This window comes from Kitasatospora sp. NPDC023118, assembly GCF_055560875.1.
Map to the genome: position 1 here is coordinate 1 of NZ_JBVHHW010000021.1, position 56,783 is coordinate 56,783.

A 56,783-nucleotide genomic window follows, 5' to 3' on the forward strand; every position below is an offset into this window, starting at 1 on the left:
GGAACGGACGCTTCCTTCGGACCGCCTTCCAGCGGGCCCTCCGGGCGCTTCGTTCTTTCGTGTTTCCAGCTTATCAGACGTTTTCCGCTCCGTTTACCGGAGTTTCATTCATCGGATTCGCTTTCCGCTTTGTCACCCCGGTCTCCCGCGGCGACTCCGGAACTGTACGGGGACCGACCCGCCACATGCAAATCGCCCCCGCCCGGGGTCCCGGGCGGGGGCGATGCGGTGGCGATCAGATCCGACAACCCGGACCAGGCGAACCGGACCAGGTGCCCCCGATCAACGGACCTCGGTGATCTCCGGGCCGCGCGCGAACGGGTCGAGCGCGGTGCCGCCGAAGCGGTTCTCGCCCTCGCCGGCGGCGGCAGCAGCCCCACCACCGTCGGCAACCATCTGGGCGTCCTCGGGAAGCTTGAGCACGATCGGGTCGCGGGGCGCCATCGGGCTCTCGCCGCGTACGACGACGGTCTGGCGGAAGACCTGCTCAAGGATGCCGGCCATCTCGGGCTGCACGGCCGCCTGGCCCGAGATCACGCCGCGCAGGAACCAGCGCGGACCGTCGCAGCCGACGAAGCGCACCAGCTGCACGCCCTGGGTGCCGTCCGGGAGCTGCACCGGGACCTGGGCGCGGAGGTGCCAGCCCAGCGGGCCCTCCTCTTCGTCCACGATGCCGCCCTGCGAGGTGATGCCGTTGGCGATCTCCTCCCGGACCTCCCCCCAGATGCCCTCCGACTTCGGAGCCGCGAAGGCCTGGAGCTGGATGGCGCTGTTGCCGAGCACGAGGGTGGCGGCGACGATCGCGTCACCGGCGACCTCGACGCGCAGCTCCATGCCCTCGACGCCGGGGACCAGCAGTCCCCCGAGGTCGACGCGGCCCTCCTCGGGGTTCTCCAGCTCGGAGTGGTCCCACGGGCCGTCCGGCCGCGGGGCCGGCGGCAGGCCGAACTTGTCGGCCGGGTCCAGCTCGGTCACGTTCTCGCTCTCGGCGGAACCTTCGACGTCATCGGCCGTCTCGTCGGCGCTGATGGCGTCGTCGGCGAGCTGCTCGACAGCGTCCTCGCTCTTCTGGCGACGACGGAACACGGTCACTGTCCTTCCCGGTCCAAGACCGATGCGAATACCTGCTCGGCTTCCTGCGAGGCCGCGGGAATGCTAGACCGCGGCGTGGCCGCCGGTCGACCCGAACCCGCCCTCGGCGCGTGCCGACCCAGGCAGCTCGGCCACCTCGTGGAAGCGGGCCTTCTCGACCTGCTGGATGACCAGCTGGGCGATCCGGTCCCCTCGGCGGAAGCTGACCCCCTCGCGCGGGTCCAGATTGACGACGATCACCTTGATCTCTCCACGGTACCCGGCATCGACCGTCCCCGGGGCGTTCACGAGCGCAACTCCGCAACGAGCTGCGAGCCCGGAGCGGGGGTGGACGAAGGCCGCGTAGCCGTCCGGCAGGGCGATGGCGATACCGGTGGGGAGCACCGCCCGCTCGCCGGGGGCCAGCTCGGCGTCGACGGTGGTGCGCAGATCGGCACCGGCGTCCCCGGGCTGCGCGTACTCGGGCAGCGGCAGCTCGGGGTCGACGCGCCTGATCAGGACGTCCAGCGGCGGGCGGGGGGTCTCACTCAAGGGTTCACCTCAAAGGCTCGTGCGCGCTTCATCAGATCCGGGTCGTCGAGGACCTTCTCGATGTCCTCGGGACGACCGTGCGTGGTGAAGTGTTCCAGCTTCACCTGAATGAAGAGCGCCTGAGCACGCACGGCGACCGGTCCGTCCGGGCCTCCGATCCGCGCCTCGGCGGCACTGTAGATCTTGCGGCCCTGCACTCCGGTGACCCAGGCGCGCAGGTGCAGCACCGAGTCGACGGGCACCGGGCAGAGGAAGTCGGTCTCCAGCCGGCCGGTCACCGCGGGGGCGTGCAGCAGCCAGTTGAGCGTGCCGAGGGTCTCGTCCATCGCCGTCGTCAGTACGCCGCCGTGGGCCAACCCGGGGCCGCCCTGGTGAACGTCCCGGACGGTGAACTCGGCGGTGACGTCGAGTCCCTCGCCGGCGACCGCGTCGATCCGCAGGCCGCCGGGGTGCTGCGGGCCGCAGCCGAAGCAGTGCTCGTAGTGGGATCCGAGCCGGGTGCCGGGGGCGGGCGCCTCGGGGGCCCGCGGCGGGAGGACGGCGTCCGGCGGCGGGGTGGTCGAGGTCGGCGGCAGCGCGGGCGCCGGCCGGTCGGTGGGGGTGGTGGGGGGTGTCGTACCGGTCACGCCGACCCACCCTACCCAGGGGTAGCAAGGCCTCCGCTGGGGGTGGCGTCCCGCTCCGGGCGCCAGGGCGCCCACAATGGAGGGCATGTACGACGAACGCCTCACGGTGCCGCGCTCCTGGTGGCTGCTCCCGGTCGCAGTCGGCCTCACCCTCGCGCTGATCCTGATCCGGGTCAGCGGCCCGGCCGCGCTGGTCGGCCTGGTCGCCGGCATCGCCGCCGGCGCGGTGGCGATCAGCAGCTACGGCTCGGCCCGGATCCGCGTGGTCCAGGGCTCGCTGGTGGCGGGCCCCGCCCGGATCCCGGTGGAAGCGCTGGGCGCCGCGCACGCGCTGAGCCCCGCCGAGGCCACGGCCTGGCGCGGCCCGAAGGCCGACCCCCGTGCCTTCATGCTGCTGCGCAGCTACGTCCCGACCGCGCTGCGGGTCGAGGTGGACGACCCGGCCGACCCGACGCCCTACCTCTACCTGTCGACCCGCTCGCCGATGAAGCTGGCCGACGCGCTCGAGGAGGCGCGGCGCGGCACCCGTACGTAAGGGGCACCGGGGCGAGAAAGCCGAGAAAACCGAAAGGGACGGTTCCGCTGCTGCGGGACCGTCCCTACGACTTTGTCCTGGCCGACGCCGTACTGGCTATTGCCATGGTTGCCAGTGCTGTACTGGCCGACGCGCCGCCAAATGACTCCGTCCTCCCGGGCCCGTCCCTGTGGACGGTCCGCGGACCTGCCGTCCGGCCCCGCTGCCCGGGGCCGGAAGGGGCGTTGTGCCGGTCCCGCGGGAGCCACGGGTACCGGTCGCTGTCCGCTGCGGTGCTCAGGCGCCGCAGTCCCGGCAGATCGGGTTGCCGTTCTTCTCGCTGTAGAGCTGGCTGCGGTGGTGCACCAGGAAGCAGCTCATGCAGGTGAACTCGTCGGCCTGCTTCGGCAGCACGCGGACCGCGAGCTCCTCGCCCGAGAGGTCGGCGCCGGGGAGCTCCATGCCCTCGGCGGCCTCGAACTCGTCAACGTCGACCGAGCTGCCGCCCTTGTCGTTCCGCCGAGCCTTGAGTTCCTCGATGCTGTCTTCGTTGAGCTCGTCGTCGGTCTTGCGTGGGGTGTCGTAGTCCGTTGCCATTTTTCGCTCTCCCCCTCCGGGTTGTGCGGTGTGTGCGGTATCTCCAGCGCACGTAACGCATGGGGGGTCGGTCTTGTGCCCGACCCGAGGCGGAGATTTTGCCTTACTTCAAGCCCTGTTACTCAATCGACACTCAGCCAGGGCTCCGTTGGGGTGATCCCCTGGGGCTCCGGACGCCTCACGCTGGGCCATTGCCGACCCGCCGAACGCCCGCCAGATCGGCGACGCTCAGTGAGCGAAGCCCGTACCGATGTCCGCCGAATCCCTTGCCCACCAGGGATGCCGACCAATCCTCCAGACCGCAGGCAGACCGGATTCCGGTCACGGACGGCGATCGGCACCCCGACAGGGTGATCACTCTCCGGGGTCACACGACACCGTGGAGCGACACGGTGTGAGCTTGGTCACGTTCAGAATCTTCCGGGGCAAATCACGGAAAATCCACCCACTCCGACCTCTCGGCGACGAGCCGCCTCCGCACCCTACTCGGCGCTGCGACGGGCCGCCCGGCGTGCCAGCAGCGCGGCCTGGCGCTCCTCGAACTTGCGCGCCTGGCCGTCCAGTCCGTCCAGGAACACACCCAGCTCGTTCTGCGCCACCATGCCCTCCGGGCCGAGGCCGCCGATCTCCATCACGCGCAGGTTGCGCAGCACCGGCTGCAGCACGTCGTCGTGGTGGATGCGGAGGTTGTACACCCCGCCGAGGGCGATCTGCGCGGCGGCGCGCTCGAAGCCGGGGATCCCGTGGCCGGGCATCCGGAAGCCGGTGACCACGTCGGCGATGGCGCGCATGGCCTGGTCCGGGGCGATCTCCAGGGCGGCCTTCAGCAGGTTCCGGTAGAAGACCATGTGCAGGTTCTCGTCGTTGGCGATCTTCACCAGCAGCTGCTCGCACAGCGGATCGCCGGCGTACTTGCCGGTGTTGCGGTGCGCGATGCGGGTGGCCAGCTCCTGGAAGGCCACGTAGGCGACCGAGTGCAGCATGCTGTGCGCGTTGTCGGACTCGAAGCCCTCCGACATGTGGTTCATCCGGGCCCGCTCCAGCTCCACCGGGTCGACGGCCCGGGTGGCGAGCAGGAAGTCGCGGATGGCTATCCCGTGCCGGCCCTCCTCGGCGGTCCAGCGGTGCACCCAGGTGCCCCAGGCACCCTCGCGGCCGAACATGGTCGCGATCTCGTGGTGGTAGCTGGGGAGGTTGTCCTCGGTCAGCAGGTTCACCACCAGCGACACCCGGCCGAGTGGGGTCACCTTCGACTGCTCGATGTTCCAGGCCTCGCCGCCCAGTACGCCGTCGAAGTCGCGGCCCTGGCTCCACGGGACGAACTCGTGCGGCATCCACTCCTTGGCCACGCCCAGGTGGCGGTTGAGCTCCTTCTCCACGACCTCTTCGAGGGCCAGGATCAGCCGCGTGTCGGTCCAGCCGCTCGATCCGAGCGAGGTGCTGCTCTGCACAGGGGCGATGGTCACGGTCTTGCTCCCGGGGGGCGGGCACGCGCGGGACGGGCGCGTAGGGCGGGCACACGTCGTACGGAGCCGTCGGCGGGACCCGCCGACGGACGCACTTACGGCTGCGTAGGTTACGACACCGTAAGTTGCCCGGACCGCAAATGACAAGCCGCCCCCGTCAGGCCTTATGTCGTCTTGACAGGCTTGACGGGGGCGGCTGGGGACGGCCGCCCACCGGACGCGGCGCCCCAGGGGGTCCGTTACGGCTCGGGAACGGCCCAGGAGGCCGCTACGGCGTCGGGATGCGCACCCGCATGGTGAGGCCGCCGCCGGCGCGTGGAGTGGCCTCGATGGTGCCCCCGTGGGCGCGCACCACCGAGCGGACGATGGACAGCCCGAGCCCGACCCCCTTGTCGCTGCGGGTGCGGTCGGCGCCCTTGATCCGGCGGAACGGCTCGAAGATGTGCTCCAGTTCGTACCCGGGCACCACCGGCCCGGTGTTGGAGACCACCAGCTCGCCCCCGCCCGGCACCTCGCCGGTGGCCAGCTCGACCCAGCCGCCCGGGGTGTTGTAGCGGACGGCGTTCTGCAGCAGGTTGAGCGCGAGCCGCTCCAGCAGCACGCCGTTGCCCCCGACCACGGCCGGATCGAGCTTCGAGCGCAGCTCGACCTCGCGCTTGTCCGCCTCGGCCCGGGTCTGCTCCAGTGCCCGGGTGGCCACCTCGGACAGCTCCACCGGGCGGCGGTCGGTCAGCTCGTTCTCGCTGCGGGCGAGCAGCAGCAGGCCCTCGACCAGTTGCTCGCTGCGCTCGTTGGTGGCCAGCAGGGTCTTGCCGAGCTGCTGGAGGTCGGGCGAGGCCGCCGGGTCGGAGAGCTGGACCTCCAGCAGGGTGCGGTTGATCGCCAGCGGGGTGCGCAGCTCGTGCGAGGCGTTGGCGACGAAGCGGCGCTGGGAGTCGAAGGAGCGGTCCAGCCGGTCCAGCATGTCGTCGAAGGTGTCGGCGAGCTCCTTGAGCTCGTCGTCCGGCCCGTCCAGCTCGATCCGGCGGTGCAGGTCGGAGGAGGCGACGTCGCGGGCGGTGCGGGTGATCCGGCCGAGCGGGCGCAGCACCCGGCCGGCCATCGCGTAGCCGGCCGCGAAGGCGATCACGGCGAGGCAGACCAGCATGGTGAGCGACTTCTGCAGCAGCGTGTTGAGCGCCGAGGTGGAGCGGGACTCGTGGATCGAGGCTAGCGCGTCGTTCAGCTGGTCGCTGGACATCGGGCGGCCGTTGACGTAGAAGGTCGACGACACGCTGCCGTTGGGGTTGAGCACGGTGAAGTTGAACTGCTGCGGCGCCACGTCGTGCAACGCCTGCCGGACGAAGAAGTACATCAGCAGCAACAGCACGACGCCGGCCATCAGGAACATCCCGCCGTAGAGCAGGGTCAGCCGCATCCGGATGGTGGGGCGGAACGGCAGCCAGGCGAGCATCCCGTCACCGGGCACGTACGTGTCCTGGCGGGGCTGGCCCGGCGGCAGGACGGGCTTGGGCGGTACGGCGCGCGGGCCGCCGGCGGGCGCGCCGGAGGGCCCGCCGGCCGGGGGCGGGGTGGTCATGATGGTCCTCTCGGGGCGTCCGCCGGGGCGGGCGCGGGGTGCGGCGGGGAGTCCTCGGGCGGGCTCCCGGGGGCGTGTTCCGGTCAGATCCGGTAGCCGGAACCGGGCACGGTGACGATCACCGGCGGGTCGCCGAGCTTGCGGCGCAGCGTCATCACGGTGACGCGCACCACGTTAGTGAACGGGTCGGTGTGCTCGTCCCAGGCCTTCTCCAGCAGCTGCTCGGCGGAGACGACGGCGCCGCCGGCCCGCATCAGCACCTCCAGGACGGCGAACTCCTTGGGGGCGAGCTGGACGGTGCGTCCCTCGCGGATCACCTCGCGGCGGCCGGGGTCGAGCGAGATGCCGGCCCGCTCCAGCACCGGGGGCAGCGGGATGGTCGCGCGCCGGCCCAGCGCCCGGACCCGGGCGACGAGTTCGCTGAAGGCGAACGGCTTCGGAAGGTAGTCGTCCGCGCCGATCTCCAGGCCCTCGACCCGGTCGCTGATGTCGCCGGAGGCGGTCAGCATGATCACCCGGGTGGCCAGGCCCTGTTCGACCACCTTGCGGCAGACGTCGTCGCCGTGCACCAGCGGGAGGTCGCGGTCCAGGACGACCACGTCGTAGTCGTTGACCGCGATGCGCTGGAGCGCGGCCTCCCCGTCGTACACCACGTCCACGGCCATCGCCTCGCGGCGCAGGCCGGTCGCGACGGCCTCAGCAAGCAGCTGCTCGTCCTCGACGACGAGAACCCGCACGGTCGTTGTCCCTTCTCCAGGCCGGCCCCGGAAGCGGACGCACGGCTCCGACGGTGCCTCCATCCTGCCTGGTCCTGCGGTAAAGCAGCGATAAGCTGCCGCCCAGGCACGGAGCGCAGCCCCGCGGCGGTGACCGTTCGTACCGGGACCGCTCCGCTTGGACTGTGACACGGGCAACTTTCTCGCGGCGGGAGGTTTCCCCGGCCCCCGGGTGGGGAGGACAGCTGCACACCCGCGATCTGGCTGTTGGCCGATCGCACCCACCCGCCGTGCGTTCATCCGCGCCGGCCCTGGGGCTGGGATGTCACCGGGAGCGGCCGAAGGCCGTCTCCGCGCCCGACCGGAGATCCACCACCTGTCGGCCCGGACGCTTTCGCTGGCCAGACCTCCTCGGGGCGGAGAACGTACGACCGTGCACGTCCGACAAAGTAAGGGGGCCCGTATGGACGCCTTCAAGGCCGGAATCCTGCAGCGCATAGCCAACGCCGAGCAGGATCTGCACCGCGCGATCGAGGCCGGGGACGAGTTCCTCGCCGAGGTGGAGCAGTCCGAGCTGGACGACCTGCGTCGTCTGGCCGCCGAGCACGGTGTGGACACCGTGCTGGAGCGCCACCGCACCGCCGCCTGACCCGACGCCGGTCCTCCGGCACCTGCGGCCCTACGGGGGCCGTGCGAAACCCCAAGCCCTGGCATCCCGCGTGTGCCAGGGCTCTTCGCATGTCCGGAGGGGTTTCGTCCCGGGGGCTCCGTGGCTGCTCGCGCCGCGGTAGCCCGGTCAGTCGGCCCAGGCGCGCAGCGCGGCCAGGCGCTCCTGCAGCGGCTCGTACACGCCCGGCGCGGCGGCCACGGTCAGCCGGCCGTCCGGGCCGTGCCCGGGACGGCCGCCGACCAGCGCGCCGGCCTCGGCGGCGATCAGGCAGCCGGCCGCGTGGTCCCAGGGGGCGAGGCCGCGCTCGTAGTAGCCGTCCAGCCGCCCGGCGGCCACGTCGCACAGGTCCACCGCGGCCGCCCCGCCCCGGCGGACGTCCCGCACCTCGGGCATCAGGGCGAGCAGCACCTCGGCCTGGCGTACCCGCACCGACTGGACGTAGTTGAAGCCGGTGCCGATCAGCGCCTGGCCCCAGGGCGGGGCCGGGCGGGCCGAGACCGGACGGCCGTTGAGGCGGGCGCCGCGGCCGAGGACGGCGTGGAACAGCTCGCCGCGCGCCGGGGCGTGGACGACCCCGACGGCGGCGCGGCCGTCCACCTCGGCGGCCACGCTGACCGCCCAGGAGGGCAGCCCGTACAGGTAGTTGACCGTGCCGTCGAGCGGGTCGACGACCCAGCGCACCCCGCTGGTGCCGGGACGCTCGGCACCCTCCTCGCCGAGGTAGCCGTCCTCGGGACGGCGGTCGGCGATCAGCTCCAGGAGGAGCTTCTCGGAGGCGAGGTCCATCTCGGTGACCACGTCGACCGGGCTGCTCTTGGTGCCGGCCACGCCGAGGTCGGCGGGACGGCCGTCGCGCAGCAGGGCGCCGGCCTGCCGGGCCGCGTCCAGGGCGACGTCGAGCAGGTCGTCGAGGAGCCGGTCGTCGGGCGGGGCGGGGGTGGACACGGGATTCTCCTCCGGAGGGGGTCAGCGCTCGGCGGCGGCCGGGCGGGGGGCGCGCGGGTTGGGGCAGCAGGCCACCGCGCACACGTCGCGGCTGGGGCCGAGGGTGCCCAGCGCGCAGCGGGTCACGGTCTCACCGCGCTCGGCGGCGGCCCGTTCCAGGACCAGCTCGCGCACGGCGGCGGTGAACCGCGGGTCGGCGCCGACGGTGGCGGCACGGGCCACCGGCAGGCCGAGTTCGGCGGCCTTGGCGACGGCCTCGGTGTCGAGGTCGTACTTGACCTCCATGTGGTCGGAGACGAAGCCGATCGGCACCATCACCACGGCCGGCGCGCCGTCGGCGTGCTGGGCCTCCAGGTGGTCGCAGATGTCGGGTTCCAGCCACGGGATGTGCGGGGCGCCGCTGCGGCTCTGGAACACCAGCTGCCACGGCCGGTCGGCCACGCCGGTGCGCTCGGCGACGGCCGCGGTGATCAGCCGGGCCACGTCCAGGTGCTGGGCGACGTACGCACCGCCGGGGGTGCCGCGGGCCGGGTCGTCCGGGGCGCCGGAGGTCTCGGCCATCGCGTCCGGGATGGAGTGGGTGGTGAAGGCCAGCCGGGCGCCGGGGCGGACGTCCTCGGGCAGCTGCTCCAGGGCGGCCAGGGCGGCGTCGATCATCGGCTCGACGAAGCCGGGGTGATTGTAGAAGTGCCGCAGCTTGTCGACGGTCAGCGCCGGGCGGCCCTCCTCGGCGAGGGTGGCGAGCGCGTCGGCCAGGTTCTCCCGGTACTGGCGGCAGCCCGAGTAGCCGGCGTAGGCGCTGGTGGCGAGCACGGCGATCCGGCGGTGGCCGTCGGCGGCCAGCTCCCGCAGGGTGTCCACCAGGTAGGGCGCCCAGTTCCGGTTGCCCCAGTAGACCGGCAGGTCCAGCCCGTGCTCGGCGAAGTCCTTCCGCAGGGCGGCGAGCAGCTCGCGGTTCTGCTCGTTGATCGGGCTGACCCCGCCGAACATGAAGTAGTGCTTGCCCACCTCCTTCAGGCGTTCCTTGGGGATGCCGCGGCCGCGGGTGACGTTCTCCAGGAACGGGACGACGTCCTCGGGGGCCTCGGGCCCGCCGAAGGAGAGCAGCAGCAGGGCGTCGTACGGGGCGGCGCCGGAGGGGGAGGGTTTGCGCGCGTCGGACATGGCACCGATCCTGCCACTGAGGGGGCAGGGCCCGGCGCCGGGGCCGCGCGGGTGTCCGGAAAATACCGTTTGCCAACGTGCGTAAGCTGTGTTCACCAGCCTTGTTCCTTACCCCTTGTCCGGAGCTCCCGTGCTGTCCAGCTACCGCCGAATATTCGCCTCCCCTGGCACCGCGGCGTTCTCCTCCGCCGGGTTCATAGCCCGTCTGCCGATCTCCATGGCCGGCATCGGCATCGTGACCATGCTCTCCCAGCTGACGGGGTCGTACGGGCTTGCGGGTGCGGTCTCGGCAACGATGGCGGTCGCCGCCGCGGCGCTCGGCCCGGCGGTCTCCTGGCTGGTCGACCGCCGCGGACAACGCCGCATCGCCGTCCCGGCCACCGCGCTCACCGTCACCGCCGCGACCGGGCTCCTGCTCTGTGCCCACTTCCACGCACCGTCCTGGACGCTGTTCCTCTTCGCCGTCGGCCTCGGCGTCATGCCCAGCGCCGGCGCCATGGTCCGCGCCCGCTGGGCCCACCTCTACCGCGACGAGGCCGCCAAGCTGCACACCGCGTACTCCTTCGAGGCCGTCGTCGACGAGATCTGCTTCATCGTCGGCCCGATCCTCGCCATCGGCCTGGCCACCAACGTGTTCCCCGAGTCCGGCGTCCTCGTGGCCGTCATCGCGCTCGCCGTCGGCATCGCCCTGTTCACCGCCCAGCGCCGCACCGAGCCGCCGGTCCATCCGGCCTCGGCCCACGGTGGCGGCAGCGCCATCCTCAACGGCGGCCTGATCGTCCTGGTGCTGACCTTCGTCGCCACCGGCGCGATCTTCGGCTCGGTCGAGATCGTCACCGTCGCCTTCGCCGACGCCCAGGGACACAAGGGGCTCTCCAGCGTCGTCCTGGCCGTCTGGGCGTTCGGCTCCGGCCTGGCCGGCGTCGTCTACGGAGCGCTCAAGCCCAAGAGCCCGCTGTCCACCCGCTTCTTCGTCGGCGTGGTGATGATGGCGCTCAGCATGATCCCCGTCCTGCTCGTCGCCTCCACCATGCACGGCGTCGGCGGGCTGGTCGCGGCGGGCGCCGCCCTGCTGATCGCCGGCGTCGCCATCTCCCCCACCCTCATCTCCGCGATGGCCCTGGTCGAACGGCTCGTCCCGGCCGCCAAGCTCACCGAGGGCATGGCCTGGACCACCACCGGGCTCGCCCTCGGCGTGGCCTTCGGCTCCTCGGTCGGCGGCTGGGTGGTCGACGCCTCCGGCGCCTCGGCCGGCTACTGGGTTCCGCTGACCGCCGGTGCCCTCGGGGTGCTCGTCGCGCTGACCGGGCTCGGCCGCCTGCGCGCCGGAGTCGCCGCGAACGAGCCCGCGGAAGCGGTCGAACGACCCGTAGACGTCGAACGGTGAACTGACTAATCTCGCCCTACCCGTGGCCCTACCCGCGGGTAGGGCGGCCCGCCGCCCCCGGACCGCGCCGATCCGTTCGGCCACGGAGCAGGAGGCAGCGCCATGCCCCAGGCCAGTACCTCGACCCGCACCCGGTGGACCAACTGGGCCGGGAACCAGAGCGCCCTCCCCAGCCGGGCCGTCACCCCCGGCACCGCGGAGGAACTGGCCAAGGAGATCCTGCGCGCCGCCGACCAGGGCCGCACCGTCAAGGCCGTCGGCTCCGGCCACTCCTTCACCGCGATCGCCTCAGCCGGCGACGGCCTGCTGATCCGACCGCACGCGCTCACCGCCGTCCGCGGGATCGACCGCACGGCCGGCACCGTCACCGTCGAATCCGGCCTCCCGCTGAACCGCCTCAACCGACTCCTCGCCGCCGAGGGCCTCTCCCTCACCAACATGGGCGACATCGAGGCCCAGACCGTCGCCGGCGCCACCAGCACCGGCACCCACGGCACCGGCCGCGACTCCGGCTCGCTCGCCGCCCAGATCCGCGCCCTGGAGATCGTCCTCGCCGACGGCACCGTCAAGCGCTGCTCCCCCACCGAGAACCCCCGGCTCTTCCAGGGCGCCCGCCTCGGCCTCGGCGCCCTCGGCGTGATCACCGCGCTCACCTTCGGCGTCGAACCGGCCTTCCTGCTCAGCGCGCACGAACAGCCGATGGCCTTCGACGAGGTGCTGGAACGCCTCGACGACCTCACCGCCGTCAACGAGCACTTCGAGTTCTACTGGTTCCCGCACACCGACCGCTGCTCCACCAAGCGCAACAACCGCAGCCAGGGCCCGACCGCCCCGCTGCCCCGGTTCAAGGAGTGGCTGGAGGACGACTTCCTCTCCAACACCGTCTGGGAGGGCGCCTGCCGGATCGGCCGCCGCTTCCCCGGCTCCATCCCCTCGATCGCCGCGCTCGCCAGTCGCGCCTGGTCCGACCGCAGCTACACCGACACCGCGTACAAGGTGTTCACCAGCCCACGCAAGGTCCGCTTCGTGGAGATGGAGTACGCCGTCCCGCGCGCGGCCGTCGCCGAGGTGCTGCGCGAGCTGAAGGCCCTGCTCGAACGCTCCGACTGGAAGGTCAGCTTCCCCGTCGAGGTCCGCTTCGCCCCCGCCGACGACCTCTGGCTCTCCACCGCCTCCGGCCGGGACAGCGCCTACATCGCCGTCCACCTCTACCGGGGCACCGCCGACCAGGGCTACTTCACCGGTGTCGAACAGCTGATGACCGCCCATCAGGGCCGCCCACACTGGGGCAAGCTGCACACCCGCGACGCCGAGTACCTGGCCGGCGTCTACCCCCACTTCGGCGACTTCACCGCGCTGCGCGACGAGGTCGACCCACAACGTGTCTTCGGCAACGACTACCTGCGGCGGGTGCTGGGGGCCTAGCCTCCGGGGGTCCCGGCGGGCGGCGGGGGGACCGTCGCGTCCGCCGGGGCGCTGCTCGGTGCGGGAGGCTGCGAGGCGGCCTCACCGGTGGGCTTCCCGCCACCGCCCGCCGACGGCGAGGAACCGGCCGACGGGCTCGCGCTCGGGCCCACCGAGGGCGAGGCGCTCCCGCCCTGCCCGCCGGCGCCGCCGCTCGGGGTGGCGCTCGGCTCCCGGCTCGGCCGGGCCGTCGCCGGGGCCGAGGCCCCGTCGGACGGCGTGGCCTGCGAGCCGCGTCCGCCGCCCCCGGAGGACGGCCGCTCCGCCGGGGCGTCCTGGGGCGTCGAGGACTTGGGCGTCACTCCGCCGCCGAACGACGTCCCGTTGCCGGACTCGCCCTTCACCGTCGCCGACACCGGCTGCCCGGTGGCCAGCTCGAACGCCACGATCGGCGTCATCGCCAGGACGAACACCAGCCCGGACACCGCCGCGCAGGTCTTCCAGGTCCACCGCCGGCGCGCCCGCACCACCTGCGGCTCGTTCCACTCCGAGGTGATCACCGCCGGCCCGGCCGGCCGCTCCGCGGGCTCCGCCGGATGCTCCGGCCCCACCGGTACCCGGCGCGCTGTGTTCGCGGCCTGGTTCGGCCCCCGGTCCACCGCCTCACGCAGCTGCTCGCCGGTCCGCCGGAAGATGTGCTGGAACACCGCACCGCCGGTGGTGGCCCCGATGCTCACCACGGCCGCGCCCATGATCGTGCCGTAGACGCCGAGTTCGGAGGCGAGCAGCGCGCCCACCACCGCGGCCAGCGCACTCGCCACGACCTGAGCCACACTCAGATCGATCCGCTTGCGCTCCTCCTTGCCGCCCTCCTCGGCGGGGCTCCACTCCGGCATCAACATCCCTCGGTCCGTACGACTGCTTCTCGAACAAGCCCCTCCATCTTGCCCAAAGAAGGACACAAGGGACGAAAATGCGGTTCTCCGCTCCCGGATTGTGTGAAGATGATCACCGTTCATCCGGCGCCAGTCCGCCATTGGGGGTGCGCGCTCTTGAGATTCCCGTGAATCGCGGGAGACTTGAGCGGCGAGCCGCCCCTCCGGATGCCACGAATGGAGTACTGTTCGTAAAGCCCGAGCCTTGGGTCGACTTGTCGACTGTGCCTACACCGGCAGCTTGACGAAGAGCCACGGAACGGGCACGCACGGCGACGCCGGTCCCGGATCGTCGCGATCTCTGCTCGTGCGAGGACGGCCGGGACACCCAGGCGCGACGTCGACGGATGACGTGGCAAAAAGGCAACCGTGCCACAGCGGCGTGGCCGGGCGTGAGCCCGACACGCCGGGGAACTCAGCAAGGTTGTGGCCAGTCGCGAGTGGGCAGGCCACACTCAGTACGGGAGCAGCGACGCAGGTGACGTCGGCAGGCACCACCCGGGAGGTAACCGTGCCCGAACTGCGGGTTGTGGCCGTCAGCAACGACGGCACACGGCTGGTGCTCAAGGCTGCCGACAGCACGGAGTACACCCTCCCCATCGACGAGCGGCTGCGCGCCGCCATCCGCGGCGACCGGCCGCGCCTCGGCCAGATCGAGATCGAGGTCGAGAGCCATCTGCGCCCCCGGGACATCCAGGCCCGGATACGAGCCGGTGCCTCCGCCGAGGAGGTCGCCCAGGCCGCCGGGATCTCCGTCGACCGCGTCCGCCGCTTCGAGGGTCCGGTCCTCGCCGAGCGCGCCTTCATGGCCGAGCGCGCCCGCAAGACCGCCATCCGCCGCAACGGCGAGTCCCCCGGGCCGCAGCTCGGCGACGCCGTGGCCGAGCGGCTCGCGCTGCGCGGCGCCGAGAAGGACACCGAGCGCTGGGACTCCTGGCGGCGCGACGACGGCACCTGGGAGGTCATCCTCTCCTACCGGGCCGACGGCGAGGGCCGCAGCGCGTCATGGACGTACGACCCGCCCCGGCGCCTGGTCCAGCCCAACGACGACGAGGCCCGCGCGCTGATCGGCGAGACCGTCGAGCGCGAGGAGGACTCGGTCTTCCCGTTCATCCCGCGGATCGCCCGGCTCCCCCAGGACCGGCCGCCCCGCCCGATGATCGACCGCCCCTCCGCCGACCGCATCATGTCGGCCCGCGAGGTCCGCGAGTCGCGGGAGGCCACCGCCGAGTCCCGGGACTCGCTGACCAGCCTGCTCGACGTGGTCCCCGCCTTCCGCGGCGACCTCGCCGTCGGCGGCCCCACCCCGATCGAACCGGTGCCCGCCGAGGTCGCCGAGGAGAGCGAGGAGCCGGCCGCGGCCGCCGCCCCGGCGGTCGGCGCGGGCTCGGCCTACGCCGACATCCTGATGCCACGGGCCGTCGCCCCGCACCGCGAGCGCCTGGTCGGCACCACCGACCGGCAGGCCGAGGCGGACGGCGTCCGGCCCGGTCGCCGGGCCACCGTGCCCAGCTGGGACGAGATCGTCTTCGGCAGTCGGCGCAAGAAGCAGGAGTAGGACGGACGCCGAAGGGGCGGGAGGCTCGGCCTCCCGCCCCTTCGGCGCATCCGGAATCAGCCCGGCTGGTCCGTCACCGCGACCGGGCGGCTCTCGTCGCTCGACCATTCGCTCCACGAACCCGGGTACAGCGTGGCGCTCAGGCCCGCCACCTCCAGCGCCAGGATCTGGTGCGCCGCCGTCACACCCGAGCCGCAGTACACCGCGGTCTCCCGCTCGCCCGCGCCCAGCTCCCGGAACCGGGCCGCCAGCTCCGCGGCCGGCCGGAACCGCCCGTCCGGGCCCACGTTCTCCGCCGTCGGCGCCGACACCGCGCCCGGGATGTGGCCGGCCCGCGAGTCCACCGGCTCGGTCTCGCCCCGGTAGCGCTCTCCCGACCGGGCGTCCAGCAGCAGACCGGCGCGCGCCCAGGCCGCGGCGCCGTCCCCGTCCACCGTCGGCAGCTGCCCCGGGGCCGGCTTGAAGTCGCCCTCCTCCGGCTCCGGCAGCTCCGTCGTCACCGGCAGACCGGCCGCCTGCCAGGCCGCGAAGCCGCCGTCCAGCACCCGGACGTCCCGGTGCCCGGCCCAGCGCAGCAGCCACCAGGCCCGGGCCGCCGCCATCGAGGCCGCACCGTCGTACACCACGACCGGACGCTCCGTACTCACCCCGAAGCGGCGCATCGCGGCGCCGAACTCCTCCGGGTCCGGCAGCGGGTGGCGCCCGCCCCGGCCGGGAGCGCCGGGCGCGGCGGCGAGGTCCCGGTCCAACTCGACGAAGTGGGCACCGGGCAGGTGCCCCGCCCGGTACTCCTCGGCCGCGGTCGGGCCGCCCGGCACGGCGCCGACCAACTGGTAGCGCACGTCCAGCAGCACCGGCGGGTGCGCGGAGGCGAGCGCCTCCCGCAGCTCGGCCGCGGAGATCAGCGGGGAACCGTCGTTGTAGGTGGTCATGCCGGCCATTGTCGCGCAACCCGCCCCGGGGCGGGTCCGGCGAATCCTTGCCGGGCCCGCGACGCCGGGCCCGATCAGACAAAATCCACCGACACGCCCGAACCACCGCTCTTTGTGCGCTCTTTGCCGGATTTTCCGCGCGGCCCGAGGGTTGGGCGCGCGCCAGGGTGGAAGCATCACCCTCGCGCGCGAGGATTCCCGTGCGCCAACCACCCACGAGGAGGCCCGCATTGCCCGCGGTGGAACTCCGACTGGCCCAGGGCACGCCCTGCTGGGTCAGCCTGCTGACCGACGACCTGCCCGGCGCCCGCGCCTTCTACGGTGAGCTGCTCGGCTGGACGTACTCCCCCGGGCCGGGCCAACTCGGCGCCTACGTCCGGGCCGAGCTCGACGGGGAGCCCGTCGCCGGCCTCGGCGTCTCCACCGCCACCGGCTTCCCGGTGCAGTGGACCACCTACTTCGCCGTGGACGACGCCGACCGCACCACCCAACTGGTGCGCGAGTGCGGCGGTACCGTCGCCGTCGGGCCGCTGCAGGCCGAACGCGCCGGGCGGATGGCGATCGCCGCCGACGTCTCCGGCGCCGTCTTCGGCCTCTGGCAGGGCGAGGAGCACCTCGGTCGCGAGGCCGGAGCGGAACCAGGCGGGCCCGCCTGGGCCGAGCTGCTCACACCGGACGCGGACGGCGCCGCCGTCTTCTACGCCGCCGTGCTCGACCGCCCGGTCCGGCCCGCCGACGGCGAGTCCGCGCTACTGGTGCGCGGGCGCCCGGTCGCGGGCATCCGCCACCACGCCGACCTGCGCGGCCACCCGCCGCGCTGGCGCACTCACTTCGCCGTCCGGGACACCGCGTTGACCGTCCATCACGCCGTCGAACTCGGCGGCCGCGTCCTGGTCGAACCGCACGACACCGCGCACGGCCGGGCCGCCCGGCTGGCCGACCCGCAGGGCGGGCACTTCTCGGTGCTCGAAACGCTGTAACCCGTCCCGCTGCGACTCGCCCACTCGCCTCCGGGGCGGTCAGGCCTGCTGCTCCTCGAAGGGCAGCACGTCCGGGGAGAGCACCGAGGCACGGGCTGTCGCGGCGGTCAGCCGGCGGCGGTGGTGCCGGCGGCACAGCACCTCGTAGCCGACCTCGTCCTCCTTCACCGAGATGTCGCCGATCACCACCTGGGCGCCCTCGACGACCATCACCCCGCCGACCGTCCGGGCGTTGTGGGTCGCCCGGGCGCCGCACCAGCACAGGGCCTCGACCTGGAGCACCTCCACCCGGTCCGCCAGCTCGATCAGCCGCTGCGAACCGGGGAACAGCCGGGTGCGGAAGTCGGTGGTGATGCCGAAGGTGTAGACGTCGATGTCCAGCTCGTCCACCACCCGGGCCAGTTGGTCGACCTGCTCGGCGGCGAAGAACTGTGCCTCGTCGCAGATCAGGTAGTCCACCCGGCCGCCCGCCGACAGCCGCTGCACCACGTGCGCGTGGAAGTCGAAGTCGTCCGTCACCTCGACCGCGTCGGCGCGCAGGCCGAGGCGGCTGGAGATGGTCGCCGCGCCCGCGCGGTCGTTGCGGGTCAGGATGATGCCCTGCCGACCGCGCGCGGTGTGGTTGTGGTCCATCTGCAGCGCAAGCGTCGACTTGCCGCAGTCCATCGTGCCCGAGAAGAACACCAGTTCAGCCATGGGTGGAGCAAGGGCCTTTCACATCAGGGGGGTTCGGGCACAGGGCGGTCAAGGGACCGGCTCAGCCGCGGACTTCGAGCAGTGGCACGAACTGCTCGACCGGGGTCATCGAGCCGTGCAGGCCGATCATCGCGGACTCGCCGGGTTCGTTGCGGGAGGCGGTGATCGCGATGTCGTCGCGGGCCGCGGCGACCACGTCGCCGATCCGCCGGTACACCCGCTCGTCCACGGTCGGGCCGAACCAGCCCGCCGCGATCGCCTGGTCCCGGGTGGCCACCCACATCCGGTCGCCCAGCACCTCGCTCCAGACCGCGTGCACATCGGTCGCGGCGCCCGGTACGGCGTACACGTGCCGGGCCCGGCCCTCACCGCCGAGCAGGGCGACGCCCGCGCCGAGCTCCCAGTCCTCGTCGAAGTCGATCCGGTCCTCCGGCGCGATGTCGATCATGCCGTGGTCCGCGGTCACGTACATCGCCGAGCGCGGCGGCAGCTGCTCGGCCAGCCGGCGGGCCAGCCGGTCCACCGCGTCCAGCGTCATCCGCCACTCGTCGGAGTCCACGCCGAAGCGGTGGCCCGCGCCGTCCAGCTCGCTGACGTACGTGTACACCAGCGCCCGGTCGTGCTCGGCCAGCCAGGAGGCGGCCAGGTCCATCCGCTCCTCGCCGGTGGTGCGGCCGAGGAAGGTGCCGCCGGAGAGCGCCACCCTGGTCAGCGGGGTCTGAGCGAACAGCGGGGAGGACACCTGGGCGGTCGCCACCCCGGCCCGGTGGGTGCGCTCGAAGACCGTCGGGTACGGCTGCCAGGCCTGCGGGTCGGTGTGCGGCTGCCAGCGCAGCTGGTTCATCAGGTAGTCGGCGCCCGGCACCGCCACCGTGTACCCGGCCAGCCCGTGCAGGCCCGGCGGGGTGCCGGTGCCGACCGAGGCCAGCGAGGTCGCGGTGGTGGACGGGAAGCCCGCCGTCAGCGGACGGCCGGTGCCGCCCAGCGAGCTCCCGGCCAGCGAGGACAGGAAGGGCGCGTACTCCGGGTGGCGCAGCAGCAGCTCCCAGCCCAGGCCGTCCACCAGGAACACCACCGCCCGGTCGGCCGGGGCGATCGGCAGCGTCGCGGTGAACCCGGGGACGCCCAGGCCCGCCGCCACCGAGGGCAGCAGGTCGCAGAGCGAGCCGCTGCCGTACGGGGGCGCGGGGGCCGCAGCCGGGTCGAGGATCTCGAAGGCGTCGTAGCCGTCGGAGGGTGCGAAGGACATGGAACCGGATTCGTAGCGGTCGGAAGCTGCGGAGCTCAGCGCGGGCCTGGCGGATCTCGCCGCGGACCGGCGAGGATCCGCAGGGCGCGACCTAGGGCCGCGGGCCGTTGTTGATCGTCGCGTCGGACAGCGCCCGGGCGAACACCAGCGCCTGGGCCACCGTCTCCGGGCCGTCGCCGGCCTCGCTCACCCGCAGTGAGAGGTCGTCAGCCGTCGCCGAACCGGTGTAGCCGTGGTCGGCCTCACAGTTCGGGTCCGAGCAGCCGGCCGGCTCCAGGTCCAGGCGCTGCACCGCACCCCAGCCGATCGTCAGCACCACCTCGCGGGGAAGCGTCCCCGGGGTGTACGTCTCCGGGTTGGCCACCATCCGGCTCACCACGACCGAGCCGATCCGGTCCAGCCGGACGCTCTCCGTCGAGGTCGTCGCGAACGGCACCGCGGGGCTGCCCTCGGCCCCCGACTGCTCGTCGGTGTGGCTCACCACGAACCGGGTCGCGGTCAGCACCAGCACCGTCACGTGCCGGCGCACCTCGTTGGAGTCGAAGGTCGTCTCCTGGTGCACCAGGTAGGAGCTGATCGGCTCCGGGCCCACCGCGGACTCCACCGCCTCGGACACCAGGGCCGGGTAGTAGCCGCTGCGCTCGATCGCCGAGCGCAGGTCCTGAGTGGTGGTGGTACCGGTCTTCGCCATAACTCCATCCTGGCATGGTCCGCCGACGAAGCGGGCGGCGCGGCGCCGAGCTTCGGACATCAGCGCCCACGGCAGGCGCAACCAAGGAAGGCTACAGCGTGCTCATCGCGCGCGGGCCCAGATCGCTGCGGACGGGCAGTGGTGCGACCCGCACCCGCGCCCCCAGGATCGCCAGTCCGTGCGGGGCGACGACCACCGGTTCGAGGTCCACCGAGGCGATCTCCGGCACGTCGTCCACCAGCTGGGACACCCGCAGCAGCAGTTCCTCCAGGGCAGCGGTGTCCACCGCCTCGGCCCCGCGCCAGCCGAACAGCAGCGGCGCCGCCCGGACCTCCCGGATCAGGCCCGCGACCTCCTGGTCGGTGGCCGGGACCAGGCGGTGGGCCACGTCACCCAGCAGTTCGGCCGGGGCGCCGGCCAGGCCGAAGGAGAGGATCGCGCCGACGGCCGGGTCCACCGTGGCGCCGATCACGGTGTCCACGCCGCGCGGGGCCATCCGCTGCACCACCAGCTCGGCCCCGGCCGCGCCGCCGAGCAGGGCGTCCAGCTCGCGGTGGGCGCGGCGCAGGCCCGGCTCGCCGGTCAGGTCGAGGCGGACGCTGCCCAGGTCGGGGCGGTGGCGCAGGTGCGGGGCGGTCGCCTTCAGGGCCACCGGGTAGCCGAGTTGCTCGGCGGCCTTGACGGCGCTCTCCTCGTCCGGGGCGGGCAGCGTGGGCGAGACGTCGATGCCGTAGCGCTCCAGCAGCTCGTGGGTCTCGGTCTCGCTCAGGGTGATCCGGGCGCCGCCGGGCTGGGTGCGCGCGGCTACCGCGGCGCGGGTGCTCAGCGCCGCCTCCACCAGGGCGCGGGCGCCGGGCTCGTCGATCCGGTCCAGCTCGGGGACGCGCGCGGTCTCCTCCGCCTCGGCGGTGCGGTGGCGCCACTGGGCGTAGTGCACGGCGTGCGCCAGGGCGCGCACGGCGCGCTCGGGCGCCGCGTAGGCCGGGATGCCGCCGGGGCGCAGCCGGGCCGGCAGGTCAGTCAGGGCCAGGTGGGCCAGCACCAGGGGCTTGCCCAACTCCCGTGCGCGCATGCCCGCCTCTAGCAGGGCGGCGGCGATCTCCGGGTCGTCCGAGCCCATCTCGGGGTCGTCCGGGCCGGTCAGCCTGCCGCCCATGAAGGCGTGCGCGGAGGTCCCGATCGGCGGGATCGCGACGGCGATCACGGCGTCCACGGCGGGATCGCTGAGCGCGACGTCCAGCGCGATCCGGAAGTTCTCGCCGGTCGCGGCCGTGGTGAGGTCGACTGGCGTGCGCGGGCGCAGGCCCGCGCTCAGGCAGGCGTCGTAGGTGAGCAGGCCGAGCGAGTCGGAGTTGCCGACCACGGCGACCCGGTCGCCCGGCGGCAGCGGCTGCTGGGCGAGCAGCTCGCCGGTGTCGAAGAGCTCGGTGATGGTCGCCACCCTGGTCACGCCGGCCTGTTCGAACAGCGCGTCCACGGTGGCGTCGCGCAGGCCGGTGGCGGTGGCGGGGACGGCGTGGCCGGGCGGCAGGCTGCCGGTGTGCCGGGCACCCTTGACCACGACGACCGGCTTGGCGGCGGCCAGGCGGCGGGCGATCCGGGTGAACTTGCGGGGGTTGCCGAAGGACTCCAGGTAGAGCAGCACCACCTCGGTGGCCTCGTCCTCGGCCCAGTACTGGAGGAAGTCGTTGCCGGAGACGTCCGCGCGGTTGCCGACCGAAGCGAAGGAGGAGACGCCGAGGCCGCGCTTGTGGGCGGCCTCCAGCAGGGCCACGCCGATCGCACCGGACTGGCAGAAGATCCCGAAGCCGCCGCGGTCGGGCAGGTGCGGGGCGAGGGAGGCGTTCAGCGGGTGCTCGGGGTCGGTGTTGATCAGGCCGAAGGCGTTCGGGCCGACCACCCGCATGCCCGCCGCACGGGCCTGGCGGACCAGGGCGCGCTGGCGGTCCCGGCCCTCCGGGCCGGTCTCCGCGTAGCCGGCGGTGACCACCACCAGGCCCTGCACCCCGCGCACGCCGCACTCGGCGACGGCCGCCGGGACGGCGCTCTCGGGGACGGCGATCACCGCGAGGTCGACCGGCCCGGGAATGTCCAGGATCGAACGGTGCACCGGGATGCCGTCCAGCTCGGTGCCGGGCGGGGCGTTGCGGTTCACCGCGTGGACGGCGCGCGGCTCGCCCTTGGGCTCGTACCGGCTCTCGAACTCCGTGTCGAAGCTGCCCAGCAGGTCGCGCAGGATGGCCCGGCCGACGGTCTGCGGGTTGCGGGAGACCCCGACCACGGCCACCGAGCGCGGGGTCAGCAGCCGCTGCACCGAGCGGGCCTCGGCGCGGTGCTCGCGGGCGCGCATCACGGCGAGCGAGCGGTCGGTCTGTTCGAGGTCGAACTCCAGGTGCACCACGCCGTCTGCGAAGCTGCGGTGCTGGGTGTAGCCGGCGTCGGTGAAGACCTTCACCATCTTGCGGTTCTCCGGCAGCACCTCGGCCTGGAAGCGGCGGATGCCGCGCTCCTGCGCGACGGCCGCGATGTGCTCCAGCAGGGCGGACGCCACCCCGCGGCCCTGGTGGGCGTCCTGGACCAGGAAGGCGACCTCGGCGTCCGTCCCGTGGTCGGAGGGCCGGCCGTCCGCGTCGATCCGGTCGTAGCGGACGGTGGCGATGAAGTGGTCCCGGACCACCACGGCGAGGCCGACCCGGTTCACGAAGTCGTGGTGGGTGAAGCGGCGGACGTCCTTGTCGGACAGGCGCGGGTAGGGCGCGAAGAACCGGAAGTACTTGGACTGGTCCGAGACCTGCTCGTAGAACTCCACCAGCCGCCCGGCGTCGGCGGGGGTGATCGGCCGGATCCGGGCTGTGCCGCCGTCGCGCAGCAGGACGTCGGCTTCCCAGTGCTGCGGATAGTCGGGTTGCGCGGGGTTCGCCACCGCGGGGTCTTCCACATTCGTCAGGTTATCCGGCGGCGGGCCGAATGGCGCCGGTCGTGTGCTCGCGGCAGGGTGGACGGGGCCACCGGCCGGGCCTTATGCCCCGAAAAGAAACAATCACAACTCCCGAACGCAGCGGCTCGGAGGGCTTGCCTGCGTGCAACACTGGTCTAGACAACACGGTCGTTTCCCCCGCTCCCCGAGCACGGCCGTGACCAGCTTCACCGGAAAGGCACGTCTCATGGCCGAGCGCCGCGTCACCATCGGTTGGGCCGAGGGCCTGCACGCCCGTCCCGCCTCCGTCTTCGTCCGGGCCGTCACGGCCACCGGCGTGCCGATCACCATCGCCAAGCCGGGCGGCAACCCGGTCAACGCCGCCTCCATGCTCGGCCTCCTCGCCCTGGGCGCCCAGGGCGGCGACGAGGTCATCCTCGCCTCCGACGCCCCCGACGCCGACGAGGCCCTCGACCGCCTCGCCAAGCTCGTCCAGGAAGGCCTCGACGAGCTCCCGGCCGCGGCCTGAGCCTTCCGGTGACGACAGGGGGTGTGCTGCCGGGCAGCACACCCCCTGTCGTCATGTTCGGACCTTGCGGCGGATGACCGGTTTCAGACGCGGACGACCGGTTCCGGGTGAGCGGCCGCCTCGGCCAGGCGCCACTGCCGACCCGGCGCCGATCACGCCGCCGGGGCCGCACCCTCATCAACCGGCAGCCGCGTCGCCACGGGCATCGCCGGCCCGGCCGCGAAGAAGACCAGCGCCAGCGCCGCCCATCCGAACTGGCCCGCCCCGACGACCGCGACCAGTGCCACCGGCCCGATGATCAGGGGAGGGCTCGCCGAGCCGCGTTCCTCAAAGCCCTTCGCAGGTGATCAACCCTTGACGCAGACGACCTGCTTCAGGTGGGCGACCACCTCGACGAGGTCCTTCTGCTGCTCGATCACCTTCTCGATCGACTTGTACGCGCCGGGGATCTCGTCCACCACGCCGCCGTCCTTGCGGCACTCCACGCCCTTGGTCTGCTCGACCAGGTCGCGCGTGGTGAACCGCTTCTTCGCCGCGTTGCGGCTCATCTTGCGGCCGGCGCCGTGCGAGGCGGAGTTGAACGCCGTCTCGTTGCCCAGGCCGCGGACGATGTAGGAGCCCGTCCCCATGGAGCCGGGGATGATCCCGTAGTCGCCGCTGCCCGCCTTGATCGCGCCCTTGCGGGTCACCAGCAGCTCAACGCCGTCGTACGTCTCCTCCGAGACGTAGTTGTGGTGGCAGCTGATCACCTCGTCGAAGCCGACCTTCGCCTTGGCGAACTCGCGGCGGACGACGTCCTGGAAGAGCGCCATCATCAGGGCACGGTTGTGCTTGGCGTACTCCTGCGCCCAGAAGAGGTCCTGGCGGTAGGCAGCCATCTGCGGGGTGTCCGCGATGAACACCGCGAGGTCCTGGTCGATCAGGCCCTGGTTGTGCGGCAGCGAGCGGGCGACGCCCATGTGGTGCTCCGCCAGCTCCTTGCCGATGTTCCGGGAGCCGGAGTGCAGCATCAGCCAGACCGCGCCGCTCGTGTCGACGCACAGTTCTATGAAGTGATTTCCTCCGCCGAGCGTCGCCATCTGCTGCATCGCCCGCTCACGGCGCCACTTGACGTCCTCTGCCACGCCGTCGAAGCGCTGCCAGAAGTCGTCCCAGCCCGCCGCGCGGAAGCCGTGCAGCTTGGTCGGGTCGACCGGGTCGGTGTGGAGGCCCCGGCCGACCGGGATGGCCTGCTCGATCTTGGAGCGCAGGCGGGACAGGTCGTCCGGGAGGTCCTTGGCGGTGAGCGAGGTCTTCACCGCGCTCATCCCGCAGCCGATGTCGACGCCGACCGCGGCCGGGCAGACCGCGCCCTTCATGGCGATGACGGAGCCGACGGTCGCGCCCTTGCCCAGGTGGACGTCGGGCATCACGGCGAGGCCGTGCAGCCAGGGCAGGGAGCTGATGTTGCGCAGCTGCTGCATGGCCGCCCCCTCGACCGTCGCCGGGTCGACCCACATCCGGATCGGCACCCGGATTCCGGGCACCTCGGTGTACGTCATGGTTGAACGACCTCCACGGGTCTGGTGGTTCAGGAGAGATGAGGGTGCCGCGCAAAGAATCCCGGTGCGGCTCGGGGAAGTTCAGAAGCGGGTGCGCTCAGGCAGCCGGAGCGGAACAGGGGAGATACGGCCTTGGGGAGCGTCGTCGTATGGCTCGCTCGACCCGCATGGTGACCGCCTCCCTCCGTTCGTCGCAGTTCGCACGTGCTGTGCGTCGGGGAACATCTATCCACGGAATGAGCCGGGCCCGCAACGGATTTAAAACACGTCCGGCCCGGCGGAGCGGGGAGCTCCACCGGGCCGGACGGAACGACAGCGGGCGTCAGCTGACGACGGTGACCTCGCCGATCCCGAGCGCCCGCACGTCCGCCTCGATCGCGGCGGCGTCGCCGACCAGGACGGTGACCAGGCGGTCCGGCGGGAAGGCCGCGACCACGGCCTCGGTGGCCGCGGCGGTGGGCAGTTCGGCGAGCTGCCGGTAGACCTCGGCCTGGTAGTCGTCGGCGAGCTGCTGCTCGACCTGGTCGGCCAGGGTGCCGGCGACCGAGCCCGCGGTCTCGTACTTCAGCGGCGCGACGCCGACCAGGAACTGCACGGCCTCGTCGCGCTCGGCGTCGGTGAGGCCCTCGGCGGCGAGGGTGCGCAGGATGGTCCAGGTGTCGGCGAGCGCGGGCGCGGTGGAGGCGGTGTCCACCGAGCCGCTGATGGCCAGCAGCGCGCGCCCGCTGCCGTCGGCGGCGGAGCGCAGCGGCTGGGCGAAGGCCCGCACGCCGTAGGTGTAGCCCTTCTCCTCGCGCAGGACGCGGTCGAGGCGGGAGGTGAGGGTGCCGCCGAGGCAGTAGGTGCCGAGGATCTGGGCGGCCCAGACCGGGTCGTGGCGGTCGGGCCCGATCCGGCCGATGAGCAGCTGGGTCTGGACGGAGCCGGGGCGGTCGACGATGACGACGCGGCCGCGGTCGTCGCCGGTGACGGGGGCGTGCGCGGAGGGCTCGGCGGCGGAGCCGGTCCAGGTGCCGAGGGTGCTCTCCAGCAGGGCGGGCAGCTCGACGCCGGTGAGGTCGCCGACCACGACGACGGTGCTGGTGGCCGGGCGCACGTGGGCCTCGTAGAAGGCCTTGACGGCGGCGCGGTCGATCGGCTTGACGGTCTCGGCGGTGCCGCTGCGGGGCCGGGAGAGGCGGTCGGCGGCGTCGAAGAGCTCGGCGTAGAGGGCCTTGGCGGCGCGCCGGGCGGGGTTGGCCTGCTCGTGGACGATCTCGTCCAGGCGGTTGGCGACCAGCCGCTCGATCTCCTCCGCGGGGAGGGCGGGGGCGCGCAGGGCGTCGGCGAGCAGGGTGAGGCCGCGCTGGAGCCGGGAGGCGGGGACCTCCAGGGAGACCCGGATGCACGGGTGGTCGGCGTGGGCGTCGAGGGTGGCGCCGGCGCGCTCGAGTTCGGCGGCGAACTCCTCGGCGGTGAGGGTGTCGGTGCCCTCGTTGAGGGCACGGGCGAGGATGGCGGCGATGCCGTCGAGGCCCTCGGGTTCGGCGGCGAGCGGGGCGTCGAGGAGGACCTCGACGGCGACCAGCTGCTGGCCGGGCCGGTGGCAGTGCAGGACGGTGATGCCGTTGCCGAGGGCGGAGCGCTCGGGGGCGGGGAACGCCCACGGGCTGGGGGTGCCCGGCTGGGGCTGGGGGTGGAAGGTCATCGCGGGGACGTAGTCGGTGCTCATACGGCGGCACCCTCCTCTTCGGAAGCGGCGTCGGAGGCGGCGGCGGTCGGCTCGTAGACGAGGACGGCCCGGTTGTCGGGGTGGAGCCGGGCCTTGGCGACGGCCTGGACCTCTTCGGCGGTGACGTCGAGGACCTTGGGGAGGGCGTCGTTCAGCAGCTTGGGGTCGCCGAACAGGACGGCGAAGCGGCAGAGTTCGTCGGCGCGGCCGGCGACGGTGGTGAGCCGGTCGAGCCACTCGCGCTCGATCTGGGCCTGGGCGCGCTCGAGCTCCTCCGGGGTGGGGCCCTCGGCGGCGAAGCGGGCGAGCTCCTCGTCCACGGCGGCGTCGATCTGCTGGAGGGTGGCGTCGCCGGAGGTCTTGACGTCGAGCCACCCGAGGCTGGGGGCGCCGGCAAGGCGCAGCAGGCCGAAGCCGGCGGCGACGGCGGTGCGGTCGCGGCGGACGAGCCGGTTGTAGAGGCGGCTGGACTCGCCGCTGCCGAGGATGGTGAGCGCGAGGTCGGCGGCGTCGGCCTCCCGGGTGCCGTCGTGCGGCAGGCGGTAGGCGGCCATCAGGGCGCGGGAGGGGACGTCCTCGTGGATCTCCTCGCGCAGTTCGCGGCCGATGGTGTCGGGAAGTTCGCCGGAGCGCGGAGGCTGCTTCCCGTCGTGGCCGGGGATGGAGCCGAAGTACTTCTCGACCCAGGCGATGGTCTGCTCGGGGTCGATGTCGCCGACGACGGACAGCACGGCGTTGTTGGGCGCGTAGTAGGTGCGGAAGAACGCGCGGGCGTCCTCCAGGGTGGCCGCGTCCAGGTCGGCCATGGAGCCGATCGGGGTGTGGTGGTACGGGTGGCCGTCGGGGAAGGACAGCGCGGTGAGCTTCTCGAAGGCGGTGCCGTACGGGACGTTGTCGTAGCGCTGGCGGCGCTCGTTCTTGACGACGTCGCGCTGGTTCTCCATGGACGTCTCGTCGAGGGCGGCGAGCAGCGAGCCCATCCGGTCGGCCTCCAGCCAGAGGGCGAGCTCCAGCTGGTGGGCGGGCATGGTCTCGAAGTAGTTGGTCCGCTCGAAGCTCGTGGTGCCGTTGAGCGAGCCGCCGGCGCCCTGGACGAGTTCGAAGTGGCCGTTGTTGGAGACGTTGGCGGAGCCCTGGAACATCAGGTGCTCGAAGAGGTGGGCGAGGCCGGTACGGCCCTTGACCTCGTGCCGGGAGCCCACGTCGTACCAGAGGCAGACCGCAGCGACCGGGGTGAGGTGGTCCTCGGAGAGGACGACGCGCAGGCCGTTGGCCAGGCGGTGCTCGGTGATGGCGATGCCTCGGCTGGAGGCGGGGGCCGGGTTGGCCATGCGCTCGGGTCCTTCCCGTCGTCGATGTCGGGGTTCGTGTGGCGTCCCCCATTGTGGTGCAACGCGCGGAAGGTGTGTTTGTGCCCGCGCGGACGGGGCGTTCGCCAGGGGCGGAAGAGGGCCGCTGACCGGGAGTGTCGGCGCGAGGGTCCACAATGGGGGCGCCGTGCCCTGTTGACGGCGCCCGGTTGACGGGTCCGACGGCAGGGTGGGGAGCAGGACGGCGACGCCCGTCCGACCGACCGACGACGCCCGTCCGACCGACCGACCGACGACGGACCGACGACACAGCCAGCGACACGTAAGGGAGCCCCGCCGCGATGGCCCGCCGCAGTTCGCAGACCCCGCCGCCCGGAGACTTCGAGGAGCGGATCCTCGATGTCGACGTCGTGGACGAGATGCAGGGCTCCTTCCTGGAGTACGCCTACTCGGTGATCTACTCGCGTGCGCTGCCCGACGCGCGGGACGGTCTGAAGCCGGTGCACCGCCGGATCCTGTACCAGGCCAACGAGATGGGCCTGCGTCCGGACCGCGCGCACGTGAAGTGCGCGCGCGTGGTGGGCGAGGTGATGGGTCGGCTGCACCCGCACGGTGACGCGTCGATCTACGACTCGGTGGTGCGCATGGCGCAGCCGTTCTCGATGCGGCTGCCGCTGATCGACGGGCACGGCAACTTCGGTTCGCTGGGCAACGACGACCCGCCGGCCGCGATGCGCTACACCGAGTCGCGGCTGACGGCGGCGTCGATGGCGATGGTGGAGTCGATCCACGAGGACACCGTCGACTTCGGGCCGAACTACGACGGCAGTGAGCAGGAGCCGCTGGCACTGCCGGCCGCGTTCCCGAACCTGCTGGTGAACGGCGCGACGGGCATCGCGGTGGGCATGGCGACGAACATGCCGCCGCACAACCTGTCCGAGGTGGTGGCGGCGGCCCGGCACCTGATCAAGCACCCGAACGCGGACCTGGACACGCTGATGCGGTTCGTGCCCGGTCCGGACCTGCCGACGGGCGGGCGGATCGTGGGCCTGTCGGGGATCCGGGACGCGTACGAGTCGGGCCGCGGCACCTTCAAGATCCGGGCGACGGCGACGGTGGAGTCGGTGACGGCCCGTCGCAAGGGCATCGTGGTGACCGAGCTGCCGTACAACGTCGGCCCGGAGAAGGTCATCTCGAAGATCAAGGACCTGGTCAACGCGAAGAAGCTGCAGGGCATCGCGGACGTCAAGGACCTGACCGACCGCGAGCACGGGCTGCGGCTGGTGATCGAGGTGAAGAACGGCTTCGTGCCGGAGGCGCTGCTGGAGCAGCTGTACAAGCTGACGCCGATGGAGGAGACCTTCGGCATCAACAATGTGGCGCTGGTGGACGGCCAGCCGCTGACGCTGGGGCTGAAGGAGCTGCTGGAGGTCTACGTCGACCACCGCTTCACCGTGGTGCGCCGGCGCAGCGACTTCCGCCGGCGCAAGCGCGAGGAGCGGTTGCACCTGGTCGAGGGTCTGCTGGTGGCGCTCGTCGACATCGACGAGGTCATCGCGATCATCCGGTCGAGTGACAACGCGCAGCAGGCGAAGGAGCGTCTGATGGAGCGCTTCTCGCTGTCGGAGACGCAGACGGCGTACATCCTGGACACCCCGCTGCGGCGGCTGACCCGGTTCGACCGGGTGGAGCTGGAGCAGGAGAAGGCGAAGCTGACCGCGGAGATCGCGGAGCTGACCGAGATCCTGGAGTCGGACACCCGGCTGCGCAGCGTGGTGTCGTCCGAACTGGGCGCGGTGTCCAAGCAGTTCGGCACGGAGCGGCGCACGGTCCTGCTGGAGGCGGGGGCGGCCCCGGCAGCGGCGCTGGCCGTGCCGCTGGAGGTCGCGGACGACCCGTGCCGGGTGCTGCTGTCCTCGACGGGGCTGCTGGCGCGCACGGCAGACGGCGAGCCGTTCGAGGTGTCGGACAAGCGCTCCAAGCACGATGTGATCGTGTCGGCGGTGCACGCGACGGCGCGCGCGGACGTGGGTGTGGTGACGTCGGCGGGCCGGGTGCTGCGGCTGCCGGTGATCGACCTGCCGGCGCTGCCGCCGACGCCGTCGCCGACGCTGGCCGGCGGTGCGGCGGTGGACGAGTTCCTGCGGCTGGAGGCCGGGGAGCGGGTGCTCGGGCTGACCACGCTGGACGAGTCCTCGCCGGGCCTGGCGCTGGGCACGGTACAGGGCGTGGTGAAGCGGGTGGTGCCGGAGTGGCCGGCGAACAAGGACGAGTTCGAGGTGATCGCCCTCAAGGAGGGTGACGAGCTGGTGGGCGCGGTCGAACTGCGCACCGGCGAGGAGGACTTGGTCTTCATCGCGTCGGACGCCCAGCTGCTGCGCTACCCGGCGGGCCAGGTCCGTCCGCAGGGCCGCCCGGCGGGTGGCATGGCGGGCATCAAGCTGTCGGACGGCGCCCGGGTGCTGTCGTTCACGGCGGTGGACCCGGCCGCGGACGCGGTGGTGGTCTCGGTGGCGGGGGCCTCGGGTACCCTCGCCGGTGGCGAGCAGACCAGCTGGAAGGTCACCCCGTTCGAGCAGTACCCGCGCAAGGGCCGCGCCACCGGCGGCGTCCGCTGCCAGCGCTTCCTGCGCGGCGAGGACGGCCTGGCCTTCGCCTGGGCCGGCGCCGCGCCGGCCCGCGCCGCCACGGCCAAGGGCGCCCCGGTCGACCTGCCGGAGCGCGACCCGCGCCGCGACGGCTCGGGCACCCCGGTGACCACTGCGATCGCCGCGGTCGCCGGCCCGGCGTAGCGGGAGAGGGCCCGAGGAGGGCGGGGTGCCTGCGGTCTCCCCGCCCTCCGGCGTACCCGGACCGGGCCGAACCGCGGAGGGTAGCCTTACGCGGGTGAGCACCTGTGCGACCGTGTCGCGTGAACTTTCGGAGCCGCTGACCGCCACGGCCGCGGTGGCGGCCACCTGGCTGCTGCTGGAGCAGAACGGCCCGTGGGGCGCGAAGGCGCTGCGGGAGAGCCACCTCGACCCCGCGACCGGACGCGCGCTGGAGGAGGCCACGGCGGGGACCGGGGTGCGGATCGCGCTGATCCGGCGGCCGGGCCGGCACGCGGACTGCCTGCCGACGACGCGGCACGAGGTGGTCGTGGCGCACACGGTGCCGGGCCGCGGTTGGGTGCGCCGGGCGCAGGTGGCCGATCCGGCCGAGCTGCTGGAGCTGGACTTCGCGGCGCTGGGGGTCGGCGACCACACGGGTTTCGGGGCGGAGCACGTCGGCGGCCCGCTGGCGCTGGTGTGCACCAACGGCCGCCGAGACCGCTGCTGCGCGCTGCTGGGCCGTCCGCTGGCGGCGCAGCTGGCGGCGGCCGGGCACAGCGAGGTGTGGGAGGCGACCCACCTGGGCGGCCACCGGTTCGCCCCGACGATGCTGGTGCTGCCCTACGGCTACGCGTACGGGCGGCTGACGGCGGAGACCGCCAAGGAGGTACTGGCGGCGACGGCGGCCGGGCACATGGTGCCGGAGTGGGCCCGGGGCTGCTCGGGCTGGGAGCGTCCGGGCCAGGCAGCCGAGCACGCGGTGCGGCTGGCGACCGGCGAGACCGGGGTGGACGCGCTGACCCTGACCCAGCGGCCGGACGGCGAGGGCCGCTGGCTGGTCCGGGTGATCCACCGGGACGGCCGGGCCTGGGAGGTGGACGTGATCGAGACCGTGAGCGAGCCGGCGCGTCCGGAGAGCTGCGGCAAGGCGGCGGGGACGCCGTCGCGGATGGACGTGCTGTCCGTACGGGGCGTGTAGCGGCCCCGCGCCCGTGGGGGTGAGCGCGGGACCGCGGCGGCGGCAGGGCCTCAGGCGGGCGGCAGGGCCTCAGCCGGTGGCCTTGCCGACGAACTCCGTGGTGTAGGTCTTGGACAGGTCGATCGTCCCCTCCTTGCCCTTGACGTCCGGGTGGAAGGCGGCGAGCACCGCGAGCACCGTCTTGGGGCCGTCGGCCGGCATCACCCCGTCGGTGGTGAACATCGGCAGGGTCGACTTGATCGCCGCCGCGTACTGCTCGGCGCCGCCCTGCGCGTAGTCGGCGGGCATCTTCGCGGCGATCTCCTCCGGGGTGTGGGTGGACATCCACCTGAGGGTCTTCACGAAGGCGTTGGTGAGCTTCTGGGTGGTGTCCTGGTTCTTCTCCACCCACTCGGTGTTCATGTACAGCGAGGACGAGGGGTAGAGCCCGCCGAGCGCCTGGCGCGAGCCCTCGGGGGTGCGCATGTCGTAGAGGATCTTGCCGAGGCCCTTGTCGAGGACGTTGGCGACGGTCGGGTCGGTGGTCATCCCGGCGTCGATGCTGCCCTGCTGGAGCGCGGCGACGAAGGTCTGGCCGGCGCCGACCGCGATCGGGCTGAAGTCGCTGACGGCGGCGCCGTTCTTGACCGCGAGGTACTTGGTCAGGAAGTCGGTGGAGGAACCGATGCTGGTGACACCGAGCTTCCTGCCCTTGAAGTCGGCACCGGACTTGATCGCATCGGCCTGCTTGGTGGAGACCAGCTCGACCTCGCCGGGCGCCTGGGCGAACTGCACCACGGACTCGACGTGCTTGCCCTTGGCCTGCAGGTCGATGGTGTGATCGTAGAAGCCGACGGCTCCCTGGACGTCGCCGGCCAGCAGGGCGGTGGTGGCGTTGACGCCCGCCGGCTCGCTCATCAGCTCGACGTTGACGCCGGCGTCGGCGAAGTAGCCGAGCCGCTGGGTGAGCATCGCGGGCAGGTAGATGACCTTGTCCAGGCCGCCGACCATGATTTTGACCTTGGGACCGTCGACCTGCCGGCCGGCCGGGGCGGCGGCGCCGTGGGTGGAGGTGGCGGCGTCGTTGGCGCAGGCGGAGAGCGGGAGGAGCAGCACGGCGGCGAGGGCGGCGACGGCCGCTCTGCCTGTCGGGTTCGGGCGCATGGGTGGGGGTGCCTCTCTTACGGACGGGAAAGGGGGTCAGCGGCCGTCGCCCGCGTCCGCGGGCTTCCAGCGGAACAGCTTCTTCTCGGCGTAGGTCAACAGCCCCTCGGTCACCAGGGCGACGACCGCGAGGATGGTCATGGCCGCGTACACCCCGGCCGCGTTGAAGGTGCCCTGGGCGGCGGCGACCATCAGGCCGAGGCCCTTGGTGGCGCCGATGTACTCGCCGACGATCGCGCCGATCAGCGCGAAGCCGAAGCTGACGTGCAGGCTGGTGAAGATCCAGGTGGTGGCGGCGGGGATGACCACCTGCAGGGTGACCCTGCGGTTGTCGGCGCCGAGGATGCGGGCGTTGGCGACGAGGTTGCGGTCCACCTCGCGGGCGCCCTGGAAGGCGTTGAAGAACACCGGGAAGAACACCAGCACCACCGCGGAGGCGACCTTGGAGGCCGGGCCGAGGCCGAACCAGATCAGGAAGATCGGCGCGAGGACGATCCGCGGGATGGCGTTGAGCACCTTGATGTAGGGCCCGAACACATCGGCCAGGAAGCGGATCCGGCCGAGCGCGATGCCCAGCAGCACACCGCCGATGACGCCCAGCACCCAGCCGGCGAGGGCCTCGTACAGGGTGTAGCCGATCTGCTCGCCGAGCGAGCCCTGCGCGGTGCCGTGGGTGACCCACTGCCGGATCTGGTCCCAGATCCTCGACGGCTGCGAGAAGTTGAACGGGTCGATGACGTTCGTCCGGGCGCACACCTCCCACAGTCCGAGGAAGGCGATCAGCACCCCGATCCGGGCTCCGTAGACGCCCAACTTCCGGTTACGGGCGGCCCGTTCGCGGGCCTCGGTTCTCGTCGTGACGGCCGCGGGCTTCCCCGCCACGGCCGACGCGGTCTCAGACGCGGTCTCAAGCGGCACGACCCGCTCCTCTCTCCCGGGTGATGCGCACCTCTTCGCCGAGCGAGGCCCAGATCTCGCGGTACAGCTCGACGAACCTCGGTTCCAGCCGGACGGCCTCCACGGTGCGCGGTCGTGGCAGGTCGACGGTGAAGATCTCCTTGACGGTGGCCGGCCCGGCGGTCATCACCACCACGCGGTCGGCGAGCGCGATGGCCTCGTCCAGGTCGTGGGTGACGAAGATGACCGACGCCGCGTTCTTGGAGGAACCCGTCCCCGCCCACAGCTCCAGCAGCTGGTCGGACATCAGGGCGCGGGTCTGCACGTCCAACGCCGAGAACGGCTCGTCCATCAGCAGGATCGCCGGGTCGTTGACGAAGGTCTGGGCGAGCGCGACCCGCTTGCGCATGCCGCCGGAGAGCTGGTGCGGGTAGCGGTCCTCGAAGGCGGCCAGGCCGACCCGGCCCAGCCAGTCCCGGGCCCGCTCCCTGGCCTCGGCGGTCGGCGCGCCGCGGAAGCGCGGGCCGGCCATGACGTTGGACAGCACGGTGCGCCAAGGGAAGACGGCGTCCTGCTGGAAGACGAACCCGACCTGGGGGTCGATCCCGCGCACGGGCTCGCCGTGCACCCGGACCTCGCCCTCGGTGGGCTCCTCCAGGCCGCTGACCAGGGTCAGCGTGGTGGACTTGCCGCAGCCGGTGGGGCCGACGACGGCGACGAACTCGCCCTGGGCGACGGTCAGATCGAGATCGCGGACGGCGGTGTGCAGGGCCCCGGAGGGGGTGCGGAAGCGTTTCGTCGCGCCAGTCAGCTCGATCGCCGGGGTGTTGGTCATACTTTGCCTCCCGGGTCAGTGCTTGCCCCGGAAAGGTAGGAGCGGGTCCGGCCCCGGCGGGAGCCTTCTTCGCGTAGTGCGACTTCTCCGCATTGAGGGGTGTTCTGCTCGTTCTGCTTCCGCTACAACTGCGGGGACGCGGCTGACAGAAACACGGCGGAAACATAGGGTGTCCCGACCCCCCGCACACACCACCCCGCAGCCGCCGAGAGGAGGCCCGGATGAAGCTCCCCCGCTGGCCCCGCCGGGTCTTCGCGCAACTGCTGCTGAGCCAGACCATCGTCACCGTCGGCGTCACCACGGTGACGGCCGGGCTGTTCCTGGCCCCGGTCAGCAGCGAGCTGGACCACGACGCGATGCAGCGCGCGCTGTCCATCGCCCAGGCCACCGCCACCGACGAGACCATCGCCCAGGCCGCCGCCGCCCGCGACGTGGTCACCGCCCAGCGCAACGCCGAGCAGGTCCGGCTGGCCACCGGCGCCAGCTTCGTGGTGGTCACCGACCTGGACGGGATCCGCCTCTCGCACACCGACCCGGGCCGGATCGGCCACCGGGTCAGCACCGACCCGGAGCCCGCCCTCAGCGGCCGCAGCGTCACCGCGATCCAGCAGGGCACCCTGGGCCGCACCGCCCGCGGCAAGGTGCCGCTGCGGATGGCGGACGGCCGGATCGTCGGCGAGGTGTCGGTCGGCATCAGCGACGACTCGATCCGCCGCCGTCTGCTGAAGATGCTCACCGGCATCCTGCTGTGTGCCGGCGCGGGCCTGGCCGCCGGCACCGTCGCCACCCTCGCGCTGGCCCGCCGGCTCAAGCGCCGCACCCACAACATCGCGCTCGCCGACATCTCCGCGCTGCTGGTCGAGCGCGAGGCGATGCTGCACGGGATCCGCGAGGGCATGGTGGCACTGGACGAACGCGGCCGGATCCGGCTGGCCAACGACGAGGCCGTCCGGCTGCTCGGCCTGCCCGAGGACTGCACCGGCCGCCCGATCGCCGAGGTGCTGCCGCCGGGCCGGCTGACCGACGTGCTGACCGGCCGGATCACCGGCACCGACCTGCCGGCCGTCCGGGACGACCGGGTGCTGGTGGTGAACCGGATGGCCACGGCCTCGGGCAGGCCCGAGGGCGGCGCGGTGGTGACGCTGCGCGACCGCACCGAGCTGGAGTCCTTGGTACGCGAGCTGGACACCACCCGCAGCCTGACCGAGGCGCTGCGCGCTCAGGACCACGAGCACGCCAACCGGATGCACACCCTGCTCGGCCTGCTGGAGCTCGGCCGCCACGAGCAGGCGGTCGCCTTCATCTCCGAGCAGTCCGGCTCGCACACCGTGGTCGCCGCCAAGATCGCCGAACAGGTGCAGGACCCCCACGTGGCGGCTTTGCTGGCGGGCAAGACGGCGGTGGCCGGCGAGCGCGGGGTGCGGCTGGTGCTGGCCCCGGCGGCCCACCTGCCGGACGCAGTGGTGGACGCCCGGGCGCTGGTGACGGTGCTCGGCAACCTGGTCGACAACGCGGTGGACGCCCTGGCGCCCGCCGGGGGCGGGCAGGTGGAGGTGACGCTGGCGGCGGCCGGCTCCACGCTGCTGCTGCAGGTCGCGGACAGCGGCCCGGGGGTACCGGAGGAGCTGCGCGAGCAGGTCTTCGAGGAGGGGTGGACCAGCAAGGAGGCGCCCGCGCATCGTCCGCGCGGGCTGGGCCTGGCGATGGTGCGGCGGCTGGTCGAACGCAGCGGCGGCCGGATCGTGCTCGACACCGGCCCGCTCGGCGGCGCCCGGTTCACCGTCGAGCTGCCCGAGGCCCTGCTCACCACTCAGCTCGTGGAGGCGTGATGATCGACGTACTCGTGGTGGACGACGACTTCCGGGTCGCGGACGTGCACGCCGCGTACGTGGCCAAGGTCCCCGGCTTCCGGGTCACGGGCACCGCGCACTCGGCCGGGGAGGCGCTGGCCGCACTGGAGCGCCGCCCGGTGGACCTGCTGCTGCTCGACCACCACCTGCCGGACGAGACCGGCCTGGCCCTGGTACGGCGGCTGCGGGAACGCCAGGTGGCCTGCGACGTGATGATGGTGACCGCGGCCCGGGACGTCTCCACCGTCCACGCCGCGATGCAGCACGGCGCACTGCAGTACCTGGTCAAGCCGTTCACCTTCGCCGGGCTGCGGGACAAGCTGGTCTCGTACGCGCAGCTGCGGCACGCACTGGCCGCACCGGCCCGGGAGGCCGGCCAGGACGAGGTGGACCGGCTGTTCGCGACCCTGCGCAGCGTCTCCGCCCCGGCCGGCGCGCTGCCGAAGGGGCACTCGGCGCCGACCACCGACTTGGTGCTGGGCGTGCTGCGCCGGGCGGGCCGGCCGCTGTCCGCCCAGGAGGTCGCCGACGCCACCGGGCTCAGCCGCTCGACGGCGCAGCGCTACCTCAAGCAGCTGGAACGGGACAGCCGGCTGCGGCTGACCCTGCGCTACGGCGACACCGGCCGCCCGGAGCACCGCTACGGACTGGCCGCCAGGGCGTAGCCCGGCACGCGGACGCGGGGGAACCCCGGCGGCCCCAGGCCCGCCGGGGTTCCCCGGGACGCGACGCTCAGGGCAAGCCCTAGGCCGCGCCCGCACCGGTGAGGGCACGCACCTCCAGCTCGGCGAAGCGGTCCGCGTCGGCGGGCTCGGGCGAGGTGAGCGTCCCGAGCCAGCCGGCCAGGAAGCCGAGCGGGATGGAGACGATGCCGGGGTTCTCCAGCGGGAACCAGTGGAAGTCGACGCCGGGGAACAGCGCCATCTTGGAGCCGGAGACCACCGGCGAGAAGAACACCAGCACGATCGCCGGGACCAGCCCGCCGTACACCGACCAGACCGCGCCCCGGGCGGTGAACCGCGACCAGAACAGGCTGTACAGCAGCACCGGCAGGTTGGAGGAGGCGGCCACCGCGAAGGCCAGGCCGACCAGGAAGGCGACGTTCAGCTGCTGGGCGTACAGGCTGATCACGATCGCACCCGCGCCGATCCCGGCGGCGGCGAACCGGGCGACCACCACCTCCTGCTGCTCGCTGGGTTTCTCCGTGACCTCGGCCGAACGGCCGCGACGCGGGTGGCCGCGCCAGGCGCCCGCCCAGATGTCGTGGGCGAAGGCCGCCGAGGAGGCCAGGGTCAGCCCGGCGACCACGGCGAGGATGGTGGCGAAGGCGATCGCCGAGATCAGTGCGAAGAGCACCACCCCGCCGGTGCTGCCGTTGCCGCCGCCGAGCACCAGGGCGAGCAGCGGGACGGCGGTGTTCCCGGCCGAGTTGGCGTGCCGCACCTCGGCCGAGCCGACCAGCGCGGTGGCGCCGAGGCCGAGCGCGATGGCCATCAGGTAGAAGCCGCCGACCAGCCCGATCGCCCACATCGTGGAGCGGCGGGCGGCCCGCGCGGTGGGCACGGTGTAGAAGCGGGACAGGATGTGCGGCAGGCCGGCGGTGCCCAGCACCAGCGCCAGGCCCAGGCTGAAGAAGTCCAGCCGACTGGTGAAGGTGGCGCCGTACTTCAGACCCGGTTCGAGGTAGCGTCGCCCGGCGCCGCTGTGCTGGGCGGCCTGGCGCATCAGCTCGAACAGGTCGCCGTGGAAGCGGACCACCAGCAGCACGGTGAGCAGCACCGAGCCGACGATCAGCAGGAAGGCCTTGACGATCTGGATCCAGGTGGTGGCCCGCATCCCGCCGACCGTGACGTAGACGATCATCAGGGCGCCGACGGCGATGATGGTCCAGGTCCGGGCCTGGGCACTGTCGGTGCCGAGCAGCAGGGCAACCAGCGAGCCTGCGCCGACCATCTGGGCGACCAGGTAGAGCAGGGTGACCACGACGCTGGCGCCGCCGGCGGCCGCGCGCACCCTGCGGCGGCGCAGCCGCAGCGCGAGCACGTCGGCGAGGGTGTACCGGCCGGCGTTGCGGACGAGTTCGGCGACCAGCATCAGCACGACCAGCCAGGCGACCAGGAAGCCGATGCTGTAGAGCACGCCGTCGTAGCCGTACAGGGAGATCAGTCCGGCGACACCGAGGAAGGAGGCGGCCGAGAGGTAGTCGCCGGAGAGGGCGAAGCCGTTCTGCAGCGGGGTGAAGTCGCGGCCGCCGGCGTAGAAGTCCTCGGCGGCGTTGCCCTGGCGGCCGACCCAGAGGGTGATGCCCAGGGTGACCAGGACGATGACGGCGAACAGCACGATCGCCAGGTCGTGGTGGTCGCCGGCGGGGGCGACGGGCGGCGGGGTGGCGGCGGTCGTCACCGCGTTCGTCAGGGTCGTCATCGCAGCTGGTCCTGGGTGTCCCAGCGCAGGCCCAGGGCGGCGCGGTCGCGCTTGGTCCGGGCGTTGCGGGCGTAGAGCCAGGTGAGCAGGAAGGTGGTGGCGAACTGCAGCAGGCCGAGCAGCCAGGCCACGTTGAGCGGGCCGGCCACCCGGCTGCGCATCACGCCGGGGGCGACGGCCTCGGCGGCGACGTACATCAGGTACCAGCCGAGGAATGCGCCGCTGACCGGGAAGACGAACACCCGGTAGCTGCGGCGGATGTCCTGGAAGGCCGCGCTGGCCTGGACCGTCCGGTAGACCTCGGTGCTGTCGGTGGTGCTCGTCGGCGCCGACGGCTCCTGCGACAGGACGGCCGGGGCGAGCGGCGGGGTCACGGGCGCGGCGAGCGGCGCGGCCACCGGCTCGGGGGCGGCGGCCGACTGGGCGGCGGCCGTACGGGTGGGCACCGGCTGGGCCGGTACGGCCGTTCGGCGGGGTGCGGCAGCCGGCTCGGACGCGGTGGCGGCGGCCGGAGCGGCCCACCAGTCGAATCGCTGCCCCTGGCCGGGACTGCTGGTCTGCTGCTGTGGCACTGCTGCTCCTGGGCCGGGCCGGGCGTTCTGACCCGAACCATCATGGGGGCCACCGGACACCGCCCCTGACCATCACAGATACGTTCACTCGATGAGGTGGTCGATCATCTGACGGACGCTCATCCGACTACTGCTGCATACCGGTGATTCCGTGGCGAAAGGCGTACGCCACGGCCTGCGCCCGGTCCCGCACCGCGGTCTTGGCGAACAGGTTGTTGATGTGCGTCTTCACGGTGGCCTGGCTGACGAACAGCCGCTGGGCGATCTCGGCGTTGGAGAGCCCCTCGGCGATCAGCGCGAGCACTTCGGCCTCCCGCACGGTCAGCCCGTCCGGCAGCTCCCCGGACCGGGCGGCGGGCCGCTCGGCGGTCGGCGCGGGCTGGGCCGGCTTCTCCGAAATCCGTTCCAGCAAGCGGAGTTGCACCTGCGGGGAAAGACCGGCTGCACCCGCGCGGACGTCCGTGATGGCCTTGGCGATCTCCTCACCGCCGGCGTCCTTGGTGAGGTAGCCGCGCGCACCGGCCTGCAGCGCCGGGAACAGCGAGTCGTCGTCGGCGTAGGTGGTGAGCACCACGACCTCGGTCTCCGGGTGGGCGGCCCGGATCCGCCTGGTCGCCTCGACACCGTCCACCCGCGGCATCCGCAGGTCCATCAGCACCACGTCCGGGTGATGACGCTCCACCAGGGCGACGGCCTCCTCCCCGTCCGCCGCCGCGCCGACCACCTCGATGCCGGGCAGCAGCCCCAGCAGCATCACGATGCCCTCGCGCACCACGGTCTGGTCGTCCGCCACCAGCACCCTGGCGACCGTCCCGCTCATGCGTCCACCTCGCAGCGCCCGGCGGTCGCTTCGCGGAATCCGCACCTCCCGATGGTGAGTTCGCCGCGCTCACTCATTCCGGCACCCGCAGCACCACGCGCCATCCTCCGTCCTCCGGGCCCGCCAGCAGGGTGCCGCCGAGCAGTTCCGCGCGTTCGCGCATCCCCAGCAGACCGTACCCGCTGCCGCTGTCGGCCAGCTCTCCGGAGGACTCGCCGCGCGCCGCCCGGGTGTTGCGCACCTCCAGCTCCACCGCCCCGTCCAGGTAGCGCAGTTCGACGGTGCACCGGGCACCCGGCGCGTGTTTGCGGACGTTGGTCACCGCCTCCTGCGCGGTGCGCCGCACCGCCAGGCCGGCCTCGGCGGCCAGCGGCCGGGGCGTACCGGTGACGGTGAGCACGGCCCGCTCGCGCTCGGTCAGCTCCACCAGGAACTCGCCGACCGCGGTGAACTCCCCGCGCAGCGCAGACAGCGCCTGCCGGGTCTCGGCCAGGCCGTCCTGCGCCATCCTCCGGGCGGCGACGACCCGTTCGCGGATCTGCTCGCGGTCGGTCCCGGCGTCCAGCATCAGCCGGGCCGCCTCCAGGTGGACCAGCTGCGCGGACAGGCTGTGGGCGAGCACGTCGTGGATCTCCCGGGCGATCCTGGCCCGTTCGGCGAGCGCCGCGCTCTCCGCCTCGGCGGCCCGGGCGGCGCGCTCCTGGGCGAGCAGCCTGCGGGCGGTGCCGCGCGCCTCGGTGTCCAGCCGCAGCAGGAAGCCGAGCAGGGTGGCCCCGCCGATGGTGGCGGCGATGCTGAGCCAGCTCGCCCAGGAGGCCGCGGTGTAGGAGCTCAGCGCGGCCGTCGCGGTGAGCAGCGCGGGCGCGGGCGGCAGCCGGACCAGGGCGGTCACGGCCAGCCCGATCCAGAGGAGGTCGGCGAGCGTGTAGGCCCGCCCCCAGTTGGCCAGCCAGGCGGCGCCGACCAGGGCGGTCGCCAGCAGGTACGAGGCGGTCGGGCGCTGTGCCCGGGCGGCCCGGAGGTAGAGGGTGCACAGGGCGACGGCCGTGGCCAGTCCGGCCGCCGCGGCCGCCACGGCCCAGCCGGCGTACTTCCCGTCCGAGAAGGTCCCCCAGCCGACGACGGCCAGCAGGACGATCCGGCCGAGCACGGTGAGGACCCGCCGGGGCCGGCTGTCGGCCTCGCGCTCCAGCCCCTCGCGGGACGCCCAGCGGGTCCAGTACCACCCGGCCACGGGTGCCTCCTCGGTGCTCACGGCGGTGGGTCAGTGCAGGACGGCGGTGGTCTGCGCGGGCTCCAGCGTCCGGGCCCTCCAGTTCACCACGAGCGAGCGGACCAGCAGCAGGACCGCCATGCCGAGCATCAGCGCGCTGCCCGCCTGATGGACGCCCAGGGCCGAGCCGAGCGCGTAGAGCCCGATCCGGATGGCGATCATCCCACCCCAGGCGGCCAGGGTGGCCTTGGTGCCCTTGAGCAGGACGGTGCCGTCCGCGGCCCGCCAGATCCGGACGGTCCAGCCCCAGACGGTGCCCATCGCGAGCACGGTGACCATTCCGGCGGCCAGCAGGGCGGCCGACAGCGCGGTGTGCTGGTGGTCGATGATCTGCGGATCGCGCAGCGCGAGCACGCCCAGGATCAGCGGCAGCAACCAGAAGCGGCGCTCGGTGTCCAGGCGTTGGACGCGCATCTGGCGCTGGACCACCAGGACCATCACCGCGGCGATCACGAGGAGGTTGGCTACGGCAGTCATCGGATCATCCGTCCCGAGGAGAGGCTTGTTCTGACCCCTCCGACGCTACGGATCCGACGGTTCCCGCTGATCGGAGCCGAGGTGGACCCCGGGTGGACCCCGGAACGCGAGGGCCCTCCACCCGTGGGTGGAGGGCCCTCGCGCACTGCCGGGATCAGGCGTCGATACGCGAGCGGTCCAGGGTGGCCGCCGAGTCCACGATGAACTCCTTGCGCGGGGCGACGTCGTTGCCCATCAGCAAGTCGAAGATCTTCTCGGCCTGCTCCAGGTCGCCCAGGTTGATCCGGCGCAGCGTGCGGTGACGCGGGTCCATGGTGGTCTCGGCCAGTTGGTCGGCGTCCATCTCGCCCAGACCCTTGTAGCGCTGCACCGGCTCCTTCCAGCGCATCCCCTTGCGCTGGAACTCCAGCAGGGTGGAGCGCAGTTCGGCGTCGGAGTAGGTGTAGTGGTACTTCTCCTGGCCGCGCTTGGGGTTGGTGAGCTCGATCCGGTGCAGCGGCGGCACGGCGGCGAAGACCCGGCCCTGCTCGACCATCGGCCGCATGTAGCGGTGGAAGAGGGTGAGCAGCAGGGTGCGGATGTGCGAGCCGTCGACATCGGCGTCGGCCATGAAGATGACCCGGCCGTAGCGGGCCTGGTCGATGTCGAAGGTGCGGCCCGAGCCGGCTCCTATGACCTGGATGATCGCGGCGCACTCGGCGTTCTTGAGCATGTCGCTCACCGAGGCCTTCTGCACGTTGAGGATCTTGCCGCGGATCGGCAGCAGCGCCTGGAACTCGGAGTTGCGGGCGAGCTTGGCGGTGCCGAGCGCGGAGTCGCCCTCGACGATGAACAGTTCGCTGCGGTCGACGTCGTCGCTGCGGCAGTCGGCCAGCTTGGCGGGCAGCGAGCTGGTCTCCAGCGCGGTCTTCCGACGCTGGGCCTCCTTGTGCTGGCGGGCGGCGACCCGGGTGCGGGCTGCCGCGACCACCTTCTCCAGCACGGCCCGGGCCTGCAGCTTCTGGTCCTTCTTGGCCGAGGTGAGGAAGGCCTTGAGCTCCTTGGCGACGACGGCGGCGACGATCCGGTTGGCCGCCGAGGTGCCGAGCACCTCCTTGGTCTGGCCCTCGAACTGCGGCTCGGCGAGCCGGACGGTGACCACCGCGGTAAGGCCCTCGGTGGCGTCGTCCTTGGTGATGTCGTCCTCGGCGACGCGCAGCAGCTTGCTGGCGCGCAGCACCTCGTTGACGGTCTTGGCCAGCGAGCGCTCGAAGCCGGTGACGTGGGTGCCGCCCTTGGGGGTGGCGATGATGTTGACGAAGGAGCGCAGGGTGGTGTCGTAACCGGTGCCCCAGCGCAGCGCGATGTCCACCCCGAGGTGGCGGGTGACCTCGGTGGGGGTCATGTGGCCGAGCTCGTCCAGGACGGGCACGGTCTCCTTGAAGGTGCCCTCGCCGTGCAGCCGCAGCACGTCGGAGACCGGCTTGTCGGGGGCCAGGAACTCGCAGAACTCGGCGATGCCGCCGTCGTAGTGGAAGACCGACTCCTCGACCTGCTCGCTCTCGGTGAGCCGCTCGTCACGCACGACGATGGTCAGGCCGGGGACCAGGAAGGCGGTCTGCCGGGCGCGGTTGTGCAGGTTCTCCAGGGAGAGCTTGGCGTCCTTGAGGAAGATCTGCCGGTCGGCCCAGTAGCGGATCCGGGTGCCGGTGCGGGCCTTCGGCACCTTGCGGCTCTTGCTGAGGCCGTTGGCCGGCTCGAAGGGCGAGTCCGGACCGGCCTCGGTGAAGATGCCGGGGGTGCCGCGGCGGAAGCTGATCGCGTGGGTGTGGCCGCTGCGGTCGACCTCGACGTCCAGGCGGGCGGAGAGCGCGTTGACGACGGAGGCGCCGACACCGTGCAGACCGCCGGAGGCCGCGTAGGAGCCGCCGCCGAACTTGCCGCCGGCGTGCAGCTTGGTCATCACGACCTCGACGCCGGACAGCCCGGTCTTGGGCTCGACGTCGACCGGGATGCCGCGGCCGTTGTCGCGGACCTCGACCGAGGAGTCCGGGTGCAGCACGACCTCGATGTGGTCGCAGTGGCCGCCCAGCGCCTCGTCGACGGAGTTGTCGATGATCTCCCAGAGGCAGTGCATCAGGCCGCGGCTATCGGTCGAGCCGATGTACATGCCGGGGCGCTTGCGGACCGCCTCCAGGCCCTCCAGGACGAGCAGGTGCCGCGCGGTGTAGTTGGAACCGTCGTCGCCGGCCAGCAGCGCGGACGGCACGGTCGTTTCGGCACTCACGCGGCACTCTCCTCGGTGAAGATCTGTCTCATCGGTCACATCCGGACGCATCCGGACCAACCGCCAGTGCAGCACGCCGCACCGACAGTCGTCGCTCTGTGCGCTCGCACCCCTGCGCCGGGTGCACAGCACGACGGGCCGGTCCCGCGCAGCTTGTACGCGCTGCGCGAACAAGGACCGCGCCCGAGTGTGGGCCCCGGGGGCGCCATCTCCTCCCGGTACCACCGGTCCTGGCGGATCGTGGGGTCCGGCGCAGCCTCCGGAACTGCCGTTATGCAGGCTACCGGGGCCCGGGACGGGGCTTATGCTCCAACCCGGCAGAGGATTATGCTACGCGGACCTCGGACCCGATCCCGATCGGGCGTTCGAGCGACGGGCGGATCCCGGGATTCGGCACGCATGAACCACCGACGCCCGGGGCACGTCCTCATCAACACAGCAGAATCCTCAGAGAAGAAAAGCCACGAGCGGGAACGTTTTCGGCCTGGTTGGATGTTGACCCTGGTACGACAGCTCGTCGAGCTAGAGAAGAGGCGACGTGACTACTGTTCTGACACCTGCGAGCCCGCTCACCGCGGCTGACCGCTGCGACCGGTGCGGCGCCCAGGCTTACCTGCGCGTCGTACTCGCGAGCGGCGGAGAGCTGCTCTTCTGCGCCCACCACGGCCGGAAGTTCGAGCCCGAGCTCAAGAAGATCGCCGTGGAGATACAGGACGAGAGCGGCCGTCTCACCAGCCCCACCGCCACGGCCGCCGAAGACGAGCGCTGATCCCAGGCGCCGCAACCAGCAGCCAGCGTCGAGCTGTGTCCGGTCGCGCACCGCGCGCGACCGGCGAGCCGGGTGGCCGACCCCCGAAGGGTCCGGCCACCCGGCTCAGCTGTTCTCCGGACGCCTCTCCCGCGTTCGCCCTCGGAGCACCGCCGCGGGGTCGGCCGGATCCGAAACGGCGTCAGAACGTCACCGCTCCATCACTCGCGGCGACGCTCACAGTGCCGAGCGAACCGCGTCCGTGACCGAGGACACCCGGGTGTAGACGCCGGGGTGGCCCGCCTCGGCGCAGCCCGTCCCCCAGGAGACCAGGCCGACCAGTCTGCCGCCGACGATCAGCGGGCCGCCGCTGTCGCCCTGGCAGGCGTCCTTGCCGCCCTTCTCCTCGCCCGCGCAGACCATGCCGCGGGCGTCGAACTTGCCGTCCTGCCCGCCCGGGTAGGCGTGCGCACAGGTCTGGTCCGAGACCATCGAAACGTCCACCCCGCGCAGCACCGGCGAGTAGTCGCCCCGCCCGCTGGTGTCACCCCAGCCGTACACCTGCGCCCTGGTCCCGGCCGCGTACGGCGCGCTCTCGCCCTGGCCGACCAGCTCGACCACCGGCCGGGCGCCCTGGGGGGCGGCGAGGGTGATCACCGCGACGTCGTTCATGTTCGCCGCGAAGTTGTAGTCGGGGTGGAGCCAGACCGACCGGACGGCCACCTCGTGGCCGGCCGAGCCGCGCATGTCGTCCCGGCCGACGATCACCTTGAGCCCCGGCCGGTCCACCCGCCCCTTGGCCTCGTCGTAGAAGCAGTGCGCCGCCGTCACCACCTTGGTCGGGGTGACCAGCGCTCCCCCGCAGAACTGGCCGGAGCGCCCGCTGCCGAACTGCTGGCGGCTGGACAGCGCCACGATCCACGGGTGGTCCGCGGTGCTCACGGTGCTGCCGCCGACCACCCGGCGCTGCGCCTCGGCCGGGCCGGCCGAGCCGAGGGCGACCAGCGGGACGGGCACGGCGGCGAGCAGCGCCAGCGCGGCGGCCCGTCGGCGGCGACGGCCCGTACGGACGGTGGCCAAGTCGGCCCGGGGCGGGGCGGAGGTCGGCAGATCAGTGCGGTCCGGGTCGGTCGGCACCGTGACTCCAGAAGGCTCGGCAGCAGGCAACCGACACAGCGTAGGTGATCAACTACGCTGTGCGACCGCTTCCGGCGACGGCGCCACCCGGACGAGCGACAAGCACCACTCGGACGCTGACGAACCCGGCGCCGAACAGCCCGAAGGCCCGGAACCGTACGGCTCCGGGCCTTCGTTGCGCGCTGTGCTCGCGGCGCTCGCCGCACTTGCCGTGGGCGAGCGCCGTCGTACGGCCGATCAGTCCAGGTAGTCGCGCAGCACCTGGGAACGCGACGGGTGGCGCAGCTTCGACATGGTCTTCGACTCGATCTGGCGGATGCGCTCACGGGTGACCCCGTACACCTTGCCGATCTCGTCGAGCGTCTTCGGCTGGCCGTCCGTCAGGCCGAAGCGCATCGAGACCACGCCGGCCTCGCGCTCGGAGAGGGTGTCCAGCACCGAGTGCAGCTGCTCCTGGAGCAGGGTGAAGGAGACCGCGTCGGCCGGGACGACCGCCTCGGAGTCCTCGATCAGGTCACCGAACTCGCTGTCGCCGTCCTCGCCCAGCGGGGTGTGCAGCGAGATCGGCTCGCGGCCGTACTTCTGGACCTCGATGACCTTCTCGGGGGTCATGTCGAGCTCCTTGGCCAGCTCCTCCGGGGTGGGCTCGCGGCCCAGGTCCTGGAGCATCTGGCGCTGGACGCGGGCCAGCTTGTTGATGACCTCGACCATGTGCACCGGGATGCGAATGGTGCGGGCCTGGTCGGCCATGGCGCGGGTGATCGCCTGACGGATCCACCAGGTGGCATACGTCGAGAACTTGTAGCCCTTGGTGTAGTCGAACTTCTCGACCGCACGGATCAGACCGAGGTTGCCCTCCTGGATCAGGTCCAGGAAGAGCATGCCGCGACCGGTGTAGCGCTTGGCCAGCGACACCACCAGGCGGAGGTTGGCCTCCAGCAGGTGGTTCTTGGCCCGGCGGCCGTCCTCGGCGATGATCTCCAGCTCGCGCTTGAGCTTCGGGGCGAGCTTGTCGGCGGCCGAGAGCTTGTCCTCGGCGAACAGGCCGGCCTCGATGCGCTTGGCGAGCTCGACCTCCTGCTCGGCGTTGAGCAGCGGGACCTTGCCGATCTGCTTCAGGTAGTCCTTGACCGGGTCGGCGGTGGCACCGGCGACGGCGACCTGCTGGGCCGGCGCGTCGTCCTCGTCGTCGTCGGAGAGGACGAAGCCCTCCGACTCCTCCTCCGGGCCCTCGGCCTCGGCCTTGTCGCCCGGCAGCGCGACCTCCTCGAGCAGCTCCTCGTCGCCGAGCAGCTCCTCGTCGCCGCCCTTGCCGGCCTTGGCGGTGGTGGTCTTCTTGGCGGCGGCCTTCTTGGCCGGCGCGGCGGTCTTCTTGGCCACGGTCTTCTTGGCCGGGACGGCCTTCTTGGCCGGAGCCGCCTTCACCTCGGTGACCGAACCGGTCGCCTCATCGACGGTGATCTCGGCGGAGACCGTGGGGGCGGGGGCCGCGGCGGCGGCGGCGACGGCCGGAGCCGCGACGGGCGCGCCGGGGGCGATCCGCACGGGCGGCTTGGTCGGGGCCGAGGGGGCGGCCGGGGTCCGGGTGGTGACAGCCTTGGTGGCGGTGCGCTTGGTGGGGCTCTTGGCAGCAACGCTCTTGCGCTTGGCGCCGGCCGGCTCGGCCGCGCTGACCATGAGGTCCACCCCCTCCTCAATCAGCACCTGGTTGAGGCTGCGCATGACGTTCTTCCACTTGGTGACCGGGATCTGGTCCGCCTCGAACGCCTGGCGCACGTCGTCACCGGCGATCTGCCCCTGGGCCTTGCCCCGCTCGATGAGCGCCAGCAGAGCCACGGACTCGGCGATCTCGGGGGGAAGCGAACGGGATGTGCTGGCCGACACGAACAACCTCTCGGACGATGAGTGGACTCGAACCCGTACCGGCCGCCCGAGCGGGCGGGGAAGGAGATCGCGCGCCGGACGCGCGGTGTCGATTCCGACCGACTCGGGCTTGAGGACTGGGTTTGCAGGACGGCAGCAGCGCCGCGGACCAACACAGCATTCTGACATGTTGGAGTATTCCGGAGCTGCTCCCGCTCAGGACACATCGCTGCTACTCGTCAAGTGTTACGCATGGCCTTCGTGTCGCGGGTCACACCGCTCGGCGCCCACGGCCCCGGGGCCTGGATCCATCATCGCGCACTCGCTCCGCAGTTGATTGTCATGGACGGGACATAGCGTCGGGGCTGCGACGGCGCGGTGCCGGGCTGTCGCCCCGCGGACCTGGACGGCGGGGCCGGGGCCGGGTGACCGTCGCGGGTTCTCGGGCCACCACCGCTGCGCAGAAGCCCTCCGGCTGCGCCGCGCGGTGCGGCCGGAGGGCCCTGCAGGAGCGGGCCGCATCCGGCGTGCCCGCTCGTCGAGAACAGCCCGCTCAGTGCTCCCGGGGCGCGGGGACGGAGGGCTCCATCTCGGGGTGGACGGTGAGCAGCGCCCGCATCGCGGCCTCGCCCGCGGTGCCGTCGCCGGTGCCCAGCGCGTCGACCAGCCGGGCGTGCAGGCCGACCGAGGACTCGGAGGGCCGCTCGCAGGAGATCGCCGGACCGCCCGAGACCTGCAGGGCGCAGGAGACGATCCCGGACAGGTGCTCCAGCATCCGGTTGCCGGCCATCTGCAGGACCAGGCCGTGCAACTCGGCGTCGGCCCGGGTGTAGGTGGACAGGTCGGCCTGGGCGGCGGCATGGCCCATGATCTCCACCAGCTCGACCAGTCGCTGCTGGACGTCCTCCCGGCCGTGGCCGGCCGCGAGCCGGGCGGCCAGCGGCTCGATCGCCCAGCGGAGCTCGAACAGCTCCCGGCGCTGCTCGTCCCGCTGCGGGCCGAAGGCTCGCCACTCGATGATGTCCGGGTCCAGCAGGTTCCAGTCGCTGACCGGGCGGACCCGGGTGCCGACGTTCGGACGGGCGCTGACCAGGCCCTTGGCCTCCAGCACGCGCAGCGACTCGCGGACGACGGTCCGGGACACCTCGAACCGCTGGCCGATCTCCTCGGGCACGAGCGGACGGTCGGCGCCGAGGTCGCCGGAGACGATCATCTGGCCTAGCTGCTGGACCAGCTGGCCGTGCAAACCGCGACCGCGGCTGCTGGTGGTCTTGCGGCCGACCCGGGCGATGTCGGACTCGGCGCCCTCCCAGCGGGGCGCCGGCGGCGTCGGCCGGTCGGCGTACGAGAAGCGGTCCAGGTCGCCGGAGCCGGGGATGGGCCCTTCGGCGGAACGGGCGGGGGTCATGGTGGGGTGCGCAAGGGTACTCACGCCTCCTTTGTCGGCGATCGGCAGGCGCAGCTTGAGAATTCTCGTGAAAAGCACACGAAAGGGTGATCGACCGTGACTGGATAATTGACTTCTTATCAGGAAGAACCGCACATTGCGGTCACTGCTGGTCGATCTTGGTGGTTCGGGGCGGCCTGCCGGTTGCCGACGCTGCCTGCGCCGCCTGCGGTCCCGCTGCGGGCGCTACAGCGCGCGGCGGCGGGCCTGGACGAGCAGGGCCGCGAGCAGCAGGGTCGCCACCGGGGCCGCGACCGCCGCGAGAAAGGCCGGGTCCGTCAACGCCGGGCTGCCGGCCGCCGCCCCGCGCGCTGCCCCGTACACCAAGCCGTAGGCCCACTCGATGCCGGACTGGAACGGCAGCAGCTCGGCCGCCCGGCCCGGCCACGGGCGACCGGTCCAGCGCAGCAGCAGGGCCACGCCGGACTCCAGCAGCGGCGGCAGCGCACACAGCAGCAGCACCCCGGCGGCGGCGCTGCGGGTCAGCGAGGCGGTCAGCACGCCGGTCCAGCCCGCCACCACGGTCAGCAGGACGAAGGCCAGCAGCGCGGCCGGCACCCCGTGCCCGGCCACCAGCGCCAGCGGGGCGAACACGCCCGGCAGGTCGCCGAGGGCGTTCAGCCCGGCGGCGGCCAGCGCCCCGGACGCATGCCCGGAGAGCGCGGCCGGGTCCGACCAGGCCGCCACCGTCACCCCGGCCGGCAGCGCGAGGTGCACGGCCACCGTGTCGAGCAGCAGGGTGGCCAGCGCCAGCAGCGCCGCCACCGGGGCGACCACCAGCAGCTTGGCCAGGAGCAGCCGCACCCGGCGCGAGTACGCCACCTGCGAGGCCGCCAGCCCCGGGTGGCGGACCTCGTGGCCGTACGAGAGCGCGCCCAGCACGCCGGCTCCGAGCGCCGCGAAGGGCAGCGGGATCAGCGGGACGGCGGCGGTCAGCAGCCGCACCCCGGCCCGCCCGGCCAGCTGGCCGGGCGGGGCCTGGCTCGCCAGGACGGCGGCCAGGACGGCGTCGCAGAGCAGTACGGCGGCGAGCAGCAGCCAGGTGGAACGCAGGCCGCGCAGGCGGCGCAGCTCGTAGGCCAGGACACGCACGGTTCACTCGCTCCGGTGGTCGTCGGGGGTGGTGGGGGCCTTGATGGTGGTGAGGCGGCCGAGGCGGACGGTGTCGTCGGTGAGCAGGTCGGCGGCGCTCTGACGCCGGCGCGGGGGCTGGGCTTCGGTGCGGGCTGAGTCGTCTGACGGAGCGGTGGCGCCGGTCGGGGCGCCGGCGCTCGGGGCGATGGCGTTTGCCGGGGCGGTGGTGCTCGCCCGGGCGGGGTCCGGCGCCGGGGCGGGCTGGTCGCGGACGAGCCGGTCCAGGGCGACGGTGGGGGCGGGGTCGGACTGGACGGCGGCGCCGAGGGTCGGGAGGGCGGCCGTCACAGCGGCGACGGGCAGCGCGCGGGCGGGCAGGGAGGCGTCGTCCCGGGAACGGCCCTGAGTAGCGGGCTCGGCGACCACGGGCTGGTGGGTCAGCTCGGGGTCCGAGTGCGGCTCGGGGTGCGGGTCCGGGTGCGGCTCGGGGTGCGGCTCCGGGTACCGGTCCGCACTGGGCTCGGGGCTCGGCTCCGCTTCGGGGGCCGGTTCGGCCGTCTGCTGGAGGCGGAGCTGGCCGGAGCGCCCGGAGGGGACCGGCAGGGCGGCCCGGGGCGCCAGCTGCTCGACCACCCGGTCGGCCAACTCGTGCAGCAGGATCCCGTGGCGGTAGGCGAGTTCACCGATCTCGGTGCGCTCGATGCCCGCCACCGCGAGGCCCGCGCCGCCGTCCCGGCGCACCTCGGCGCCATGGCTGACCAGCAGGTCGGCCAGCCGCGCCATCTGCGGCCCCCGGACGGCGACTTCGGGGCTGAGCCTGGTCCGGCAGAACTCCGAGACCGGCTGGTCGGCCACCAGACGGCCGCGGTCCAGGGTGACCACCCGGTCCGCCAGCCGCGCGGCCTCCTGCGGGGTGCGGGTGGTCACCAGGACCGTTCCGCCCGCGACCGCGAAGGAGCGCAGGAAGGAGTGGAACCACTCGGCGTTGCGCGGCGACAGGCCCTCGGTCGGCGCGTCCAGCAGCAGCGTGCCGGGGTCGCCCAGCAGCGCGGCGGCCAGAGCGAGCCGGCGGTGCATGCCGGGCGAGAAGATACGCAGCCGCCGCCCGGCGACGGCGGCCAGCCGGGTCTGCTCCAGCAGCTCGTCGGCGCGCCGCGCGGGGACGCCGACGGCCGCGGCCAGCATCCGCAGGTGGCCAGACGCCTTGCGCCCCGGGTGCCCGGCCACCGCCGCGGCCCCCTCCCCCGGCCCGGGCAGCAGAACGCCGACCTCGCGCTCGGGGCGGCGGATCCGCCGGTAGGGACGGCCGTTGAAGAGCGTGATGCCCTGGCCGCGTTCCAGTTCGAGCATCAGCCGCAGGGCCGTGGACTTGCCCGCTCCCTCGTCACCGAGCAGAACGGTCACCATGCCGGGCCGGGCGTCGAAGGTCAGATCGAGTACGGCGGGCGGGGCGCCCTTGCGATACACCCTGGTCAGTCCGGTGATCTGGATCATCGCTGGCTGCTCCCATGCCCTCGGCCGACCTGCTCGACGCCAGCACATTAGGGGTCAGCACCGCCGATTCCGGGCATTACCGAACCGCCACGGGCCCACCGGCCGCCCGCCTCACCCGATCAGGGGACAATCCGATCCTGCGATTCACGGGCGCGCGTGCTCCGGGGGCCGTCGGCGCCCGACCAGTGGCCGGTGCCGTGGCCGTCACAGGAAGGCCGAGGCTCCCCTCGGGAGCGGCTGGCCGACGCACTCCCCCTGGAACTCCTCGACGGCGGCCTTGCCCGCGACGGCGATCTCGGCCAACTGCTCCTGCTCGGCGCTCAGCGTCTCCTGCACGGAGGCGATCGTCGCCGGATCGGCATGCGCGGCCTTCAGGGCGGCCAGCTGCCGCTCGGTTCTGGTGGTGGTCGCGATGAGACTCTTGCGTTCCGCCACCAAACTCTCGATGCCGGCTCGCTGTCTGGCACAGATATCGTCGACGGCCATCACGAGGCTCCCTAGATCCAAAGGGCTGCGGTCCGGCGACCGAAGCGTCCACCGACACTGTGCGCCGGCGGCACCGCATCGGCCTCCGGACCGGGGCCGTTCGGCGGCCCCGCGAAGACGGCTCCGGGGCCCCAGGGTGCTCAGGACTCCGGGCGGAGCATGGGCGGGTTGAGGACGGTCGCGCCGCCCGCCGTGAAGAGCTGGGCCGGGCGGCCGCCCTGACGGGTCGTCGTGCCGCCCGAGGGGAGCAGGAAGCCGGGGGTGCCGGTGACCTTGCGGTGGAAGTTGCGCGGGTCGAGGACCACGCCCCAGACGGCCTCGTAGACGCGGCGCAGCTCACCGACGGTGAACTCGGTCGGGCAGAAAGCGGTCGCGAGCGAGGAGTACTCGATCTTGGAGCGGGCGCGCTCCACGCCGTCGGCCAGGATCAGGCCGTGGTCGAAGGCGAGCGGGACGCCGTCGACCGGGCTCTCGCCGAGGAGTTCGCCTACCGGGGCCCAGCGGGCGCTGCTGGCGTCACCGCCGGCCCGGGGGGTCGGGAGGTCGGGGGCGAGCACCAGGTAGGCGACGCTGACCACGCGCATCCGGGGGTCGCGCTGCGGGTGGCCGTAGGTGGCGAGCTGCTCCAGGTGGGCGCCGGCCGCACCGGGGCCGACCGCGTCGTGACCGGGGGCGGAGTGGGCGCGCAGGCCGGTCTCCTCGGCCAGCTCGCGGGAGGCGGCTTCGGCCAGGCCCTCGTCCGGGCGGACGAAGCCGCCGGGCAGCGCCCAGTACCCCTGGTAGGGCGGCTCACCCCGTCTGACCAGCAGGGCGCAGAGCGAGTGGTCGCGCACCGTCAGCACCACCAGGTCAACCGTGACAGCGAATGGGGGGAAGGCCGACGGATCGTAACGCGACATGGCGACGATCATAGTCGTCTCTCTGACGATAAGCACAGGTCCGTGCACGGGGTGCGCAGCGCCGGTGACCGCGCCCGCCCGGACACGGTTCGCGCACGGGCGGGCGCGGCGCCGGCCGGCGGGCGCGCGGCGCCGGCAAGCAGGCCCGGGGCCGACAGGCGGGCGCGGTCGGGCCCGGTGTCAGCGGGCCACCAGCTGAAGGTCCACTGAGGCCTCCTCCACCATCGCCACGCCGATCCGGCTGACCCGGACCGAGAAGGGCTCACCCGCCACCCGCAGACCGGTCAGCTCCAGTTCGCCGAGCGGGGTGGTGCTGGCCGGGCGAACCAGCACCCGGCCGCCCGGGACGTCGGGTCGGACCCCGGCGAGCGCGAACACCGCGTGGACGGCTCCGGCCGCGGAAACCGCCGCCGGACGGCAGGCGGCGGGGTGCGGCACCGGCGGGCAGCCGGGGGTGCGCTGCTCCCCCGCGTACATCTCCGGCAGCCGGCCCTCGAGGTGGGCGGACGCGGCGAGCAAGCCCTCCAGCAGAGTGCCGGCCTCGTTCTCGTGGCCGGCCTCGGCGAGTCCGGCGATCGCCAGCGCCGTCTCATGGATCCGCACCGCGCCGCCGCGGTGGCCCAGCGGGTTGAAGCGGGGGGACTTGGCGCTGAGGGTGCGCAGGCCCCAGCCGCTGTCCAGCTCCGGCGCGACCAGGCGCTGGGCGAGCAGCCTGGTCTGCTCGCGGTCCAGCAGGCTCTCGTGCCGCCCGCCGCCATCGGCGAGCCCGGTGTCGAGCAGGTGCACCAGGGAGGACGCGACGGCCGGCAGCGGCTGACCGCCCGGGGCCAGTCCGGCGGCGGGGCGGCCGCCGGAGAGGTCGTCGATCCAGAACCGCTCGCGGAAGCGGCCGCGCAGCCCGGCGGCCCAGCTCCGCCAGTCCTCGGCGCCCGGGCGGCCGAAGGCCTCCAGGAGCTCGGCGCCGTGCAGGGCGGCGCGATGGGCCTGCGCCTGGACCTCCGCGCGCGCGGCCACCGGGTGGGCGGCGCGGTCCTCCACCGGGCGGCTCAGGTCGGTGACGAAGCCGTCGACCAGACCCTCGCGCAGGGTGGCCAGGGCCCGCTCGGCGGCCGGGAGCAGTTCGGCAACCTCCCCTCGGGGCAGCCCCCAGCGCCAGGCCTCGGCCAGCACGGTGACGAACAGCAGGGTGGCCTCGGTAGCGGTGCAAGTGGGCGGCAGCTCCGGGCCGCCGTGTCGCAGGGCGCCGGGCAGCAGGCCCTCGACCCGCCCGGGGGCAGGGGCGAGCTGCTGACGGCGGGCCAGCGCGCGCAGGGTGCCGGCGGCGAGCCGGGTGCCGAGCGGGAGGGTCAGTCGGGCGGCCCAGAGCGCGTCGGCCGGGGCGAGACCGAAGCGCCAGGGTGCGCCGGAGGCCGGGTAGAGGTCGGTCGGGCGGTCCGGGTCGGCGAACAGCAGCCCGCCGAGGGCGTCCAGCGAACGGGCGACCAGCAGGGCGGCCCGGGAGTCGTCGCTGCGCACCTCCGGTTCGGCCCAGGGCAGCGGGACACCGGTACCGCGCCCACTCGGCGGGCGCGGGCCGCCGGGGGCGCTCTCCAGTTCGGCGCGCAGCTCGACCGACCAGCGGGCGCCGGGCTGGACCTCCAGGTCCCAGCGGAGCACTCCGGCCCCGGCCAGGACGGCGTGCGGGGAGGGCTTGGCGCTGACCACGGCGCTGTGCACCGGGCCGGCCCAGCGCAGCCCGGCGGACTGCACCTGTCCCGGCAGGTCGGGTGGGCGGTGCCCGGCGGCGATCTCGGCGACCGGGCCGAGGTCGGTGCCGAGGGCGATCTCCAGCGGCAGCCGGGCGGGCCGGGCCCCGGTGTTGCGCACGGTCACAGTCTCCACGCCGTCCGCGTGGCGCAGCCGTTCGACGGTGAGCGCCGGGTCCGGGTCGAGGTCGCCGGGCAGGCGGACGGCGCCGAGGAAGCGGGCCTGGGCCGCGCTGGTCTGGGTGCCCTGGAGCGGCAGCGGCTCCATGCCGCCGAGCCGCAGCTCCATCCGGGCGACCACCCGGACGCCATTGCGGTAGAAGCCGTGCAGTCCGTGGCCACGCAACTGGCCGTCGGGGCCGGAGGCGGCCATCGCGGGGGCGTTGACGCAGAGCACCGCATGGTGGACGGCCGGGGGCTGGGGGCGCGGCGAGGCCGCGGGCCGGCCCTGAGCGACGGGTGCGCCCGTCGGCCCGGGCGCCGGCATCTGCTCGGGCCGGCCGGCCGGTCTGGGCGCGCCGACCACGCTCTCGGCCGGCATGGCCTGTAGTGGCCTCATGGCGGTCACCGGACTCTCCTCCCCTCGGCGGTCCGGTGGCCGGTCAGGGCCGGTGGGCCGCGAGCATGCTCGGTCGCGTGCTGATGGTGCCGAGCCGACGGGATTTCTCCCGCCGGCGGTGTTCCGTGTCTGGCCGTACCCGACGGTGGGCCGTGCCATGCGACGTCCGGTACCGAGCAGGTACCGGCGCGCCGCGCCTCCGCGTCGGGCACGCCATCGTGCCCGGCCACGCCGCCAGGTCCGGTGCCCGGGCCTGCCGGGGACGCCCTGCCGGGGACGCCCCGATCGTGGCGCCCCACCCCCGTGGCCCGCGCCCGTCGGGCCGGCGGTCTCGCTCGGCCGGTCCACACCGCCGGGCGGGCGGCTGCCCGGAACCGGGCGTCGGTCGGACACCGTACGGGCGCAGGGCCCCCGGGGTGAACGTCGCACACCGCCGTCAGGTCACGCCCCGCCGTGGCGGTCGCCGGTCGCACCCGGCCCGCCGGGCCGTCGCGTCGCCTCCCCCGGCCTCCGCCGGGCCGTTGCTCAGGGCCTCGCCGCGGGCCCGTCACCGTCCATGAGCTGAGGCCGGCTCCGGCGCCGTTCGGAGCGGTGGGCGTGGCCGCCGCGGGCTGCCCGCCCGGGGGGCGGTCGAACCGGTGCTCGACCGCCGCCAGGATACGGTGCGGAGGTCGCGGCGCCCGTACCCGGTGACCCCGTGAACCGCGACGCAATCGCTGTGACCAGCAGAGACCGAGGAGTTGCATGTCCACCGTCAGCCGGCTGCCCGGGATTGTCACGACCGACCACGTCTTCCAGATCCCCCTCGACCACTCCGCCCCCGACGGTGAGCAGATCGGGGTGTACGCCCGTGAGGTGGTGGCCTGCGGCCGTGAGAAGGACGACCTGCCCTGGCTGGTCTTCCTCCAGGGCGGGCCCGGCGGCAAAGCCGCCCGCCCGCTCGGCCGGGACGCCTGGCTGGACCGCGCCCTGGACGACTACCGGGTGCTGCTGCTCGACCAGCGCGGCACCGGGCGGTCCACGCCCGCGACCCGGCAGACCCTCGCCCGCCGCGGCGGCCCGCAGGAGCAGGCGGACTACCTGGCGCACTTCCGCGCGGACTCGATCGTGCGGGACGCCGAGCTGATCCGCCACCGGCTGCTCGGCGCCGGCAAGCGCTGGAGCGTACTCGGCCAGAGCTTCGGCGGCTTCTGCACCCTCACCTACCTCTCCTTCGCTCCGGAGGGCCTGACCGAGGCCTTCATC

The 56,783-nt window shown here is 73.2% G+C and carries 48 protein-coding genes and 1 pseudogene (1 of these 49 running past the window's edge); 13 read left to right on the forward strand and 36 right to left on the reverse strand.

Features of this window, described 5'->3' with window-relative positions; translation table 11 throughout:
- Nucleotides 1–282: 282 nt before the first annotated feature.
- The 3 genes and pseudogenes from ACZ3UD_RS25550 to ACZ3UD_RS25560 all read right to left on the reverse strand — a co-directional run bounded on the left by ACZ3UD_RS25550 (nt 283) and on the right by ACZ3UD_RS25560 (nt 2,198).
- A complete protein-coding gene (locus ACZ3UD_RS25550) occupies nt 283–1,086 on the reverse strand; it encodes a DUF3710 domain-containing protein (protein WP_465592075.1) in 804 nt (267 codons plus the stop codon).
- 2 nt (nt 1,087–1,088) lie between these two features.
- Nucleotides 1,089–1,623 (reverse strand): annotated as a pseudogene (gene dut / locus ACZ3UD_RS25555) (dUTP diphosphatase).
- Nucleotides 1,620–2,198 carry a PaaI family thioesterase gene (locus ACZ3UD_RS25560; RefSeq protein WP_465592365.1) on the reverse strand — a complete coding sequence of 193 codons (579 nt, stop codon included), beginning with the start codon at nt 2,196–2,198 and terminating at the stop codon, nt 1,620–1,622. The pseudogene dut and the gene ACZ3UD_RS25560 overlap by 4 nt, the downstream one beginning before the upstream one ends.
- Before the next feature lie 136 nt (nt 2,199–2,334).
- Between ACZ3UD_RS25560 and ACZ3UD_RS25565 the strand changes: the two genes are divergently transcribed.
- The gene (locus ACZ3UD_RS25565; RefSeq protein ID WP_465592078.1) at nt 2,335–2,784 is read left to right on the forward strand and encodes a DUF3093 domain-containing protein; all 450 of its coding nucleotides are present in this window, start codon (nt 2,335–2,337) and stop codon (nt 2,782–2,784) included.
- A gap of 276 nt (nt 2,785–3,060) precedes the next feature.
- On the opposite strand, the gene ACZ3UD_RS25570 is transcribed toward ACZ3UD_RS25565, so the two are convergent.
- The 4 genes from ACZ3UD_RS25570 to ACZ3UD_RS25585 form a co-directional block, all read right to left on the reverse strand.
- The gene (locus ACZ3UD_RS25570) at nt 3,061–3,360 is read right to left on the reverse strand and encodes a DUF4193 domain-containing protein (protein WP_350745462.1); all 300 of its coding nucleotides are present in this window, start codon (nt 3,358–3,360) and stop codon (nt 3,061–3,063) included.
- Nucleotides 3,361–3,842: 482 nt separating this feature from the next.
- Nucleotides 3,843–4,826, reverse strand: a complete 984-nt coding sequence (locus ACZ3UD_RS25575; RefSeq protein ID WP_465592081.1) for an acyl-ACP desaturase — start codon at nt 4,824–4,826, stop codon at nt 3,843–3,845.
- 268 nt (nt 4,827–5,094) lie between these two features.
- Nucleotides 5,095–6,405, reverse strand: coding sequence for a sensor histidine kinase (locus tag ACZ3UD_RS25580; protein ID WP_465592084.1), 1,311 nt, complete (start codon nt 6,403–6,405; stop codon nt 5,095–5,097).
- Between the two features lie 83 nt (nt 6,406–6,488).
- On the reverse strand, nt 6,489–7,142 hold the full coding sequence (locus tag ACZ3UD_RS25585; protein ID WP_030285473.1) for a response regulator transcription factor: 654 nt from the start codon (nt 7,140–7,142) through the stop codon (nt 6,489–6,491).
- A 442-nt stretch (nt 7,143–7,584) separates the two neighbouring features.
- Between ACZ3UD_RS25585 and ACZ3UD_RS25590 the strand changes: the two genes are divergently transcribed.
- Nucleotides 7,585–7,770, forward strand: coding sequence for a hypothetical protein (locus ACZ3UD_RS25590; protein WP_030057688.1), 186 nt, complete (start codon nt 7,585–7,587; stop codon nt 7,768–7,770).
- A 147-nt stretch (nt 7,771–7,917) separates the two neighbouring features.
- On the opposite strand, the gene ACZ3UD_RS25595 is transcribed toward ACZ3UD_RS25590, so the two are convergent.
- Nucleotides 7,918–8,736 carry an inositol monophosphatase family protein gene (locus tag ACZ3UD_RS25595; RefSeq protein ID WP_465592089.1) on the reverse strand — a complete coding sequence of 273 codons (819 nt, stop codon included), beginning with the start codon at nt 8,734–8,736 and terminating at the stop codon, nt 7,918–7,920.
- 21 nt (nt 8,737–8,757) lie between these two features.
- Complete coding sequence (locus ACZ3UD_RS25600) at nt 8,758–9,900, reverse strand: ferrochelatase (protein WP_465592092.1); 1,143 nt, start codon at nt 9,898–9,900, stop codon at nt 8,758–8,760.
- 130 nt (nt 9,901–10,030) lie between these two features.
- On the opposite strand from ACZ3UD_RS25600, the gene ACZ3UD_RS25605 reads away from it, so the two are divergent.
- The gene (locus tag ACZ3UD_RS25605) at nt 10,031–11,287 is read left to right on the forward strand and encodes an MFS transporter (RefSeq protein ID WP_465592095.1); all 1,257 of its coding nucleotides are present in this window, start codon (nt 10,031–10,033) and stop codon (nt 11,285–11,287) included.
- Nucleotides 11,288–11,389: 102 nt separating this feature from the next.
- Nucleotides 11,390–12,712 (forward strand): D-arabinono-1,4-lactone oxidase, encoded by a 1,323-nt coding sequence (locus ACZ3UD_RS25610; protein ID WP_465592098.1) that lies wholly within the window; start codon nt 11,390–11,392, stop codon nt 12,710–12,712.
- On the opposite strand, the gene ACZ3UD_RS25615 is transcribed toward ACZ3UD_RS25610, so the two are convergent.
- Nucleotides 12,709–13,587, reverse strand: a complete 879-nt coding sequence (locus tag ACZ3UD_RS25615) for a hypothetical protein (protein WP_465592101.1) — start codon at nt 13,585–13,587, stop codon at nt 12,709–12,711. The genes ACZ3UD_RS25610 and ACZ3UD_RS25615 overlap by 4 nt on opposite strands.
- Before the next feature lie 517 nt (nt 13,588–14,104).
- Between ACZ3UD_RS25615 and sepH the strand changes: the two genes are divergently transcribed.
- The gene (gene sepH / locus ACZ3UD_RS25620) at nt 14,105–15,184 is read left to right on the forward strand and encodes a septation protein SepH (RefSeq protein WP_465592104.1); all 1,080 of its coding nucleotides are present in this window, start codon (nt 14,105–14,107) and stop codon (nt 15,182–15,184) included.
- Nucleotides 15,185–15,240: 56 nt separating this feature from the next.
- On the opposite strand, the gene ACZ3UD_RS25625 is transcribed toward sepH, so the two are convergent.
- Nucleotides 15,241–16,116 carry a sulfurtransferase gene (locus ACZ3UD_RS25625; RefSeq protein ID WP_465592107.1) on the reverse strand — a complete coding sequence of 292 codons (876 nt, stop codon included), beginning with the start codon at nt 16,114–16,116 and terminating at the stop codon, nt 15,241–15,243.
- 239 nt (nt 16,117–16,355) lie between these two features.
- Between ACZ3UD_RS25625 and ACZ3UD_RS25630 the strand changes: the two genes are divergently transcribed.
- Nucleotides 16,356–17,096: a VOC family protein gene (locus ACZ3UD_RS25630; RefSeq protein WP_465592368.1), complete on the forward strand. Its 741-nt coding sequence runs from the start codon at nt 16,356–16,358 to the stop codon at nt 17,094–17,096.
- Between the two features lie 39 nt (nt 17,097–17,135).
- On the opposite strand, the gene ACZ3UD_RS25635 is transcribed toward ACZ3UD_RS25630, so the two are convergent.
- The 4 genes from ACZ3UD_RS25635 to ACZ3UD_RS25650 all read right to left on the reverse strand — a co-directional run bounded on the left by ACZ3UD_RS25635 (nt 17,136) and on the right by ACZ3UD_RS25650 (nt 22,670).
- A complete protein-coding gene (locus tag ACZ3UD_RS25635; protein ID WP_465592110.1) occupies nt 17,136–17,792 on the reverse strand; it encodes a thymidine kinase in 657 nt (218 codons plus the stop codon).
- A gap of 61 nt (nt 17,793–17,853) precedes the next feature.
- Nucleotides 17,854–19,041: an alkaline phosphatase family protein gene (locus ACZ3UD_RS25640; protein ID WP_465592113.1), complete on the reverse strand. Its 1,188-nt coding sequence runs from the start codon at nt 19,039–19,041 to the stop codon at nt 17,854–17,856.
- 91 nt (nt 19,042–19,132) lie between these two features.
- A complete protein-coding gene (locus ACZ3UD_RS25645) occupies nt 19,133–19,732 on the reverse strand; it encodes a DUF5998 family protein (protein WP_380611992.1) in 600 nt (199 codons plus the stop codon).
- A 91-nt stretch (nt 19,733–19,823) separates the two neighbouring features.
- Nucleotides 19,824–22,670: a bifunctional acetate--CoA ligase family protein/GNAT family N-acetyltransferase gene (locus tag ACZ3UD_RS25650; protein WP_465592118.1), complete on the reverse strand. Its 2,847-nt coding sequence runs from the start codon at nt 22,668–22,670 to the stop codon at nt 19,824–19,826.
- A gap of 226 nt (nt 22,671–22,896) precedes the next feature.
- On the opposite strand from ACZ3UD_RS25650, the gene ACZ3UD_RS25655 reads away from it, so the two are divergent.
- The gene (locus tag ACZ3UD_RS25655; protein WP_188306085.1) at nt 22,897–23,178 is read left to right on the forward strand and encodes an HPr family phosphocarrier protein; all 282 of its coding nucleotides are present in this window, start codon (nt 22,897–22,899) and stop codon (nt 23,176–23,178) included.
- 152 nt (nt 23,179–23,330) lie between these two features.
- Here ACZ3UD_RS25655 and ACZ3UD_RS25660 read toward each other — a convergent pair whose 3' ends face one another.
- The 4 genes from ACZ3UD_RS25660 to ACZ3UD_RS25675 all read right to left on the reverse strand — a co-directional run bounded on the left by ACZ3UD_RS25660 (nt 23,331) and on the right by ACZ3UD_RS25675 (nt 27,761).
- Entirely contained in the window at nt 23,331–23,465 is a 135-nt protein-coding gene (locus tag ACZ3UD_RS25660; RefSeq protein ID WP_465592122.1) for a hypothetical protein, read from the reverse strand.
- A gap of 60 nt (nt 23,466–23,525) precedes the next feature.
- Entirely contained in the window at nt 23,526–24,719 is a 1,194-nt protein-coding gene (locus ACZ3UD_RS25665; RefSeq protein WP_465592125.1) for an RtcB family protein, read from the reverse strand.
- Nucleotides 24,720–25,041: 322 nt separating this feature from the next.
- The gene (locus ACZ3UD_RS25670; protein WP_465592370.1) at nt 25,042–26,406 is read right to left on the reverse strand and encodes a M16 family metallopeptidase; all 1,365 of its coding nucleotides are present in this window, start codon (nt 26,404–26,406) and stop codon (nt 25,042–25,044) included.
- Nucleotides 26,407–26,426: 20 nt separating this feature from the next.
- Nucleotides 26,427–27,761 (reverse strand): M16 family metallopeptidase, encoded by a 1,335-nt coding sequence (locus ACZ3UD_RS25675; RefSeq protein WP_465592128.1) that lies wholly within the window; start codon nt 27,759–27,761, stop codon nt 26,427–26,429.
- A 320-nt stretch (nt 27,762–28,081) separates the two neighbouring features.
- Between ACZ3UD_RS25675 and ACZ3UD_RS25680 the strand changes: the two genes are divergently transcribed.
- Together ACZ3UD_RS25680 and ACZ3UD_RS25685 are read left to right on the forward strand one after the other, a co-directional pair.
- Nucleotides 28,082–30,532, forward strand: a complete 2,451-nt coding sequence (locus tag ACZ3UD_RS25680; protein ID WP_465592131.1) for a DNA gyrase/topoisomerase IV subunit A — start codon at nt 28,082–28,084, stop codon at nt 30,530–30,532.
- A gap of 94 nt (nt 30,533–30,626) precedes the next feature.
- A complete protein-coding gene (locus tag ACZ3UD_RS25685; protein ID WP_465592134.1) occupies nt 30,627–31,529 on the forward strand; it encodes a sucrase ferredoxin in 903 nt (300 codons plus the stop codon).
- A 69-nt stretch (nt 31,530–31,598) separates the two neighbouring features.
- Here ACZ3UD_RS25685 and ACZ3UD_RS25690 read toward each other — a convergent pair whose 3' ends face one another.
- The 3 genes from ACZ3UD_RS25690 to ACZ3UD_RS25700 are packed head-to-tail and all read right to left on the reverse strand — an operon-like array spanning nt 31,599 to nt 34,404.
- Entirely contained in the window at nt 31,599–32,672 is a 1,074-nt protein-coding gene (locus ACZ3UD_RS25690) for an ABC transporter substrate-binding protein (protein WP_465592137.1), read from the reverse strand.
- Nucleotides 32,673–32,708: 36 nt separating this feature from the next.
- On the reverse strand, nt 32,709–33,590 hold the full coding sequence (locus ACZ3UD_RS25695) for an ABC transporter permease (RefSeq protein ID WP_465592140.1): 882 nt from the start codon (nt 33,588–33,590) through the stop codon (nt 32,709–32,711).
- Complete coding sequence (locus tag ACZ3UD_RS25700; RefSeq protein WP_465592143.1) at nt 33,580–34,404, reverse strand: ABC transporter ATP-binding protein; 825 nt, start codon at nt 34,402–34,404, stop codon at nt 33,580–33,582. Before ACZ3UD_RS25700 ends, ACZ3UD_RS25695 begins: the two co-directional genes overlap by 11 nt.
- A 221-nt stretch (nt 34,405–34,625) precedes the next feature.
- Here ACZ3UD_RS25700 and ACZ3UD_RS25705 point away from each other — a divergent pair, with 221 nt between their 5' ends.
- Nucleotides 34,626–36,233 (forward strand): sensor histidine kinase, encoded by a 1,608-nt coding sequence (locus ACZ3UD_RS25705; RefSeq protein WP_465592146.1) that lies wholly within the window; start codon nt 34,626–34,628, stop codon nt 36,231–36,233.
- Complete coding sequence (locus ACZ3UD_RS25710; RefSeq protein ID WP_465592149.1) at nt 36,233–36,919, forward strand: response regulator; 687 nt, start codon at nt 36,233–36,235, stop codon at nt 36,917–36,919. The genes ACZ3UD_RS25705 and ACZ3UD_RS25710 overlap by 1 nt, the downstream gene beginning before the upstream one ends.
- 79 nt (nt 36,920–36,998) lie before the next feature.
- Here ACZ3UD_RS25710 and ACZ3UD_RS25715 read toward each other — a convergent pair whose 3' ends face one another.
- The 6 genes from ACZ3UD_RS25715 to ACZ3UD_RS25740 all read right to left on the reverse strand — a co-directional run bounded on the left by ACZ3UD_RS25715 (nt 36,999) and on the right by ACZ3UD_RS25740 (nt 44,086).
- Nucleotides 36,999–38,678: a solute symporter family protein gene (locus ACZ3UD_RS25715; RefSeq protein WP_465592152.1), complete on the reverse strand. Its 1,680-nt coding sequence runs from the start codon at nt 38,676–38,678 to the stop codon at nt 36,999–37,001.
- Nucleotides 38,675–39,250 carry a DUF485 domain-containing protein gene (locus tag ACZ3UD_RS25720; RefSeq protein WP_465592155.1) on the reverse strand — a complete coding sequence of 192 codons (576 nt, stop codon included), beginning with the start codon at nt 39,248–39,250 and terminating at the stop codon, nt 38,675–38,677. Before ACZ3UD_RS25720 ends, ACZ3UD_RS25715 begins: the two co-directional genes overlap by 4 nt.
- Before the next feature lie 127 nt (nt 39,251–39,377).
- The gene (locus tag ACZ3UD_RS25725; protein WP_465592158.1) at nt 39,378–40,070 is read right to left on the reverse strand and encodes a response regulator transcription factor; all 693 of its coding nucleotides are present in this window, start codon (nt 40,068–40,070) and stop codon (nt 39,378–39,380) included.
- Between the two features lie 73 nt (nt 40,071–40,143).
- Nucleotides 40,144–41,304, reverse strand: a complete 1,161-nt coding sequence (locus tag ACZ3UD_RS25730) for a sensor histidine kinase (RefSeq protein WP_465592161.1) — start codon at nt 41,302–41,304, stop codon at nt 40,144–40,146.
- A 30-nt stretch (nt 41,305–41,334) separates the two neighbouring features.
- Nucleotides 41,335–41,820: a DUF1453 domain-containing protein gene (locus ACZ3UD_RS25735; RefSeq protein ID WP_465592164.1), complete on the reverse strand. Its 486-nt coding sequence runs from the start codon at nt 41,818–41,820 to the stop codon at nt 41,335–41,337.
- 154 nt (nt 41,821–41,974) lie between these two features.
- Entirely contained in the window at nt 41,975–44,086 is a 2,112-nt protein-coding gene (locus ACZ3UD_RS25740) for a DNA gyrase/topoisomerase IV subunit B (RefSeq protein ID WP_465592167.1), read from the reverse strand.
- A 538-nt stretch (nt 44,087–44,624) separates the two neighbouring features.
- On the opposite strand from ACZ3UD_RS25740, the gene ACZ3UD_RS25745 reads away from it, so the two are divergent.
- Nucleotides 44,625–44,855: a DUF7455 domain-containing protein gene (locus ACZ3UD_RS25745; protein ID WP_465592170.1), complete on the forward strand. Its 231-nt coding sequence runs from the start codon at nt 44,625–44,627 to the stop codon at nt 44,853–44,855.
- Between the two features lie 216 nt (nt 44,856–45,071).
- Here the strand turns inward: ACZ3UD_RS25745 and ACZ3UD_RS25750 are convergent, their stop codons facing one another.
- The 8 genes from ACZ3UD_RS25750 to ACZ3UD_RS25785 all read right to left on the reverse strand — a co-directional run bounded on the left by ACZ3UD_RS25750 (nt 45,072) and on the right by ACZ3UD_RS25785 (nt 55,538).
- Nucleotides 45,072–45,971 carry a S1 family peptidase gene (locus tag ACZ3UD_RS25750; RefSeq protein ID WP_465592173.1) on the reverse strand — a complete coding sequence of 300 codons (900 nt, stop codon included), beginning with the start codon at nt 45,969–45,971 and terminating at the stop codon, nt 45,072–45,074.
- 237 nt (nt 45,972–46,208) lie between these two features.
- Complete coding sequence (locus ACZ3UD_RS25755; protein ID WP_465592176.1) at nt 46,209–47,855, reverse strand: RNA polymerase sigma factor; 1,647 nt, start codon at nt 47,853–47,855, stop codon at nt 46,209–46,211.
- Nucleotides 47,856–48,387: 532 nt separating this feature from the next.
- Complete coding sequence (locus ACZ3UD_RS25760) at nt 48,388–49,320, reverse strand: FadR/GntR family transcriptional regulator (RefSeq protein WP_465592179.1); 933 nt, start codon at nt 49,318–49,320, stop codon at nt 48,388–48,390.
- Nucleotides 49,321–49,467: 147 nt separating this feature from the next.
- On the reverse strand, nt 49,468–50,373 hold the full coding sequence (locus ACZ3UD_RS25765; RefSeq protein ID WP_465592182.1) for a hypothetical protein: 906 nt from the start codon (nt 50,371–50,373) through the stop codon (nt 49,468–49,470).
- 3 nt (nt 50,374–50,376) lie between these two features.
- On the reverse strand, nt 50,377–51,849 hold the full coding sequence (locus tag ACZ3UD_RS25770; protein ID WP_465592185.1) for an ATP-binding cassette domain-containing protein: 1,473 nt from the start codon (nt 51,847–51,849) through the stop codon (nt 50,377–50,379).
- Nucleotides 51,850–52,053: 204 nt separating this feature from the next.
- On the reverse strand, nt 52,054–52,335 hold the full coding sequence (locus ACZ3UD_RS25775) for a hypothetical protein (protein WP_465592188.1): 282 nt from the start codon (nt 52,333–52,335) through the stop codon (nt 52,054–52,056).
- 140 nt (nt 52,336–52,475) lie between these two features.
- Complete coding sequence (locus tag ACZ3UD_RS25780; RefSeq protein WP_387620383.1) at nt 52,476–53,234, reverse strand: NUDIX hydrolase; 759 nt, start codon at nt 53,232–53,234, stop codon at nt 52,476–52,478.
- A 180-nt stretch (nt 53,235–53,414) separates the two neighbouring features.
- Nucleotides 53,415–55,538, reverse strand: coding sequence for an amylo-alpha-1,6-glucosidase (locus ACZ3UD_RS25785; protein ID WP_465592372.1), 2,124 nt, complete (start codon nt 55,536–55,538; stop codon nt 53,415–53,417).
- Nucleotides 55,539–56,282: 744 nt separating this feature from the next.
- On the opposite strand from ACZ3UD_RS25785, the gene ACZ3UD_RS25790 reads away from it, so the two are divergent.
- On the forward strand, nt 56,283–56,783 hold the beginning of the coding sequence (locus tag ACZ3UD_RS25790; protein ID WP_465592192.1) for an alpha/beta fold hydrolase. 813 nt of this gene lie beyond the right edge of the window; only the first 501 of its 1,314 coding nucleotides appear in the window; it begins with the start codon at nt 56,283–56,285; its stop codon lies beyond the right edge, outside the window.

What these genes read in the sequence shown, in the direction of transcription:
- ACZ3UD_RS25580 (WP_465592084.1), bottom strand. Translation starts at nt 6,405, where the DNA reads ATGACCACCCCGCCCCCGGCCGGCGGGCCCTCCGGCGCGCCCGCCGGC.
- ACZ3UD_RS25655 (WP_188306085.1), top strand. Translation starts at nt 22,897, where the DNA reads ATGGCCGAGCGCCGCGTCACCATCGGTTGGGCCGAGGGCCTGCACGCC.
- ACZ3UD_RS25590 (WP_030057688.1), top strand. Translation starts at nt 7,585, where the DNA reads ATGGACGCCTTCAAGGCCGGAATCCTGCAGCGCATAGCCAACGCCGAG.
- ACZ3UD_RS25610 (WP_465592098.1), top strand. Translation starts at nt 11,390, where the DNA reads ATGCCCCAGGCCAGTACCTCGACCCGCACCCGGTGGACCAACTGGGCC.
- ACZ3UD_RS25675 (WP_465592128.1), bottom strand. Translation starts at nt 27,761, where the DNA reads ATGGCCAACCCGGCCCCCGCCTCCAGCCGAGGCATCGCCATCACCGAG.
- ACZ3UD_RS25615 (WP_465592101.1), bottom strand. Translation starts at nt 13,587, where the DNA reads ATGCCGGAGTGGAGCCCCGCCGAGGAGGGCGGCAAGGAGGAGCGCAAG.
- ACZ3UD_RS25725 (WP_465592158.1), bottom strand. Translation starts at nt 40,070, where the DNA reads ATGAGCGGGACGGTCGCCAGGGTGCTGGTGGCGGACGACCAGACCGTG.
- ACZ3UD_RS25735 (WP_465592164.1), bottom strand. Translation starts at nt 41,820, where the DNA reads ATGACTGCCGTAGCCAACCTCCTCGTGATCGCCGCGGTGATGGTCCTG.
- ACZ3UD_RS25570 (WP_350745462.1), bottom strand. Translation starts at nt 3,360, where the DNA reads ATGGCAACGGACTACGACACCCCACGCAAGACCGACGACGAGCTCAAC.
- ACZ3UD_RS25635 (WP_465592110.1), bottom strand. Translation starts at nt 17,792, where the DNA reads ATGGCTGAACTGGTGTTCTTCTCGGGCACGATGGACTGCGGCAAGTCG.
- ACZ3UD_RS25600 (WP_465592092.1), bottom strand. Translation starts at nt 9,900, where the DNA reads ATGTCCGACGCGCGCAAACCCTCCCCCTCCGGCGCCGCCCCGTACGAC.
- ACZ3UD_RS25690 (WP_465592137.1), bottom strand. Translation starts at nt 32,672, where the DNA reads ATGCGCCCGAACCCGACAGGCAGAGCGGCCGTCGCCGCCCTCGCCGCC.
- ACZ3UD_RS25640 (WP_465592113.1), bottom strand. Translation starts at nt 19,041, where the DNA reads ATGTCCTTCGCACCCTCCGACGGCTACGACGCCTTCGAGATCCTCGAC.
- ACZ3UD_RS25775 (WP_465592188.1), bottom strand. Translation starts at nt 52,335, where the DNA reads ATGGCCGTCGACGATATCTGTGCCAGACAGCGAGCCGGCATCGAGAGT.
- ACZ3UD_RS25780 (WP_387620383.1), bottom strand. Translation starts at nt 53,234, where the DNA reads ATGTCGCGTTACGATCCGTCGGCCTTCCCCCCATTCGCTGTCACGGTT.
- ACZ3UD_RS25645 (WP_380611992.1), bottom strand. Translation starts at nt 19,732, where the DNA reads ATGGCGAAGACCGGTACCACCACCACTCAGGACCTGCGCTCGGCGATC.
- ACZ3UD_RS25715 (WP_465592152.1), bottom strand. Translation starts at nt 38,678, where the DNA reads ATGACGACCCTGACGAACGCGGTGACGACCGCCGCCACCCCGCCGCCC.
- ACZ3UD_RS25625 (WP_465592107.1), bottom strand. Translation starts at nt 16,116, where the DNA reads ATGACCACCTACAACGACGGTTCCCCGCTGATCTCCGCGGCCGAGCTG.
- ACZ3UD_RS25680 (WP_465592131.1), top strand. Translation starts at nt 28,082, where the DNA reads ATGGCCCGCCGCAGTTCGCAGACCCCGCCGCCCGGAGACTTCGAGGAG.
- ACZ3UD_RS25665 (WP_465592125.1), bottom strand. Translation starts at nt 24,719, where the DNA reads ATGACGTACACCGAGGTGCCCGGAATCCGGGTGCCGATCCGGATGTGG.
- ACZ3UD_RS25710 (WP_465592149.1), top strand. Translation starts at nt 36,233, where the DNA reads ATGATCGACGTACTCGTGGTGGACGACGACTTCCGGGTCGCGGACGTG.
- ACZ3UD_RS25785 (WP_465592372.1), bottom strand. Translation starts at nt 55,538, where the DNA reads ATGAGGCCACTACAGGCCATGCCGGCCGAGAGCGTGGTCGGCGCGCCC.
- ACZ3UD_RS25770 (WP_465592185.1), bottom strand. Translation starts at nt 51,849, where the DNA reads ATGATCCAGATCACCGGACTGACCAGGGTGTATCGCAAGGGCGCCCCG.
- ACZ3UD_RS25670 (WP_465592370.1), bottom strand. Translation starts at nt 26,406, where the DNA reads ATGACCTTCCACCCCCAGCCCCAGCCGGGCACCCCCAGCCCGTGGGCG.
- ACZ3UD_RS25700 (WP_465592143.1), bottom strand. Translation starts at nt 34,404, where the DNA reads ATGACCAACACCCCGGCGATCGAGCTGACTGGCGCGACGAAACGCTTC.
- ACZ3UD_RS25705 (WP_465592146.1), top strand. Translation starts at nt 34,626, where the DNA reads ATGAAGCTCCCCCGCTGGCCCCGCCGGGTCTTCGCGCAACTGCTGCTG.
- ACZ3UD_RS25565 (WP_465592078.1), top strand. Translation starts at nt 2,335, where the DNA reads ATGTACGACGAACGCCTCACGGTGCCGCGCTCCTGGTGGCTGCTCCCG.